The sequence below is a fragment of the Faecalicatena fissicatena genome (genome assembly GCF_016900595.1).
Taxonomy (GTDB): domain Bacteria; phylum Bacillota; class Clostridia; order Lachnospirales; family Lachnospiraceae; genus Claveliimonas; species Claveliimonas intestinigallinarum.
In genome coordinates this window covers 1-56484 of record NZ_JACLYY010000004.1, presented here as the reverse complement: position 1 = coordinate 56484, position 56484 = coordinate 1, and the positions used below count along the sequence as shown (strand labels likewise).

The 56484-nt window shown below is 54.4% G+C and carries 54 protein-coding genes and 1 tRNA gene (1 of these 55 only partly in view); 13 read left to right on the top strand and 42 right to left on the bottom strand.

Going from position 1 to position 56484, the window contains the following annotated elements; all coding sequences use genetic code 11:
• The 3 genes from H7U36_RS05295 to H7U36_RS05285 all read right to left on the bottom strand — a co-directional run.
• On the bottom strand, positions 1-861 hold the 5' portion of the coding sequence (locus H7U36_RS05295) for a C40 family peptidase (RefSeq protein ID WP_052083767.1). 264 nt of this gene lie to the left of the window's left edge; only the first 861 of its 1125 coding nucleotides appear in the window; the start codon lies at positions 859-861; the stop codon falls past the left edge of the window.
• A 208-nt stretch (positions 862-1069) separates the two neighbouring features.
• Positions 1070-2200, bottom strand: a complete 1131-nt coding sequence (locus tag H7U36_RS05290) for a C40 family peptidase (RefSeq protein WP_191493484.1) — start codon at positions 2198-2200, stop codon at positions 1070-1072.
• A 185-nt stretch (positions 2201-2385) separates the two neighbouring features.
• On the bottom strand, positions 2386-3378 hold the full coding sequence (locus tag H7U36_RS05285) for a CPBP family intramembrane glutamic endopeptidase (protein ID WP_191428497.1): 993 nt from the start codon (positions 3376-3378) through the stop codon (positions 2386-2388).
• Positions 3379-3558: 180 nt separating this feature from the next.
• Here H7U36_RS05285 and H7U36_RS05280 point away from each other — a divergent pair, with 180 nt between their 5' ends.
• Positions 3559-4050, top strand: coding sequence for a prolyl-tRNA synthetase associated domain-containing protein (locus H7U36_RS05280; protein WP_033124457.1), 492 nt, complete (start codon positions 3559-3561; stop codon positions 4048-4050).
• Positions 4051-4146: 96 nt separating this feature from the next.
• Here H7U36_RS05280 and H7U36_RS05275 read toward each other — a convergent pair whose 3' ends face one another.
• Both H7U36_RS05275 and argS read right to left on the bottom strand, forming a co-directional pair.
• Entirely contained in the window at positions 4147-5334 is a 1188-nt protein-coding gene (locus H7U36_RS05275; protein WP_191428498.1) for an alanyl-tRNA editing protein, read from the bottom strand.
• 35 nt (positions 5335-5369) lie between these two features.
• Positions 5370-7136 (bottom strand): arginine--tRNA ligase, encoded by a 1767-nt coding sequence (gene argS / locus H7U36_RS05270; protein WP_191428499.1) that lies wholly within the window; start codon positions 7134-7136, stop codon positions 5370-5372.
• A gap of 213 nt (positions 7137-7349) precedes the next feature.
• Here argS and H7U36_RS05265 point away from each other — a divergent pair, with 213 nt between their 5' ends.
• The 4 genes from H7U36_RS05265 (at position 7350) to H7U36_RS05250 (ending at position 10251) form a co-directional block, all read left to right on the top strand.
• A complete protein-coding gene (locus H7U36_RS05265; protein ID WP_033124459.1) occupies positions 7350-8246 on the top strand; it encodes a deoxyribonuclease IV in 897 nt (298 codons plus the stop codon).
• 108 nt (positions 8247-8354) lie between these two features.
• Positions 8355-8723 carry a GntR family transcriptional regulator gene (locus H7U36_RS05260; protein ID WP_033124460.1) on the top strand — a complete coding sequence of 123 codons (369 nt, stop codon included), beginning with the start codon at positions 8355-8357 and terminating at the stop codon, positions 8721-8723.
• 2 nt (positions 8724-8725) lie between these two features.
• Positions 8726-9427, top strand: coding sequence for an ABC transporter ATP-binding protein (locus tag H7U36_RS05255; RefSeq protein WP_191493485.1), 702 nt, complete (start codon positions 8726-8728; stop codon positions 9425-9427).
• Positions 9421-10251 (top strand): hypothetical protein, encoded by an 831-nt coding sequence (locus H7U36_RS05250; protein ID WP_033124462.1) that lies wholly within the window; start codon positions 9421-9423, stop codon positions 10249-10251. Before H7U36_RS05255 ends, H7U36_RS05250 begins: the two co-directional genes overlap by 7 nt.
• A 25-nt stretch (positions 10252-10276) precedes the next feature.
• Here H7U36_RS05250 and H7U36_RS05245 read toward each other — a convergent pair whose 3' ends face one another.
• From H7U36_RS05245 to H7U36_RS05235, 3 genes are read right to left on the bottom strand one after another with little or no spacing between them, the layout of a single operon-like run.
• Positions 10277-10609: a branched-chain amino acid transport AzlD family protein gene (locus tag H7U36_RS05245; protein ID WP_033125842.1), complete on the bottom strand. Its 333-nt coding sequence runs from the start codon at positions 10607-10609 to the stop codon at positions 10277-10279.
• Positions 10600-11307 (bottom strand): AzlC family ABC transporter permease, encoded by a 708-nt coding sequence (locus H7U36_RS05240; protein ID WP_033125843.1) that lies wholly within the window; start codon positions 11305-11307, stop codon positions 10600-10602. The genes H7U36_RS05245 and H7U36_RS05240 overlap by 10 nt, the downstream gene beginning before the upstream one ends.
• 38 nt (positions 11308-11345) lie before the next feature.
• Positions 11346-11999, bottom strand: a complete 654-nt coding sequence (locus tag H7U36_RS05235) for a hypothetical protein (RefSeq protein WP_052084024.1) — start codon at positions 11997-11999, stop codon at positions 11346-11348.
• A 157-nt stretch (positions 12000-12156) separates the two neighbouring features.
• Between H7U36_RS05235 and H7U36_RS05230 the strand changes: the two genes are divergently transcribed.
• Positions 12157-12228, top strand: a tRNA-Arg gene (locus tag H7U36_RS05230).
• 65 nt (positions 12229-12293) lie between these two features.
• Here the strand turns inward: H7U36_RS05230 and H7U36_RS05225 are convergent.
• The 4 genes from H7U36_RS05225 to H7U36_RS05210 all read right to left on the bottom strand — a co-directional run bounded on the left by H7U36_RS05225 (position 12294) and on the right by H7U36_RS05210 (position 15340).
• Positions 12294-13220 carry a DUF5688 family protein gene (locus H7U36_RS05225; protein ID WP_191493486.1) on the bottom strand — a complete coding sequence of 309 codons (927 nt, stop codon included), beginning with the start codon at positions 13218-13220 and terminating at the stop codon, positions 12294-12296.
• 183 nt (positions 13221-13403) lie between these two features.
• Positions 13404-13961, bottom strand: coding sequence for an elongation factor P (gene efp, locus H7U36_RS05220; protein WP_033125844.1), 558 nt, complete (start codon positions 13959-13961; stop codon positions 13404-13406).
• 84 nt (positions 13962-14045) lie between these two features.
• On the bottom strand, positions 14046-14555 hold the full coding sequence (locus H7U36_RS05215; RefSeq protein WP_033125845.1) for a YqeG family HAD IIIA-type phosphatase: 510 nt from the start codon (positions 14553-14555) through the stop codon (positions 14046-14048).
• Complete coding sequence (locus H7U36_RS05210; RefSeq protein ID WP_033125846.1) at positions 14555-15340, bottom strand: shikimate kinase; 786 nt, start codon at positions 15338-15340, stop codon at positions 14555-14557. Before H7U36_RS05210 ends, H7U36_RS05215 begins: the two co-directional genes overlap by 1 nt.
• A 250-nt stretch (positions 15341-15590) precedes the next feature.
• On the opposite strand from H7U36_RS05210, the gene H7U36_RS05205 reads away from it, so the two are divergent.
• From H7U36_RS05205 to H7U36_RS05195, 3 genes are all read left to right on the top strand, one after another.
• Positions 15591-17591, top strand: coding sequence for an oxidoreductase (locus H7U36_RS05205; RefSeq protein ID WP_033125847.1), 2001 nt, complete (start codon positions 15591-15593; stop codon positions 17589-17591).
• A 327-nt stretch (positions 17592-17918) separates the two neighbouring features.
• Positions 17919-19145: a dicarboxylate/amino acid:cation symporter gene (locus tag H7U36_RS05200; protein WP_033125848.1), complete on the top strand. Its 1227-nt coding sequence runs from the start codon at positions 17919-17921 to the stop codon at positions 19143-19145.
• Positions 19146-19233: 88 nt separating this feature from the next.
• Complete coding sequence (locus H7U36_RS05195) at positions 19234-19428, top strand: hypothetical protein (RefSeq protein WP_033125849.1); 195 nt, start codon at positions 19234-19236, stop codon at positions 19426-19428.
• Positions 19429-19566: 138 nt separating this feature from the next.
• Here the strand turns inward: H7U36_RS05195 and thrS are convergent, their stop codons facing one another.
• The 13 genes from thrS to H7U36_RS05130 all read right to left on the bottom strand — a co-directional run bounded on the left by thrS (position 19567) and on the right by H7U36_RS05130 (position 35765).
• A complete protein-coding gene (thrS, locus tag H7U36_RS05190; protein WP_033125850.1) occupies positions 19567-21318 on the bottom strand; it encodes a threonine--tRNA ligase in 1752 nt (583 codons plus the stop codon).
• A 462-nt stretch (positions 21319-21780) separates the two neighbouring features.
• A complete protein-coding gene (locus H7U36_RS05185; protein WP_081958026.1) occupies positions 21781-22413 on the bottom strand; it encodes a peptidoglycan recognition protein family protein in 633 nt (210 codons plus the stop codon).
• A 145-nt stretch (positions 22414-22558) separates the two neighbouring features.
• Positions 22559-23593, bottom strand: coding sequence for an aldose epimerase family protein (locus H7U36_RS05180; RefSeq protein ID WP_033125852.1), 1035 nt, complete (start codon positions 23591-23593; stop codon positions 22559-22561).
• A gap of 65 nt (positions 23594-23658) precedes the next feature.
• Positions 23659-25113: an IMP dehydrogenase gene (gene guaB, locus H7U36_RS05175; RefSeq protein ID WP_033125853.1), complete on the bottom strand. Its 1455-nt coding sequence runs from the start codon at positions 25111-25113 to the stop codon at positions 23659-23661.
• A 105-nt stretch (positions 25114-25218) separates the two neighbouring features.
• The gene (locus tag H7U36_RS05170) at positions 25219-25713 is read right to left on the bottom strand and encodes a DUF6106 family protein (RefSeq protein WP_033125854.1); all 495 of its coding nucleotides are present in this window, start codon (positions 25711-25713) and stop codon (positions 25219-25221) included.
• A gap of 125 nt (positions 25714-25838) precedes the next feature.
• Entirely contained in the window at positions 25839-27458 is a 1620-nt protein-coding gene (gene groL / locus H7U36_RS05165) for a chaperonin GroEL (RefSeq protein WP_033125855.1), read from the bottom strand.
• A gap of 78 nt (positions 27459-27536) precedes the next feature.
• A complete protein-coding gene (locus H7U36_RS05160; RefSeq protein WP_033125856.1) occupies positions 27537-27821 on the bottom strand; it encodes a co-chaperone GroES in 285 nt (94 codons plus the stop codon).
• Between the two features lie 124 nt (positions 27822-27945).
• Positions 27946-28245 (bottom strand): hypothetical protein, encoded by a 300-nt coding sequence (locus H7U36_RS05155; protein ID WP_033125857.1) that lies wholly within the window; start codon positions 28243-28245, stop codon positions 27946-27948.
• A gap of 80 nt (positions 28246-28325) precedes the next feature.
• Positions 28326-29108 (bottom strand): GTP-sensing pleiotropic transcriptional regulator CodY, encoded by a 783-nt coding sequence (codY, locus tag H7U36_RS05150; protein WP_087172742.1) that lies wholly within the window; start codon positions 29106-29108, stop codon positions 28326-28328.
• Positions 29109-29203: 95 nt separating this feature from the next.
• Entirely contained in the window at positions 29204-31279 is a 2076-nt protein-coding gene (gene topA, locus H7U36_RS05145; RefSeq protein WP_033125859.1) for a type I DNA topoisomerase, read from the bottom strand.
• Positions 31280-31352: 73 nt separating this feature from the next.
• Positions 31353-32468: a DNA-processing protein DprA gene (gene dprA / locus H7U36_RS05140; protein ID WP_033125860.1), complete on the bottom strand. Its 1116-nt coding sequence runs from the start codon at positions 32466-32468 to the stop codon at positions 31353-31355.
• A gap of 81 nt (positions 32469-32549) precedes the next feature.
• Positions 32550-34091 (bottom strand): YifB family Mg chelatase-like AAA ATPase, encoded by a 1542-nt coding sequence (locus H7U36_RS05135; RefSeq protein ID WP_033125861.1) that lies wholly within the window; start codon positions 34089-34091, stop codon positions 32550-32552.
• Positions 34092-34451: 360 nt separating this feature from the next.
• Positions 34452-35765 carry a PrsW family glutamic-type intramembrane protease gene (locus tag H7U36_RS05130; protein WP_033125862.1) on the bottom strand — a complete coding sequence of 438 codons (1314 nt, stop codon included), beginning with the start codon at positions 35763-35765 and terminating at the stop codon, positions 34452-34454.
• 181 nt (positions 35766-35946) lie between these two features.
• Here H7U36_RS05130 and sigK point away from each other — a divergent pair, with 181 nt between their 5' ends.
• Positions 35947-36564 carry an RNA polymerase sporulation sigma factor SigK gene (gene sigK, locus H7U36_RS05125; protein ID WP_033125863.1) on the top strand — a complete coding sequence of 206 codons (618 nt, stop codon included), beginning with the start codon at positions 35947-35949 and terminating at the stop codon, positions 36562-36564.
• A gap of 27 nt (positions 36565-36591) precedes the next feature.
• Here sigK and H7U36_RS05120 read toward each other — a convergent pair whose 3' ends face one another.
• From H7U36_RS05120 to mtaB, 8 genes are all read right to left on the bottom strand, one after another.
• Entirely contained in the window at positions 36592-37818 is a 1227-nt protein-coding gene (locus H7U36_RS05120) for a peptidase U32 family protein (RefSeq protein ID WP_033125864.1), read from the bottom strand.
• A complete protein-coding gene (locus tag H7U36_RS05115; RefSeq protein ID WP_033125865.1) occupies positions 37815-38468 on the bottom strand; it encodes an O-methyltransferase in 654 nt (217 codons plus the stop codon). Before H7U36_RS05115 ends, H7U36_RS05120 begins: the two co-directional genes overlap by 4 nt.
• A 98-nt stretch (positions 38469-38566) precedes the next feature.
• Positions 38567-40240, bottom strand: coding sequence for a ribonuclease J (locus H7U36_RS05110; RefSeq protein WP_033125866.1), 1674 nt, complete (start codon positions 40238-40240; stop codon positions 38567-38569).
• Between the two features lie 29 nt (positions 40241-40269).
• Positions 40270-40731: a Fur family transcriptional regulator gene (locus H7U36_RS05105; RefSeq protein WP_033125867.1), complete on the bottom strand. Its 462-nt coding sequence runs from the start codon at positions 40729-40731 to the stop codon at positions 40270-40272.
• 6 nt (positions 40732-40737) lie between these two features.
• Positions 40738-40995: a DUF1292 domain-containing protein gene (locus H7U36_RS05100; RefSeq protein WP_033125868.1), complete on the bottom strand. Its 258-nt coding sequence runs from the start codon at positions 40993-40995 to the stop codon at positions 40738-40740.
• A 53-nt stretch (positions 40996-41048) separates the two neighbouring features.
• Entirely contained in the window at positions 41049-41498 is a 450-nt protein-coding gene (gene ruvX / locus H7U36_RS05095) for a Holliday junction resolvase RuvX (RefSeq protein ID WP_138304095.1), read from the bottom strand.
• Between the two features lie 6 nt (positions 41499-41504).
• A complete protein-coding gene (locus H7U36_RS05090) occupies positions 41505-41768 on the bottom strand; it encodes an IreB family regulatory phosphoprotein (RefSeq protein ID WP_033125870.1) in 264 nt (87 codons plus the stop codon).
• 57 nt (positions 41769-41825) lie between these two features.
• A complete protein-coding gene (gene mtaB / locus H7U36_RS05085) occupies positions 41826-43154 on the bottom strand; it encodes a tRNA (N(6)-L-threonylcarbamoyladenosine(37)-C(2))-methylthiotransferase MtaB (protein WP_138304097.1) in 1329 nt (442 codons plus the stop codon).
• A 165-nt stretch (positions 43155-43319) separates the two neighbouring features.
• On the opposite strand from mtaB, the gene H7U36_RS05080 reads away from it, so the two are divergent.
• Complete coding sequence (locus tag H7U36_RS05080; protein ID WP_033125872.1) at positions 43320-43550, top strand: HPr family phosphocarrier protein; 231 nt, start codon at positions 43320-43322, stop codon at positions 43548-43550.
• Positions 43551-43693: 143 nt separating this feature from the next.
• Here the strand turns inward: H7U36_RS05080 and thiI are convergent, their stop codons facing one another.
• From thiI to H7U36_RS05050, 6 genes are all read right to left on the bottom strand, one after another.
• Positions 43694-44878 carry a tRNA uracil 4-sulfurtransferase ThiI gene (gene thiI, locus H7U36_RS05075; RefSeq protein ID WP_033125873.1) on the bottom strand — a complete coding sequence of 395 codons (1185 nt, stop codon included), beginning with the start codon at positions 44876-44878 and terminating at the stop codon, positions 43694-43696.
• A 79-nt stretch (positions 44879-44957) separates the two neighbouring features.
• Entirely contained in the window at positions 44958-46115 is a 1158-nt protein-coding gene (locus H7U36_RS05070; protein WP_033125874.1) for a cysteine desulfurase family protein, read from the bottom strand.
• A gap of 41 nt (positions 46116-46156) precedes the next feature.
• Positions 46157-46894: a 16S rRNA (uracil(1498)-N(3))-methyltransferase gene (locus H7U36_RS05065; RefSeq protein ID WP_033125875.1), complete on the bottom strand. Its 738-nt coding sequence runs from the start codon at positions 46892-46894 to the stop codon at positions 46157-46159.
• Entirely contained in the window at positions 46895-47848 is a 954-nt protein-coding gene (prmA, locus tag H7U36_RS05060) for a 50S ribosomal protein L11 methyltransferase (RefSeq protein ID WP_033125876.1), read from the bottom strand.
• 58 nt (positions 47849-47906) lie between these two features.
• Positions 47907-48467: a manganese efflux pump MntP gene (locus H7U36_RS05055; RefSeq protein ID WP_033125877.1), complete on the bottom strand. Its 561-nt coding sequence runs from the start codon at positions 48465-48467 to the stop codon at positions 47907-47909.
• Positions 48468-48726: 259 nt separating this feature from the next.
• A complete protein-coding gene (locus tag H7U36_RS05050; RefSeq protein ID WP_052084026.1) occupies positions 48727-49584 on the bottom strand; it encodes a DNA alkylation repair protein in 858 nt (285 codons plus the stop codon).
• A 175-nt stretch (positions 49585-49759) separates the two neighbouring features.
• Between H7U36_RS05050 and H7U36_RS05045 the strand changes: the two genes are divergently transcribed.
• Both H7U36_RS05045 and H7U36_RS05040 read left to right on the top strand, forming a co-directional pair.
• Positions 49760-51475 (top strand): ABC transporter ATP-binding protein, encoded by a 1716-nt coding sequence (locus tag H7U36_RS05045; RefSeq protein WP_334299347.1) that lies wholly within the window; start codon positions 49760-49762, stop codon positions 51473-51475.
• 3 nt (positions 51476-51478) lie between these two features.
• Entirely contained in the window at positions 51479-53326 is a 1848-nt protein-coding gene (locus H7U36_RS05040) for an ABC transporter ATP-binding protein (protein ID WP_033125879.1), read from the top strand.
• 77 nt (positions 53327-53403) lie between these two features.
• Here H7U36_RS05040 and H7U36_RS05035 read toward each other — a convergent pair whose 3' ends face one another.
• The 3 genes from H7U36_RS05035 to H7U36_RS05025 all read right to left on the bottom strand — a co-directional run bounded on the left by H7U36_RS05035 (position 53404) and on the right by H7U36_RS05025 (position 56083).
• On the bottom strand, positions 53404-54222 hold the full coding sequence (locus tag H7U36_RS05035; RefSeq protein ID WP_205155775.1) for a DNA-3-methyladenine glycosylase family protein: 819 nt from the start codon (positions 54220-54222) through the stop codon (positions 53404-53406).
• A 148-nt stretch (positions 54223-54370) separates the two neighbouring features.
• A complete protein-coding gene (locus H7U36_RS05030; protein ID WP_033125881.1) occupies positions 54371-55456 on the bottom strand; it encodes a DnaJ C-terminal domain-containing protein in 1086 nt (361 codons plus the stop codon).
• A 189-nt stretch (positions 55457-55645) separates the two neighbouring features.
• Complete coding sequence (locus tag H7U36_RS05025) at positions 55646-56083, bottom strand: Hsp20/alpha crystallin family protein (protein ID WP_033125882.1); 438 nt, start codon at positions 56081-56083, stop codon at positions 55646-55648.
• Between the last annotated feature and the right edge of the window lie 401 nt (positions 56084-56484).

Here is a 56484-nt window from a genome sequence, read left to right as displayed (position 1 = left end):
GTTTGTCAGGCTGTTGCCCCCGTATACATAGGGGTTGCCCAGGAACTGTCTCGCATAGGCGACCACCGCCCATCCGTCTGTCCCCTGGGGAGGAATGACCGTACTGCCCCCACCACTGGAGCCACTGCCGCCGCTGGAACCGCTGCCACCAGATCCACCGCCGTTGGATGGCTGGCTGGGGGTAGTATCCTGGGCCGCGGCTGCTGCCGCTGCCGCCGCCTGGGCCTCCTGCTGCCTGCGGGCCTCTTCCTCCGCCTGCTGAGCAGCCACCGCCTCCTGAATGTCCGCGTCAAGCTGGGCAATCTCGGACTGCTTCCCCTCAATCATCGTTCCCAGGGAAGCCTTGTCGTTCTCCAGCTGGCTCTGCATCTGGTTCATGCTCTCCGCCTCCTCCTGGAGACTTTCGGAGAGCTTCTCTATCTTCTCCGTTGTAGCTACATACTCTTCCTGCTTCTGTCTGTCATATGTGTGCACATTTTTTATGTACTCGGCCTTGTTCACCAGATCTGAAAAGCTCTCTGCCGAGAGGAGCAGCTCCAGCTCGTTGCCGCTTCCGGACTCGTACATGTACTGAATACGCTTTTTCATATCCTCGTACTGCTTGTCCTGCTGCACGATCGCCTCCTCCAGGTCTATATTCGCCTGGTCGATCTCCTCCTGCTTTTTCTGCAGATCCGACTCCAGTGTGCTGATCTTGTCCAGAATACCTGTCAGCTCGGACTGGAGCGAAACCACCTCGTCCTCTGCCGCCGCCTTGTCATTTTGCAGATCCTCCACAGAGGGGGTTGCAAAGACAGGGCTGACCGCCATGGAACTGATCAGCGCCGCTGTGATAAAAGCCTGTGCGATTTTTCTCTTCATATTCTCCCACCTGTCTGTTGTAAATTATTTATACTCTTATGATTTCAGTTTTCACTTATTCAAAATACATGTTACTACATATTTTCGTTTATTTCAACATTTTCCAGGAATTCACAAAAGAAAAGCAGCGCTCCTTCCCTCAAAGGGCAATGGAGCGCTTCTCGTTCTTTGACTATTCTTTTTTCAGGTAAATCCTAACGATAAATTCCTACCAGCATCTTCTGTACCAGGGTGATCCGTACACGCTGGCGATCTTGACCACGTCTCCCGGCTTGGGCGCGTGGATCATCTGACCGTTCCCGATATAGATCCCCACATGTGTTCCGTAGCACACGATGTCTCCCGGCTGTGGATTGCTGACTGCCACGCCGCAGCCTCCCTGTGCCTGGGAAGTCCTGGGAAGGGAAATGCCCGCCACCGCATGGCAGTACTGCACAAGTCCGGAGCAGTCAAATTCCACACCAGGTGTGGAGCCGCCGTATACATAGGGTACATTCAGCTGGCTGTACGCTGCGTTTACAATAGCCTGTGCAGTGGATGTGTTTCCACTGGATACGCTGCCGGATGAGCCAGATGAGCCGGATGAGCCTGAGGAGGAACTGCCGGTGGAACCGGATGTTCCGCTGCCGGTCGAAGTTCCTGTGGAGCTGCCCCCGTTCGTTCCGCCGCTCTGCACAGTCGTATTGCCCGTTGTCCCTGTATTCTGGCTCTCTGCCTCACGCTGAGCCGCCTCCGCCGCGGCGGCCTCTGCCGCCGCCTGGATCTGCTGGTCATAGTTGGCGACCTCCGCCTTCTTCTGCTCCAGAGTCTCATTCAGCTCCGCTTCCTGGGCCTCGTACTCAGCCTGCATGGTCTCCTGCTTATCCTGCTCTTCCTCCAGCGTATCCTTCAGATCCTGGATCTCTTTCTCCGTATCCTCCAGAGCCTGAAGCTGCTGCCTGTCATAGGTATGTACATTAGCGATATACTCCGCCTTGTTTACAAAATCCGAAAAATCTGTGGCAGACAGGAGGGTTTCCAGGGCGGTAGCCTGTCCGTTCTCGTACATATACTGAATGCGCACCTTCATAGAAGCATACTGCTCCTCCGCCTTCTGCTGGGCTGTATCCAGATCCTCCTGGGCCTGGATGATCTTTTCGCCGGTGGAGATCATCTCCTCCTCAAGCTCACCTGCTTTATTGAGAAGTTCTGTCAGCTGCTCCTGCAGAGAATCCGCCTCGCTCTGGGCCGCCGCTTTACTGCTCTCAAGTTCGTTTGTGTCCGGAGCAGCCAAAACCGGTGTCGCGGCTACGGAGCTGGCCAGAACCGCGGCGAGAACTGCTCTTCCATATCTCTTCATCTTTATTATCGTCACCCTTTCCGGTCATTTCTTATAGAAATCTTTCTTTTTCAACAGCATTTATTATAAATGACCAGTTAAAGTTTTGCAATATTTTTTAATACTTTTGTAATATTTTCATATTTCCATCACATTTCTCATCCGGCGCAGCAGGGAAAATCCCTTCCGCATCAGATCCTCTCCCGCTAAAGAGCCGCTGTATTTCTCTCCTCCGGTCCTCCCGGGAGCACCGGCTTCTCGTCAATCCTCTGGATCAGGACAAACATGGTGGCTGCAAAGGCAGCGCAAAGGACAGTGACGACGCTGATGCGCAGATTGTCCTCCATCAGCCATCCGAAGAGGCCGAACTGCGTGGCCGCCACAGAGATCAGGTTCATCACCACATGGGCCGCAGCCGGGGCCTTCACAGAGCCGTATTTTTCATAGACATAGCTGAGCATCATGCCCGTGGCAAAGGCGTACAGCATCTGGACCATGTTTCCGTGAAGGATAGCAAACACGAGGCTTGAGAAAAAGGCCGCGTGCATAAACCCGGACTGCTCTCTCATCCGCTTGAACATCATGCCCCGGAAGACAAGCTCCTCGGATATGGGCACCAATACGCCGAGACAGAGGAGCTGCATCCCGAAGGGAGCGCTGTAGAGAGACTCGGAGGTCTGCTGGTAGCTGGCGCTGTAGCTGGAGATGCCGGAGATCAGGATCAGGTTGTTCAGCCCCACACAGAGAGCCGCCGCAATCCCGATCACGGCCCCGTACTTCCACAGGGGCGCCTTCCGGTTGGGGATCACGCCCGCCAGCCGCTCATTTTTCCTGTCCTTGTGGAACATATATAAGATGACAGGGATGACGATGAGTGCGGTAACGCCCTCAAGCTGGGTCGTGTACCGCAGCATTTTCTCCGAGATAGACAAGGAGAAATTTAACATGTCCTGCTGACTCTGCATGGCTCCTATTGTCTCTTCATAGTGCCGGGAAATATAGAAAAACGTATACCCCATCACAGCCACCATACTGACGCCGATGCTGATCAGATATTTGATGATCAGGGGCGTCCATGCGTACCATGCTCCCCTCCTGACCGGGGGTGACACATGGCCTGTCGGCATCCCCTGCGGCATTTTGTGGGGTTCACTGTCTGTTCCGGGCTCCTGGTTCGGATTTTCCCAAGGATTATTCATATATCGTAAGCCTCGCTTTCTCGATCATTGTATGCGCTGCCCGCAGGCAGGCTCTCAAAATTCTTTTTTATTCTACTTCCGAAACAGAAAAGTTGCAATTAAAAAACTATAAACTCTTTCATTTCTCCTGATTTCGCCCTATAATAATAGAAACACCCCACGAAAGGAGCTTAATATATCATGGAAGATCAGAAACAGCGCGTTTACGATGCCCTGAACAAGCTGGGCATTAAATATGAAGTAGTGGAGCATGAGCCCGTCCATACCATGGAGGACATGGACCGCCTCGGCCTGCCCCAGAAGGGAACTCTCTGCAAGAACCTGTTCCTGCGGGACGCCAAGGGGAAACGGCACTTCCTCGTCACCTGCGATGAGAAGAAAAAGGTGGACCTGAAGGCGCTGGGCCGCACTCTCGGAGCCGGCAACTTAAGCTTTGCCTCCGAGGAGCGCCTGGAGAAATATCTGGGGCTGAAGCAGGGCAGCGTATCCCCCTTCGGACTGATGAATGACACAGACCATGCGGTAGAATTTTTTATCGACAAGGATTTAAGCCGCTGCAAGAGCCTTGGCATCCATCCCCTGGAGAACACAGCCACTGTGTTCCTGTCCTTCAAGGATCTGGACAAGTTCCTCTGGGATCTGGATGTGGATGTAATCAAGATCAAGCTGTAGGCATATCGCCCGCCGGCCGGGACTCTAAGGCTGTATATGGTATATAAAAGAGACAGGAGATCTTTAACGAAAAAGGAACTCCTGTCTCTTTTTGGTTTACAACTGTGTTTCGCTTACGTCCGCCCTTCCGAACTCCTCCAGCGCCCTGCGAATGTCCGCCTCGCCGCCTGTCAGGGTTCCCTGGATCATGCCCGGCTTTCCGCCGCCCCGGCCCTCAAACCGGCTGTTCAGGCTCTTCCCAAGAGGCCGCACATCCGTCTGTCTGCTGCCGATCACATACCGCCAGCCGCCGTCCTTCGCCGCCGTAAAGACGCCGCAGACGCAGGCTCCCCTCTCCAGGAGCAGGTTCATCAGCTCTCTCGGAGCATCCCCCGCAAGGTCGTCCGCAAAGACAGCCGTCACCGGCTCGTCCACACGGATTTCCTTCGCACGGTACGCAAGGATCTGATGCTGGAGTCTTCCGTTCTCATACCTCTGCTTCTCCAGCTCCTCCTTCTGCCGCTTTACCGCCCCGGCGATCTGGTTCTCCTTCTCGCACAGAAGAGCGCCTATCTCCTTAGCGGCTGCCAGCTTGGCCTCGTAGTCCCTGAGCGCCCGAAAGCCGCAGAGCATGGTGATGCGCTCACCGCCTTTGTAATTCATCCGGTTCACCAGCTTGATCATCCCGATCTCCCCTGTCCGCTTCACATGAGGCGCGCAGCAGGCGCACACGTCGTAGCCGGGCACACTCACGATCCGGACCTGTCCCTCGATCTCAATCTTACTCCGGTACTCCATATGCTCCAGCTCCTCCTTCGAGGGGTACTGGACAAGGACCTCCAGATCCAGCGCCGCCGCCCGGTTGGCCTCCCACTCGATCTTTCGGAGCTCCTCCGCCGAAATAGGGCCGTCAAAATCCATGGTACAGTAGTCGCTGCCCAGATGAAAGCCCACGTTGTTATATCCGAAACGGCTGTGGACGAGGCCGGAGACAATGTGCTCTCCGGTATGCTGCTGCATCTTCTCAAAGCGCTCCTCCCAGTCAATCCGGCCCCGGACAGCCTCTCCCGGCTCCAGGGCCTCCTCCGTCCTGTGGTACACAACACCGTCCCTCTCCTGGGCATCCACCACCTTTATCTCTCCCAGGTATCCGGTGTCCGCGTACTGCCCTCCCCCTTCCGGGAAAAAGCAGGTCTGGTCCAGCACGATCCAGAATCCGCCGCCTTTCTCACATGCCTGGCAGGATAAAACCCGGGCCTCAAATTCCCTCATGTGGCTGTCCTCGTAAAACAGTTTCCTGGTCATCTCTTCAACACCTACATTCTCTGTATTCACATCTTCTACATTCTCTCCGGAGCCTCAAAGCCCAGCACATCGATACAGCTCTCCAGGATCTTCTTTGTCAGCACGAGAAGGGCGATGTAGCTCTTACGCACTTCCTTATCCTCCTCTGCCAGGATCTTTGTCTCGTGGTAGAACCGGTTGAAAGCGTTGGCCAGCTCATAGATGTAAGCGCAGATCTTGTGGGGCGCCAGCTCCTCAAAGGCGGTCTCCATCACGCCGTTGTACTTGGCTGCCTCCAGCATAAGTGCCTTCTCCTCATCCCCGTGGGCTCCGGCGATGGCCAGGCCCTCCAGCGACTCTCCCGCCTCTGTGTATTTATTAAGGATGGACTTGATCCGCACGATGGTGTAGAGAATATAAGGGCCTGTATTTCCCTCAAAGGAAGTGAACCTGTCCACGTCGAAGACATAGTCCTTGGCCGCCTGGTTGGAGAGGTCTCCGTATTTGATGGCGGAAAGTCCCACGATCTTCGCTGTCTCTCTGGCTTCCTCCTCTCCCACGGTCCGGTTGTCCGTGATCTTGCGGTACATCTCCTCGTCAATCTCCGCGATCAGGCTCTCCAGGCGCATGACGCCGCCCTCCCTTGTCTTGAAGGGCTTCCCGTCCTTGCCGTTCATGGTGCCAAAGCCCAGGAACCGCAGCCTTGTCTCCTCCGGCACAATGCCTGTCTTCTTGGCAGCACGGAACACCTGGGTAAAGTGGAGCTCCTGCCTTTTGTCCACCACGTAGATCACCTGATCCGGGTGATAATCCTGCTCTCTCTGTACCAGAGTGGCAAGGTCCGTGGTGCCGTAGAGAGAGGCTCCGTCTGACTTCTGGATCATACAGGGCGGGATCTCCTTTGTGTCGTCCTCCCGCTTCACATCGATGACCAGGGCTCCCTGGTCTATCCGGGCAAAGCCCTCTTTTTTCAGCCTATCGATCATATCCGGGATGTAGGGCTGGGCGTCGGACTCTCCCTTCCAGAGGTCAAACTCCACGTTCAGATTGCTGTAGTTCTTCTTCAGGTCCGCCACAGACACTGCCATGATGTGCTTCCACACAGCCGTGTATCCCCTGTGTCCGTTCTGGAGAAGATAGGTCGCGTGCAATGCTTCCTCCCGGTAATCCTCGTGCTCCTTCGCGTAGGCACTGGCTGTTGGGTAGATCTCCTCCAGCTCTCCGATGGTAAAGGGCGCCTCCTCGGGATACTCTCCCTCAAAGGAATCGTCAAAGTAAGGGAGCTCCGGCTGGCGCTTCTTCAGCTCTGTGATGATAAGGCCCATCTGGTAGCCCCAGTCTCCCATGTGGATGTCTCCCAGCACCTTATGTCCCATGAGACGGCAGATCCGCTTAACGCTCTCCCCGATGATGGCGGACCGCAGATGCCCTACGTGGAGAGGCTTGGCCACATTGGGCCCGCCGTAGTCGATGAGGATGGTCTGGGGAGCGCTGCTCTCCTCCACTCCCAGTTTTTTGTCCTCTCCCATCTCATTCAGATAGCCTGCTATATATTTATCGTCCAGCTTTATATTAATGAAGCCGGGCCTTACCATCTCCGCCGAGAGGATACAGCCCCCCTCCTTTATCTGATCCACCACATCCTGGGCGATCATAAAAGGCGCCTTTTTGTACGCCTTGGCTCCCGCCATGGCGCCGTTGCACTGGTACTCGCACAGATCCGGCCTGTTGGACAGGGTGACCTTTGCGTAGGAGCGGTCGTAGCCCGCCTTCTCAAACGCCTCTTCCATCTCTTCCGTGATCAGATCTATCAGTTGTTTCATTCTTTTTCCTCCATTCCTGCGGTCAGGATACCCTCTGCATCCCGATATCATCTTATAAGTCTACCATAATCAGGCTTTTCTCTCAATATCCTCTTTTCCACATTCTGTACTTTTTTCTTTCTTGCATTTTCCGGGCAGGTGTGCTACCCTCTTTGCCAGACCCGGTTGAAAACCGGGCCGACAGCAGACTTTTCAGAAACGAGGGATTACAATATGAAGATAGGTTCTCATGTGGGGATGAGCGGAAAGGACATGCTTCTTGGCTCCGCGAAGGAGGCCGTCTCCTACGGGGCGGACACATTCATGTTCTACACCGGCGCTCCCCAGAACACGAGAAGGAAAGAGATCAGCGAGCTGAACATTGAGCCCGCCTGGGATTACATGGAGGAGCACGGGATCGATGAGATCATCGTTCACGCCCCCTACATCATCAATCTGGCCAACACGGTCAAGCCGGAGACCTACGAGCTGGCAGAGCGGTTCCTGGCCCTGGAGCTGGAGCGCACCGCCGCCTGCAAAAGCCGGATCCTCATCCTACACCCAGGTGCCCATGTGGGGGCCGGGGTGGACGCCGGCATCGCCCAGATCGTCCGGGGGCTGAACCACATCCTGACGCCGGACACACCCGTGTGCATTGCCCTGGAGACCATGGCCGGGAAGGGCTCTGAGATCGGCCGAAGCTTCGAGGAGCTGGCCCGCATCTACGACGGAGTCACCTGCAGCGACAAGCTGCGGGTCTGCTTTGACACCTGCCACACCAGCGACAGCGGCTACGACATCATCCACGATTTCGACGGCGTCATGGAGGAGTTTGACCGCCTCATCGGCAGGGACCAGATCGCTGTCTTCCACATCAACGACAGCAAGAACCCGGCAGGCGCCGCCAAGGACAGACACGCCAACATCGGCTTTGGTCAGATTGGCTTTGACGCGCTGAACTACATTGTACACCACCCGGATTTCGAGGATGTGCCAAAGATACTGGAGACGCCCTACGTCCCCTCCCCCACCCAGCCGAAGAAATCCTTTGCGCCCTACAAATACGAAATCGAGATGCTCCGGCAGGGATCCTTTGATCCGGACCTGCTAGAGAAAATTGCCGGCAATTAGTCCGGCTTTTTTCTTGACATTTCCTCTTGTATGTATTATTGTATTACATAGATAATACATTTATATTTTTACATTTTATAAATGCGACAAGAAAAGCGAGGTGATCACATGCCATGGGACTTAGATAATGACCGCCCCATCTACCTGCAGCTTATGGAGCGGATCCAGCAGGACATCATAGCCGGCGTATACAAGCCCGGCGACAAGCTCCCTTCTGTGCGGGATCTGGCGGTGGAGGCCGCTGTAAATCCCAACACCATGCAGAAGGCTCTCTCTGAGCTGGAGCGCAGCGGCCTTGTATATGCCCAGCGGACCAGCGGACGTTTTATCACGGAGGACGAACAGATGCTCAAGGACATGAAAAAGGAACAGGCTTCCAGACATATAGCTGAGTTTTTTGAAAAAATGAGAAGTCTCGGTTTCCGGGACGAAGAGACGCTCTCCCTGATCGAGGAAGCAGTAAAGGAGGAACACTGACTATGAAGCCGATATTAGAATGTAAGGGGCTTTCCAAAAAATACAACAACATGAACTACGCCCTCACCAATCTGAATCTGGCGCTGGCCCCCGGCCAGATCGTGGGGCTCCTGGGGCCGAATGGCAGCGGCAAGAGCACGCTGATCAAGCTCATCAACGACCTGCTCATCCCCACGGAGGGCGAGGTTCTTGTGGACGGCATGACGCCCGGGGTGGAGACAAAGAAGATCGTCTCCTATCTGCCGGAGCGCACCTATCTGGATCCGGCCATGAAGATCAGGGACATCATCTCCTATTTTGCGGATTTCTACGAGAACTTCGTGACAGACAGAGTCTACCACATGATGACGGATCTGGAGATCGATGTGAACGCCAGGATGCGGACTCTTTCCAAGGGCACAAAGGAGAAGGTACAGCTGGCCCTCGTCATGAGCCGGGACGCCCGCCTCTACATCCTGGATGAGCCCATCGGGGGCGTGGATCCCGCCGCCAGGGATTACATCCTGCGGACCATACTTACGAACTACAGCGAAGACGCAACCATCCTTCTGTCCACCCACCTCATCACAGACATTGAGAACATCCTGGACAGAGTGCTCTTTCTCCGCCAGGGCCAGATCGTCCTGAACCAGACAGTGGATGAGATCCGGATGAACCAGGGAAAATCCGTCGACGCTTTATTCAGGGAGGTATTCAGATGCTAGGAAAACTGATCAAATACGATTTAAAATCCATCACAAGGTTTCTGCTCATCATCCACATTTTCCTGATAGCCGCCGCCGTGTTCGGGCGCGTCTTCCTGACGGGAAGGATTGATTTTGAGGCAGACGAGATCAACGAATTTCTCCTGACCCTGACCTTTGTGATCTACATCATCATATTTGCCGGCGTGTCCTTTGGAACCTCCATTATCATCGCCGTGAGATTTTACAAAAATCTGTTCTCGGATGAGGGATACCTGACCAACACCCTGCCGGTGACCAAGGGAATGCACCTTCTGTCCAAGACAATAGCAGGGAGCCTCTGGTGTCTCATCGACACGCTGCTCATCTGCCTGTGCGCCTACATCCTGATGGCCGTCCCCGTCATAACAGAGCCCTTAAGCGCCCACTGGGACGAATTCATCCATCTGCTGGGCTTCCAGGGACAGGGAGACCTCAACCTCTTCCTGCTCTATATGCTGCTGCTCAGCGTGGTGAGCGCTGTCGGCAATGTAGTCATCATAGAGGCGTCGATCATCTTCGGGCAGCTCTTTAACGGCCACAAGGTGCTGGGAGCTGTGGTCGCCTACTTCGTGATCACAACCATCACCTCCATCGCTGCCACCGTGGCCATGGGCGTGCAGGGCATCCTAAGCGACAGCATTGCCATGAACTCCGGCACAGCAAGCATGGCCCCCGAATCCATCGACCTGGCAGGCTACCTCACGGACATCATGAACCTGAGCCTTATCCTGTCCCTCTGCCTGACAGTCATCCTCTACCTCCTGTCCTACTTTATCATGAGGAGGAAGATCAATCTGTCATAAAGCAAAAAAAACGGCAGGCGGCCTTTCAAAAGACCGCCTGCACAAGAAACATATAGAGCACTGTGCCGGCTCCGATGCTGAGAAGGTTATTCCTCTTCCACACATGGAGCCCGGCCGTGACCAGCACCGCCGCTGCTTCCGGTATCCCATGAGGAGCCGAGAGCACCGGCGTTGTTTTTAGGCAGTAGACAACCAGCATGCCGATGACAGCCGGCGTCAGCACCCTTCCCAGGTACTGGACCACATCCGGTATCTCCTTCCCTTTTGGAAAGATGAGGAAGGGAACCACCCTGGTGGCAAAGGTGGTCAGAGCCACCGCAAGGATAATGAGCAGCGACATTCCTACACTTAACGGCATACTCTCGCCCCCTCTCTCTCAAGGCGGGTCCGCCCCACAAAGAGGACAAGGACAATGAGCAGCATGGAGGGCAGGACAAAGCTGTCCGCCCCGAAGATCTGCAGACAGATAAACGCCGCCGCCACGCCGATCACCTCCGGCGCCCTGTTCTTCGCGTCCATCCACTGCTCCACAAAGATCACCACAAAGAGGGCTGTCATGGCAAAGTCAATGCCCTCCGAGTTGAAGGGGATCAGCGTCCCCGCAAGGGAACCGATGACTGAGCCGATAACCCAGTAGGACTGATCCATGATGGAGATGGCAAAGAGAAATTTCTCCTCGTCCACATCCGGCGGCACCTTTGTGGTACACAAAAGCGAGTAGGTCTCATCTGTCAGTCCGAATATCATATACCATCTCTTTTTTCCCATGGAGTGAAATCTGTCCAGCAGGGATATCCCATAGAAAATATGTCTTATATTCACCATCAGCGTCATAAAAACGACCTGGACAAAAGAAATACCCGGCACGAAAAAATTCACCGCCAGATATTGTCCCGAGCCCGCGTACACCAGAAGGCTCATCAGCATAGCCCACAAAAAATTATACCCTTTTTCCGCGTACATCACGCCGAAGGCGATCCCGATAAACAGATACCCTGTCAGAACCGGTATCGTGTACGGGAACGCCTTCCGAAATGCATGTCTGTATCCTCTCATACTTCCTGCGTCCTTTTTATCCTTCTCGTATATTCAATCTACTGCTGCCCCGTCGAGGCCGCCTCCAGATCGGCCAGAGCCTCCGCCAGGATAGCGTCCGACGCCACAGCCTGGTCGTAGGCCGCCTGGACCTGGTCCATCAGCCGGGCCGCATCCTCCTGGGATGCCAAAAGCTGCGCCGCATCCTTCGTGTCCTCATCCGGCAGCTCCTCCTCCACACAGGGCTTCCCTGTCTCCTTGTCCTCCCCGATATAGAGAGTCTCAAGGCCGGGAACCATAGTGTAGATATCCTTTATCTTCATATCATAGCGGACGAACGCCAAATATGTGTCCCTGTATTTTCCCCGCTTCGTGTAGATCCTCAGATTTTCGTATCCTTCCGCGAAGGGGCTCTGCGCAGTCCTCTCCTCATAGTACCTTCGGACTGCCTCTGTAATTTGGGAGTCTGTCTCCTCCGTCAGCGGATTGCTCTCCGCCTCCTGCCATCCTTTGTTCTCTGTCTGCACGTCTTCACTCTGGACGGATACGGCCTGGGCCTTCCTGTCCCTGGCACTGTCCTGTGCAGCTTTGTCCCCTCCGTAAACAGCTCCGGCAGCTGCTGCGGCCACGGCCAGCAGCGCACAGACAGCGATCACTGTCATGCGACTTCTGCTTCCCGCGTCCTGGCTGCCCTTTTTTCTGTTTTCTTTCATGATAACCTCCATTACATCTGTGATCATCAGGCGCCGGCAGACAAGGGGCACTACAAATGATACTCGCAAACATTTAAAAAGTCAAGGCAGGTCCATCAGGCAGTTTTTTTCAAATTTCCCCTTGTTTTTTCCAGTTGGTTGTGCTATTATACTATTTGTCTCTGTAGCTCAGTGGATAGAGCACTGCCCTCCGGAGGCAGGTGCGCCAGTTCGACTCTGGTCAGAGACGTAAAGAGGAACAGCTTCAACGGCTGTTCCTCTTTTTTTGTGGGATACGCCCCGAGGACGTCTCCTTCAGCTCTCCGGCCTGTCCATCGCCCAGAGGGGCAGGCTCAGCCTGTCTTCCTTCCGCTTGTAGTGGTAGGGAATGTCTGACAAAACCTCCTCCTCCCTCACCTGGGTCTCATTGATCTCCTTTACGATCATGGCCGTCTCCCGCCAGGAGGGGGCGCTGCTGTCAGGCACGATGATCACCTCGTGGATACTGCTTGGAAGCACGTAGAAGTCCTCCTTCAGATAGCTTCCGATAGGCTTCAGGACATCCTTATATAGGACTGCCGCTGCCCCGAAGTTCCGAATGCGGTTTGTGAGGATGTACATGCTGTATCCCCGCCGCTCATCCGGATCCTCCTCCGGGGCGGCCGGCCCCTCCTCCTCCGTCAGGAGGGCGTACAGCGTTGTAAACTCCTCCGGGAGGAGCCTTTCTGTGTTGGCGCGGGCCTCCTCGTAGATCTCCTCTTTGGTGACCTTCCACCACTCCAGATGCTCGTTCCTCACAAGCATGGTGGCGATCCTGTCATCCTCCTTCATGTCCACCAGCACGTGGAAGACGATGGCCAGATCCAGATAGGGGACGTAGGGCACCTGCCGGAGCAGCTCCCGGTTCTTCTCCCTGTTGATGAGCTGATAAATCAGCCTGGGCCGCACATTGACGTACTTTGTCACAAACTCCCCCTCCCAGGAATGCCGCGTCCGCACATGGGCGTATAGGCTCAGGATCTGGTCCGCCACCTGTTCAAAGGGACAGCCCTGCCTGTACCGCTCATAGTACTCCTCCAGATAGATGGTGGGGGACACATTGACGCCTGGCTCGCAGAACACGATCCCCTTCCTCTTCATCCCGTTGTTTTTTGTCACCTGTCTGACGTAGAGAGATCTTCCCCCGTCAAGACTGCCTCTTAACTTCTCTTCCATCCGCTCTATAAACTGTTCATACGACATAGTTCTCCTTTCCCTGCATGTCAACTTGTGAAGTGCTGCCTGAAACAGGCTGATCTGAAAAAAGATATTCAGAGCTCCCATGACCCGGGCTCCCGGAACGAATATTATGGTGACTTATATTATAAAAAAGCCCTGCAAAAAATGCAAGGCTTTTCAGACATTCTTTTTAATTTTCAGAGCAGATTATACTCTGGACAGATACTCGCCTGTACGTGTGTCGATCTTCAGCACATCGTCCTGGTTCACAAAGAGGGGAACCATGATCTGCGCGCCCGTCTCCACGATAGCCGGCTTTGTAGCGCCTGTGGCTGTATCGCCCTTCACGCCCGGCTCTGTCTCTGTCACGCGGAGCTCAACTGTGATAGGCGGCTCGATAGCAAACACATTTCCCTCGTGGGAGATCACCTTTACTGTGTCGTTCTCTTTTACGAACTTGAGGGAGTCGCCCACAACGTCCGCGTTGACAGCCAGCTGGTCAAAGGTCTCCATGTCCATGAAGTTGTAGAGATCTCCGTCTGAGTACAGATACTGCATATCCTTTCTGTCGATATGAGCTGTCTCAAATTTCTCTGTGGGGCGGAATGTCTTCTCAACAACGCCGCCGTTGATAATGTTCTTTAACTTTGTACGAACAAAAGCCGCGCCTTTACCCGGCTTTACGTGCTGGAAATCAAGAATCTGATAAATGTTTCCCTCAATCTCCACAGTTAATCCGTTTTTAAAATCTCCTGCTGAAACCATTATAATCCTCCTTAAACTGTACCTTCAGATAGCACATGTCGTTCTTTTTCACTTGTTCCATTTTATAATACTCTGGTACTTTTTTCAACCTTTTTTTCCATTCAGGCTCTTTCTGTAAAAATGGAGCACGATTTTTTCCAGATAGCGCTTCAGGACGATCTGGATCTCCTCCCTGGGGTGGATGGGCTTTACGAGGATGCTCGGGATCCCCGCCCGCTTTGCTCCCCACACATCGGTAAAGAGCTGATCCCCTATGAACACCGTGCTCTCCCTGTCCGTGCCCATAATCTCCATAGCCCTGAGATAATTTTTCACAGAGGGCTTATGGGCATTGTAGACATAGTCCACCTGGATGGGCTCATTGAAGGTCTTCACCCGCTTCTCCTGGTTGTTGGAGATCAGGCAGCACCGAAAGCCAATATCCTTGAGTCTTGCAAAGAGACGCACCGCCCGCTCGTCGGCAGGCGCCCCGTGGGGGACAAGGGTGTTATCGATGTCAAAGATCAGGCCCCGCACACCCTCCTCGTACAGCTTCTCAAAATCTATCACGTATGTGGAAGCCACATACCTGTCGGGAAAAAATCGATCAAACATTATTTATCTTCCATCTCCGTCAGCTTCTGGATCATTTCCTCGCACACCTGGAGCACAGTCTTTCCGTCTGTGTTCACCACAATGTCCGCGGCCGCCTCATATTTCTCCCGGCGCTGCTCCATCAGCTCTGAAATCCCCTGCACATTCTTCCGCCCGTTGAGCACTGGGCGGTTGTTGCTGTCCTTCACTCTCTCATAGATGGTCTCCGGACTTGCGGTCAGAAGAACGACCCGGCCGTTCTTCTTCATCTCAGCCACATTTCTCTCCCGCATGGCTACGCCGCCTCCGCAGGAGATAACCGTGTTCTTCCTGGACTGCATCTCGATCAGCAGGTTCGTCTCCAGCTCGCGGAAATACTCCTCACCGTATGTGGCGAAGATATCCTGGATACTCATCTCTTCCCGCTCCTCGATCACCTGGTCCATCTCCACGATATTCATGGCGAACATGGTGCTCAGATAATCGGAGATGGTTGTCTTTCCGGCCCCCATAAATCCGATGAGGATAATATTGTAGTCAAACAGCTTTCTCGCCTGGATACGCTTGCTGTTGCGGTTGATCCGGCGGAAGACATCGTAGATCTCTTCTCTGTATTTATTGTCACCAAGCTTCTCCTTCAGACGCGCCGCCTGCTTTGCCTCCTGCTGGGGCTGGAGAATGGGCATGCCGTACTCTTCCTTGTAGGCCATGATCTTCTCCACTATGGCGTTTCTCTCTACCAGCGCATCAATAATCTTGTCGTCGCACAGCGCAAGCTGTTCACGGTACATCTCCAAATCGTTCATCGCTTTTCTCTCCTGTTATATTATCCCAAAATACATTTTCATATTATAGCAAAACACATGCAGATTTTCAATGAGTATAGGCGAAAAAGCGGGCTTTCCTTCCTTACGTTTAATCTTTTGGCAGAAACCATAGATATATTCTATCATCCGCCACAAAAACATGAATTTGTTTTATCTTTAACAATATTTTATAATGGTATCATAGTAAGTTCAGATTATCTGAAAAACCAAAATAACGGAGGTATATCAAATGAAGAACAACTTCAAACACATCTTCAGCCCCCTCACGATCAACGGCATGACACTACCGAACCGCGTTGTCATGATGCCCATGGGAAGCGACTTTGCCGGACACACTGGAGAGCTGAGCGATGAGCACATCAAATACTACGAGCTGCGCGCCAGAGGCGGCACAGGACTCATCATCGTGGAAAATGTATGTGTGAAATATCCGGAGGGCTCCAACGGGACAACCCAGCTGCGCATTGACAAGGACTGCTACATTCCCCGTCTTTTCAATCTGACAGAGGCCTGTCACAAATACGGCGCCTGCATGGGTGTACAGCTGAACCACGCCGGCGCTTCCGCCATGTCCTCAAGGATCGGCATGCAGCCCGTCTCCGCCTCCACTCTTCCCTCCAAGGAAGGCGGAGAGAGACCCCGCCCGCTGACAAGGGAGGAGCTCGAGAGTATCGCAAAGGATTACGGCGCTGCCGCACGCCGCGCGGTAAACGCAGGCTTTGACATGGTGGAGATCCACGCCGGACACTCCTACCTGATCAGCCAGTTTCTCTCACCGACTATGAACGACCGTACAGACGAGTTCGGAGGCTGCGCCGAGAACCGCGCCCGCTTCTGCCGCATGGTCATCGATGAAGTGCGCGCGGCCGTCGGACCGCGAGTGCCGATTTCCCTCCGTCTGAGCGTGGACGAGCTTGTAGAAGGCGGAAACACAGTGGAAGACTGCCTGGAATACCTGGAGTTCTTAAATGACGGTGTGGACATGTTCGACACCTCCTCCGCCCTGAACCCCTCCATCCAGTACCAGATCGACGCCAACTATCTGGAGGACGGATGGCGCTCCTACATGGCAAAGGCTGTCCGTGACAAATTCCACAAACCGACCATCGCTATCGGAAACATCCGCAATCCCCAGGTGGCTGAGGACATCCTGGATCGGGGCGACGCGGATCTGATCGGTATGGGCCGCGGACTGATCGCAGACCCCGACTGGTGCAACAAGGCAAGATACGGACATGTGGAAGACATCCGCAAGTGTATCTCCTGCAACATCGGCTGCGTGGGCAACCGTATCGGAGGCAACAAGCCTCTGCGCTGCACCGTGAACCCGGACCTCATAAACGGAGAAGCCTACAAGAAACAGAAGGTAAACAAGCCCTGCAATGTAGTTGTAGTGGGCGCCGGCACCGCCGGACTTGAGGCTGCCTGCACAGCCGCTGAGGTGGGCTGCAATGTTACACTTCTGGAAAAGCAGGACCACATCGGCGGACTTTCCGTGGAGATTTCCAGAATTCCGGCCAAGAAGCGTCTGGCGGACTTCCCCACCTACCTGAAGCACCGGGCAGAGGGACTTTCGAACCTGACCATCAAGACAGGCGTGGACGTAACTGTGGACATGATCAAATCCTATGAGCCGGATCTGGTTGTAAACTCCACCGGTTCCGTACCGCTCCTTCCGCCTATCGAGGGACTCCATGAGAACCTGGGCAAGGAGGGCACAGGAGTGTACGGCATCAAGGATCTGATGGGCGACATCCCGGCCTTTGACAAGGACATGACTGGCAAGAAGGTCATCGTCATCGGCGGCGGCGCTGTGGGACTTGACGTGGTAGAGTTCTTCGCTCCCCGCGGAGCCGAGACGACCATCATCGAGATGATGCCTGTGATCGGAAAGGGTCTGGACGCTTCCACTACCTCCAGCATGAACGAGTGCATGGGAAAGCACAATGTAACGCAGCTCGTAAACACAGCCCTGCAGAAGGTAAATCCCCACTCCTTCACCGTAAAACGCGACGGCAAGGAGGAGGAGCTCCCCTTCGACTACGGCTTTGTCTGCCTCGGCATGAAGGCCTACGCTCCTCTCTGGAATGAGATCGCAGAGGGCTTTGACGGCGAGGACACAGAGATCCTCAACATCGGCGACTCCGTTCGCGCCCGCCGTATCATAGACGGAACAGACGCAGGGCGCCACATGGTGCTTGCCACATTAGACAGACTGGGATACCTGTAGAGCGCACCCCGAAAAATGCTCCGGGTACAGTCAAAAACATCCTTATCCTATGAATAATGAATAAATGAACACATTCGTGTTCGCAGAGAAATGATCCCGCGGGATCCGGACCTCTTTCAGTCTCCGGAACTTCGCGGGATCATTTCTTTTTCCTCGGCTGAAGGCGATGCATAAATAAACGTTTTTAAATAATATTTATAAATAATATGAATTTTTAAAACAGTTTAACCTGTGGTACAATCGAATAGTTTTAGGTAGGACGGCCGATTTACCAGAACATTGTAACTCCTCGTATGTAATGATTTACAGAAAGGAATGTGAGAGAAAATGAAAAAACTCTTAAAGACACCTCTGTGGGCACAAATTCTCGCTGGTATCATAATCGGTATCATAATCGGTATTGTGTCCCCGAAAGCAGCAGATTTTATTTCTCCGCTGGGCGACATCTTTCTCAACCTGCTGAAAATGCTGATCGTACCGCTTGTGCTCTTCAGTATTACAAACGGCATTTGCTCCATGAAGGATGCCAAACAGCTCCGCTCTGTCGGCGGAAGGATTGTCATTTACTACACGCTTTCAACTGTGGCGGCATCCATCTTCGGCGTGATCGGCGGAATGATCACCCAGCCGGGCAAAAACGTATCTGATTTCGTTTTATCAGGAGAGGCCGCGGAGGCTTCTGACTTTGATATGGTGGAGAACATCATCTCCTGGTTCCCGGACAACATCGTCAAGGCCATGGTGGACGCCAACATGATCCAGATCATCGTGTTCTGTCTGTTCTTAGGTGTGGCCCTGCTGGCGTTGGGCGACCAGGCATCCACCTTTGTAAAGATCATCAAGGAAGGCAACGATATCATGCTGAAGATCACATCCTACGTGATTGGCTTTTCCCCCATCGGTATCCTGTCCCTGATGGCCTCCATGGTTTCAACCTTATCCGGAGCAATGGTAAAGGAAGTAATCGTATTTATCCTCACGATAGATATCACCATCCTTGTGTTCATGGTTGTATTCTATCCCACGGTGCTGAAGCTTCTGGCCAGGGTAAATGTGGGCAAATTCTTCAAAAAGATATCCACATCCATGCTGGTTGCCTTTACCACAACCTCATCAGCGGCCACACTTCCGGTATCCATCAAGATTGCGGAGGAAAGGCTGGGATGTTCAGAGAAGGTTTACGGCTTTACCCTTCCTCTGGGAAATACATGCAACATGGATGGAGCCGCCATCCAGTACAGTGTCATCGCAATCTTTGCCTGCAACCTGTTTGGGCTTGACATCACGCCGGAAAGGATCTTCCAGTTTATTTTCTTAAGCCTGATCCTCTCCATCGGCGCAGCCGGCGTAAAGGGCTCCGGCATTGTCATGTCCACTATCATCATCCAGACCATCATCGGAGATGCAGGCCTGACGCTCATCCCGATCCTGGCCGCAGTATGGCCGATCCTCGATCCATTCGCCACCATGGCCAACAACGTGGGAGACCTGACCGGCACCACGCTTGTGTCGAAGAGCCTGAAGATGCTGGACGAGGATGTATATAACAGCTAGGGCAGACAGCTACAATCTCCCTCTGGACATTTCCACCCTTTTCTTTTAAAATAGAAACTACATTTCAGGCAAAAGAGAGGATAAACCAATGGCAGAAAAGACACTGGAACAGGTCACAAGGGAGATAGAGCAGGTTCTGAAGTTTAACGACGCAGGCCAGACCATAAAGCAGATCAGCCAGGCGCTGGAGCTGGAGGAGGACTACATCAGCAGCATCCTCGTCTGCCGCCAGAGCCACTCTGACGATGCGGCCTCCATCGCCCACATGGTCATGATGGAGTAGCAAAAGACAGGAATAACAGAAAACAGCCCAAAAAAAGGCGGCAGCGCCGGGTCATGCACATGGCATGTTCACCCGGGCGCTGCCGCCTTTTTCTATCTTATATTTCAGTCCCATGCTTTACTGCGGTCCTGAAGCGTCCTACTGATCCTCCAGCACAAGCTTTGCGAACTCGTCCACACTCATGCTGCCGATATCTCCCTCGTCTCTTCTGCGGACGGAAACGCACTCTCCCTCCACTTCCTTCTCGCCGACGATGAGCATATAGGGAACCTTCTCCATCTGGGCGCTGCGGATCTTGTAGCCCAGCTTCTCGCTCCTTAAGTCTGTCTCCACGCGGACGCCTGCTGCCTTCAGCTCGTCAGATACCTTCTTCGCGTAGTCGGCAAACTTCTCGGACACAGGAAGGATCTTCACCTGCACAGGTGAGAGCCATACCGGGAATTTTCCGGCGTAATGCTCGATGAGGATACCGATGAAGCGCTCGATGGAGCCAAATGCCACCCTGTGGATCATGATGGGACGGTGCTTCTCTCCGTCTGCCCCCGTGTACTCCAGGTCAAATCTCTGGGGCATCTGGAAGTCAAGCTGGATGGTTCCGCACTGCCAGGTCCTTCCGATGGAGTCCTCCAGATGGAAGTCGATCTTCGGGCCGTAGAAGGCGCCGTCTCCCTCGTTCACTACATAGTCCAGTCCAAGAGACTCCAGAGCGCCTCTGAGGGCGTTTGTAGCCATCTCCCACTCCTCGTCCGTACCCATACTGTCCTCGGGCCTTGTGGAGAGCTCTACGTGGTATTTAAAGCCGAATTTGGAGTACACCTCGTCGATCAGCTTTGCCACGCCCTTGATCTCGTCCTGCACCTGATCCTCTGTCATGAAGATGTGGGCATCGTCCTGTGTGAAGCAGCGCACCCGCATCAGACCGTGGAGCTGTCCGGATTTCTCATGGCGGTGTACCAGTCCCAGCTCGCCCACCCGCATAGGCAGGTCCTTGTAGGAGCGGGGCTCCACCTTGTAGACCAGCATGCCGCCGGGGCAGTTCATGGGCTTCACCGCATAGTCCTCGCCGTCAATGACTGTGGTGTACATATTGTCCTTATAGTGATCCCAGTGTCCGGAATTCTCCCAGAGATGGCGGCTCAGGATGATAGGTGTGGAGATCTCCACATAGCCTTCTCTTGTGTGCAGCTTTCTCCAGTAGTCGATGAGCAGGTTCTTGAGCACCATTCCCTTGGGAAGGAAGAACGGAAATCCCGGGCCTTCCTCCATGATAGCAAAGAGTCCCAGCTCCTTTCCAAGCTTTCTGTGGTCCCTCTTCTTGGCCTCCTCGATCTTGGCCAGATACTCGTCCAGCTCCGCCGCCTTGGGGAAGGAGGTGCCGTAAATCCTTGTCAGCATCTGGTTGTGCTCATCGCCGTGCCAGTAGGCGCCTGCCACGCTCTGAAGCTTCAGGGCCTTGATCACGCTTGTGTTGGACACGTGTGGGCCTGCGCACAGATCCACGAACTCGCCCTGCCTGTAGAGGCTGATCTCCTCTCCCTCAGGGAGATCCTGGATGAGCTCCACCTTGTAGGGCTCTCCTCTGTCCTCCATGAGCTTTAAGGCCTCCTCCCTGCTGACCGCGCTCCTCTCCAGAGGAAGGGCCTCCTTCACGATCTTCTTCATCTCTTTTTCCACTTCAGCCAGGTGCTCCGTGGTAAACGGAAAGCTGAATTCAAAGTCATAGTAAAAGCCGTCCTTGATAGCCGGTCCGATGGCGCACTTTGTGTCCGGCCAGAGGCGCTTCACTGCCTGCGCAAGGATGTGGGATGTGGTGTGGCGGAACGCCTCCTGTCCCACTTCGTCCGCGAATGTCAGATCCTGAACAGACCCGTCTTTCATGCTTACTTTCATAGTCTTTTTCTCCTTTCTCTGCTTTCATCCAGACAGCCGCCGGAGGACTTTTCTCCAAATTAAAAAGCGCCCCTGCCGGGACTGCCTCTTCGTCCTCCGCAAGGGTGCATCTTTTCTCTGCACGGTTCCACCTTTATTTTTCACTCAAAAGGATTTCCTGAAAACAAAATCCTGTCCCTTAACGCGGGCTGCGTCACCACTTACTGAGCCATTGGGCTGTTCCGCAGTGCGGCTCGGGAATGGTTTTCATCGTCCATCTGCTATAAGGGACTTCCAGCATCACGCCCCTCTCTCTGGATAGCTCCGGAGGACTACTCGTTTCCGTCTGTGCCTTTCCTGTCTGAGATTGTGTTTTTGTTCCTCGCCGGCCTTTCTGTCCGTGCTTTGGACCTGCCAGCTATTTTTATTATATCCATCTGACGGAAAAAGTCAATCCTTTTATCCCGGAAACAGACAGCTCCTCTAGGTCCGGTCAATGGCCGCTCCCACATCCACCCGGAACTGATCCCAGGCGTCCTCATGCTCCACAAAGTATTTGGGACAGATCTTTCCCGTCACATCGTAGTGACGGATCACATCGTTTTCATCCAGCCCGAACTTCAGACAGAGCCAGGCGGTGAGCTGCACCATGGAGCGGTAGGTGGCGTCGTTAAACTTCCCCGTCTCGTCCGGATGGCAGCACTCGATAGACACAGTGTCGATGTTCCTGGAGTTGGAGGCGTAGGCCACCTCCCAGGTGGGCACACACTGGACGATCTCCCCGTCCAGGCCCACGATAAAGTTGCTGCTGGCCTGGGTCTCGTGGCTGTCCTTGAGCCCCTCAAAGTAGTTCCGGTTGTCCATGGCCGTAGAGCCGGGATTAGCCGTGTAGTGGATCACGATACCGGTGATGCGCTGTGTGGCGTCCCCCGGCCTGGAGTAGGGGTTGACGGTCAGAAGCTCCACGTCTATATCCGGCCTGGTGGCGTCCACCTGGGCGTTGTCGTACTCTATGTAGCCGCCGCCCAGCCACTGGGGACGGGCCACCCGGATGACCGCCAACACGGCAAGCAGGGCTGCCAGAATGATCAGCCCTGCCTTCCAATATGTTTTCATCTGTCTCTGATGCTGTACCTTTGTCTTTCTCTTCTTTATTCTTCCTGTTCGCCTGCTCATCATAGGATCTCCATCTTCCTTACCTGTTCATTCTATCATATTCAGAGTAAGAAAATATGAAGACTTACTTATGATTTTATAAATTTTATCTGCCGAATGTAAATTTATAGCTGGTGACTGTGTCGTAGGTCTCTCCCGCCCGCACCACAGGGCCGGCAAAATTCTCCTTGTGCACAGCATCCGGAAAATACTGGGTCTCAAAGCAGACGCCGCTCCTCTTTCCGTAGGCGTATCCGCCCTTCCCGATGTCTCCCTCCAGGAAATTGCCGCAGTAAAGCTGCATGCCCGGAAGATCTGTGTACACCTCCATGGAGATGCCGCTCTTCTCACAGCTCAGGCTGGCCACCTTCCGGAAGCCGGAGCCATTCAGGGCCCAGTTGTGGTCGTAGCCGCCGCCGAACTTCAGCGCCTGGTAGTCTTCTTCGATATCCCTGCCAATCTCTTTGCTCTCCCGGAAATCCATGGGAGTTCCCTCCACTGGTGTGATCTCTCCTGTGGGGATGGACTGGGCGTCCGCCTCTGTGTAGGCGTCCGCATCGATCCACACCTCCTGGTCCAGGATAGTGCCCGAGCTCTGCCCTGCAAGGTTGAAGTAGCTGTGGTTGGTCATGTTGAGAAGGGTATCCTCCTTTGGCACAGCGTGATAGTGGATCTTCACCTCATTGTCCCCTGTCAGAGTGTAGGTGACTGTGATATCCACTTCTCCCGGGTATCCCTGATCTCCGTCCGGGCTGTGAAGACTCAGCACGATGTGATCCTTCCCGTACTCTTCCACTCTCCACATCCGCTTGCTGTAGAAGTCCATGCCGCTGTGGAGATTGTTTCCATTGTCATTTTTGTCCAGCTGATACGTCCTTCCATTCAGCTCAAAGGAGGCGCCTCCGATGCGGTTGGCCACTCTTCCCACGATAGCTCCGAAAAATTTGTCTCCGGCCTCATATCCAGCCGCATCATCATAGCCAAGAACTACATCGACCAGCTTTCCTTCCCGGTCCGGCACAAGCACCTTCACCAGAGTGGCGCCGTAATCTGATACTGCGATCTGCATGCCGTTTTTATTATCCAGTGTGTACAGAGTGGTCTCCCACCCTGCGGATGTCTTTCCAAATGTCTCTGTCATATGCTTTACCCCCTGTCTGTCAGAAGCCCGCCCAAAAAGGGCAGGCTTCGTCCTGAAATCTCTTTCTATTCGTCCACGCTGTAGTTGGGAGCTTCCTTCGTGATATGGATATCATGGGGATGGCTCTCCTTTAAGGATGCTGCTGAAATCTTGATGAAGCGGGCATTTGTCTTCAGCTCCTCAATGGTAGATGTTCCGCAGTATCCCATACCGGACCGGAGTCCGCCCATGAGCTGGAATACCGTATCTTCCACGGTTCCCTTGTATGCCACACGGCCCTCTACGCCCTCGGGAACAAGCTTCTTGGCGTTCTCCTGGAAGTAGCGGTCCTTGCTTCCGTTCTCCATGGCTGCAATGGATCCCATGCCCCTGTATACCTTGTACTTTCTTCCCTGGAACAGCTCGAAAGTTCCCGGGCTCTCGTCACATCCCGCAAAGATGCTTCCCATCATACATACATTGGCGCCTGCGGCAATGGCTTTTGTCATGTCGCCGGAGTACTTGATCCCTCCATCGGCAATGATCGGGATACCGTACTTGTCCGCCACCTCATAGCAGTCCATGACCGCCGTGATCTGGGGCACGCCGATACCGGCCACGATACGTGTCGTGCAGATGGACCCCGGACCGATGCCGACTTTGACCGCGTCAGCGCCGGCCTTGATGAGGGCCTCAGCAGCCGCGCCTGTTGCCACATTACCTGCAATGACCTGCAGATCCGGGAATTTGCTCTTGACCATGTCAATGGTGTGCAGCACATTGGCAGAGTGTCCGTGGGCAGAGTCAAGCACCACAACGTCCACCTTGGCATTCACCAGCTCCTGGGCTCTCTCCAGGCAGTTGGCTGTGATCCCAAGGGCAGCGCCGCACAGGAGACGTCCCTGCTCATCCTTGGCAGACAGCGGATATTTGATCTGCTTCTCTATATCTTTGATGGTGATCAGGCCTTTCAGGTTAAAATCATCATCAACGATGGGTAATTTCTCTTTTCTCGCCTTGGCCAGGATTTTCTTGGCCTCCTCCAGGGTGATGCCCTCCTTTGCGGTGATCAGTCCCTCAGATGTCATGGACTCCTTGATCTTCTTTGTAAAGTCCTCCTCAAACTTCAGGTCACGGTTGGTAATGATACCCACCAGCTTTCTGCCCTCGGTGATGGGGACACCGGAAATCCGGAATTTGCCCATCAGCTCATTGGCGTCTGCCAGTGTGTTTTCCGGGGAAAGATAGAATGGATCCGTGATAACGCCGTTCTCTGAACGCTTTACCTTGTCTACCTCTTCCGCCTGCTGTTCAATAGACATATTTTTATGGATGATACCAATGCCGCCCTGGCGCGCCATGGCGATAGCCATGCGGTGCTCTGTGACCGTGTCCATTCCGGCACTCATCATGGGAATATTCAGTCTGATCTTCTTTGTAAGATATGTGGACAAGTCTACCTGATTTGGGATTACCTCTGAGTATCCTGGCACTAAAAGCACATCGTCAAATGTGATTCCCTCTCCGATAATTTTACCCATCGTTTATTCCTCTCTTTCTTTTGTCATGTTTAACTGCTATCATACCCAAAGACTGCTGTCTTTGTCAATAACTTTTCCTTTATTGCACCAATTTTGTCGTGCCTGCTATTTCCGGATAACTTTTCTTGGCGCCATGAGGAAAAAGCCCTCCACCAGGTCGCTGTTTGGCTCAATAAGTATCTTTGCCGTCTCCCCTGCCCTTGTAAATACGAGGACATAGCGGTTCGGGGCAGATGTGATGCCGCTGCTGTAATCATAGATCTTTCCTGTTTTGTAGGACTGCAGCTGGAAGGCTCCCTCCGGGGCAAGCAGCTCCATATCCTTCACATTTACAGAGAGCATGTGCTTCCTGCGCTCCTTGTGCATCACCTTGTCAATGTCCAGGTCTCCGTTAATGTAAATGTATTCGTACTCCACATCCATCCTCCTGAACAGAAATACGTCAGCCACAACAAACAGTATAGGCACAAGAATTAAAAGGGGCACTAAAAAAGCGATAAAAAAGCTGATTACTGTCAGCACGATCAGCAGGATTTTCATCGCTATATCCTTCCCGTCTGTCTTCTTCTTGACCAATTGCTCTGTATAGAAGTCACCCATCTTTCTTCCTCCAATGTCAGTTTCTCAGGCAGGATTTGCCTGTGGACATTATAGCACATCCAAATATAAAAAGAAAACTCCCCGGGGGGAGTTTTCTAAATTTTCATCTTTATAAAGAAGCGTGATTACATCATGCCCATTCCGCCGCCTGCCGGTGCTGCCGGAGTCTCTTCTTTGATGTTCGCAACAACGGACTCTGTTGTCAGCAGAGTGGAGGCAACGCTTGTGGCGTTCTGAAGAGCGCTTCTTGTAACCTTTGCAGGATCAAGGATACCGGACTTCACCATATCCACATACTCTTCCTTGTAAGCGTCAAAGCCCTGTCCCGGCTCGGACTCTCTTACCTTGTTGATGATGACAGCGCCCTCCAGTCCGGCGTTGGCAACGATGTGGAACAGAGGAGCCTCCAGAGCTTTCAGCACTACGTTTGCACCTGTCTTCTCGTCACCTTCCAGCGTGTCAGCAAGTTTTGCCACTTCCTTGGAAGCGTGGATGTATGCGGAACCGCCGCCTGCGATGATGCCTTCCTCAACAGCTGCTCTTGTAGCTGCCAGGGCATCCTCCATCCGGAGTTTGGCCTCTTTCATCTCAGTCTCTGTGGCAGCGCCTACACGGATAACAGCAACGCCGCCTGCCAGCTTGGCAAGTCTCTCCTGTAATTTCTCTCTGTCAAAGTCAGATGTCGTCTCCTCGATCTGTGCCTTGATCTGAGCGATACGCGCCTGGATAGCGTCCTTCTCTCCAAGTCCGTCTACAATGACTGTGTTCTCCTTCTGAACCTTTACAGATTTCGCGCGTCCGAGCTGATCCATTGTAGTCTCCTTCAGATCCAGGCCCAGCTCGTCGGAGATCACCTGTCCGCCTGTCAGGATAGCGATATCCTCCAGCATGGCTTTTCTTCTGTCGCCGTAGCCCGGAGCCTTGACAGCCACTACGTTGAAGGTTCCTCTCAGCTTGTTGACGATCAGAGTTGTCAGAGCCTCGCCCTCTACATCCTCAGCGATGATGAGAAGTCTTGCGCCGGCCTGCACAACCTGCTCCAGCAGAGGCAGGATCTCCTGAATGTTGGAAATCTTCTTGTCTGTGATGAGGATGTAAGGATCCTCCAGGTTGGCCTCCATCTTATCCATATCTGTGCACATGTAAGCGGATACATAACCGCGGTCGAACTGCATACCTTCTACAAGATCCAGCTCGGTCTTCATGGTCTTGGACTCCTCGATGGTGATGACACCGTCGTTGGAAACCTTCTCCATGGCCTCTGCTACCATCTCGCCCACTTCGTCATCGCTGGCTGAGATTGCCGCAACTCTGGCGATCTGGTCTCTTCCTGTCACCTTGCTGCTCATACCCTGGATGGCCTCAACAGCTTTATCTGTAGCTTTCTTCATACCTTTTCTCAGCACGATGGGGTTAGCGCCTGCTGCCAGGTTCTTCATTCCCTCGTGAACCATTGCCTGTGCAAGAACTGTAGCTGTTGTAGTACCGTCACCAGCTACATCGTTTGTCTTGGAAGCAACCTCGCGGATGAGCTGTGCGCCCATGTTCTCAAACGGATCCTCAAGCTCGATCTCCTTTGCGATAGTCACACCGTCGTTTGTGATGAGGGGTGCTCCGAATGATTTGTCAAGGACAACATTTCTTCCCTTCGGTCCAAGTGTCACCCTTACTGTATCTGCCAGCTGATTTACACCTGACTCCAGTGCTGCTCTGGCATCTGCTCCGTATTTGATTTCCTTTGCCATGATAATCAATCCTCCTGTTTTCTGATTTAAGTTTTATTCTCAGATTTGATGTTAAAATTCTGATGCACTAAGCTGATCCTACTCGATCACTGCAAGGATATCACTCTGTCTTACGATGATGTAGGACTCCTCGTCCAGCTCCACTTCTGTTCCCGCATATTTGGAATAGATAACCTGCTGGCCTTCCTTCACATGCATCTCCACTTCTTTGCCGTCCACTACTCCGCCCGGGCCAACTGCGATCACTTCAGCCTGCTGGGGTTTCTCTTTGGACTGTCCCGGCAGGACGATACCGGACTTTGTAGTCTCTTCAGCAACTAACTGTTTCAATACAACTCTGTCTCCCAATGGTACTAATTTCATGAATGGTTCCTCCTTTAAGCTATCTATATAAATTTTATATTTGTCAGCACTCTTAAATGGAGAGTGCTAATAAACTCTAGTAATAAAATAGCACTCTCCATTTGTTTTGTCAACACACTTTATTTCAGTTTATATTATTTTTATAAAATCCATTTTCCACAGAGAAAACGAGCCGGCTCCCCTCTCTGTCGAAATACCGCTCCTTCACCGAGCCCTGACAGCTCACCTCCTCCGGCCTTATGCTGCAGTCGTACTCTGCATCCAGGGAGAGGTCCGTCAGCTCCCCCTCCTCCACTGTCATATACATATACTCTCTGTCCGGGTCATATGCAGTGATCCTGCAGACATATTCTCTTTCATCCATCAGCTCCCCCTCCAGGTAGACGTGGAGCATCCTGAGCACTGCAGTGCTTCCCTCGTACATAGTCGTCCTCCTTCCCAAAAGAAGGGCATCAGTTTCCCGATACCCTTTCTCTTCATCATTCGTCTTATTTTTATAAAAGATTATTTGTTTCTCTCAGCCTTGATCTTTTCCAGCTCTGTGAAGACATAGTCGTTGACTACCTTGATATATGTCCCCTTCATGCCGGATGACCTGGACTCGATGACGCCGGCGCTCTCAAACTTGCGCAGCGCGTTTACGATGACGGACCTTGTGATGCCCACGCGGTCAGCGATCTTGCTGGCGACCAGGATGCCCTCTGTGCCCTCCAGCTCGTCAAAAATATGGATGATGGCCTCCAGCTCAGAAAAGGAGAGTGTACTGATAGCTGACTGGACGATATGTTCTTTGCGTGTCTCCTCTGCGTTTTCTTCATTGACGGACCGGAGCATCTCAAGCCCCACGATCATCGTTCCATATTCACTTAAAATAATGTCGTCAATCTCGTAGTCCTCGCCCTGCTTGTAGATAAACAGAGTTCCAAGCCTCTCTCCCGCGATCTCGATGGGCGTGACAATAGCCTGGTAGCCCTTCGCTGTCTCCTGGGAAAAGCCCAGGGTCTCCAGATTGACATTTTCCTTTGTGGAGAGGATGTTCAGCAGACGCTCATTGAGCATCTCGTCTATATGGCATCCGACCTCTCCCTTGATGAGTTCCGTGATCACACCTACACCACTGCACCTGCTGACACCTAAGACCTTTCCCTTCTTGCTGATGACCAGCACGTTGGAATTCAGGATTTCCGTCAACACCTCACAGATATCATTAAAGACAACCTTGCTGGAGTTGTTGTTGTGCAGTAATTTATTGATTTTTCTTGTTTTATCTAATAATTGTACACTCATACGCAACCTCCATCCTTTGTTGAATATATTATCATACAATTCTGGAAATATCAACAATCTTCTGTTAATTTTTGCGCATTTTTTATAAATAATTTCTATGAATTTTCTCTATTGTTTTCATTATACCCACATTCTGCGTTCATGCAGACAAGCTTGCTGCCTTTTTCCACCATGTAGCCGCCGCATTTCGGGCACTTCTTCTCAGAGGGCTTCTGCCAGGACATGAAATCGCACTCCGGATTGTCCTCGCATCCGTAGTACCTTCTTCCCTTCTTCGTCTTGCGAATCACAATGTCCTTGCCGCACTTGGGACACTTGACGCCGATCTTCTCCAGATAGGGCTTTGTGTTGCGGCACTCCGGGAAGCCGGGACAGGCCAGGAACTTGCCGTGGGGGCCGTACTTGATGACCATGTTGCGGCCGCACTCCTCGCAGATCACGTCTGTGACCTCGTCCTCGATCTTCACGGTCTCCAGCTCCTTCTCCGCTGTCTTCACCGCCTGGTCAAGGTCAGGGTAGAAGTTTTCGATCACTGACTTCCACTCCACTTTTCCCTCTGCCACCTTATCCAGGAGCCCCTCCATGTTGGCGGTAAAGTTCACATCCACAATGGCCGGGAAGGACTGCTTCATAATGTTGTTCACCACTTCCCCCAGCTCTGTCAGATACAGGTTCTTGTTCTCCTTTGCCACGTACCTTCTGGCAATGATGGTGGAGATGGTGGGGGCGTAGGTACTTGGCCGCCCGATGCCCAGCTCCTCCAGCGTCTTTACAAGGGCCGCCTCTGTGTAGTGTGCCGGAGGCTGTGTGAAATGCTGTTTTGTGTCAAACTCCTTCTTCGTGAGGACAGAATTTTCATCCAGTCCCTTCAGCAGTACGTTGGACTCCTCCTTCTCCTCGTCGGACTCAGTGTACACCGTGCGGAAGCCCTCAAATACAATCTTGGAGGCAGCCACGGTAAACCGGTAATCTCCGGCATCGATCTTCACGGAGGTAGTCTCGTATTTGGCGGGCTGCATGCGGCTTGCCACGAACCGTTTCCAGATAAGCTGATACAGGCGGAACTGATCTCTTGTGAGGGAATCCTTCATGGCCGCGGGGGTTCTGGTCACATCTGTGGGACGGATAGCCTCGTGGGCGTCCTGGATCTTCCTGTTGTCAGCCTGCTTTGCCGTTCCGGTGGCCACAAACTGCTCCCCGTAGCTCTTTCCGATAAAGTCCCGGACACTGCTCTCCGCCTCCTCGGACACGCGGGTGGAGTCTGTACGCAGGTAAGTGATCAGACCCACTGTTCCGTTGCCCTTAATGTCAATTCCCTCGTAGAGCTGCTGAGCGATCCGCATGGTCTTCTGGGTGGCAAAGTTCAGAACCTTGGACGCCTCCTGCTGCATGGTACTGGTGGTGAAGGGCACGGGAGCCTTCTTGAAGCGCTCCCCCTTCTTCACTTCCTCCACACTATAGTCGGCCCCCTCCAGATCCTTCAGGATCTTATCAAGCTCCTCCCTGGAGTGGATGGTCATTTTTTCTTTTTCCGTGCCGTAGAATTTGGCCCGGAGGGGCTTTTTCTCCCCCTTTACGTTCAGGATGGCATCCAGCGTCCAGTACTCCTCCGGTATGAACGCATTGATCTCATCCTCCCTGTCCGCGATGATGCGCAGTGCCACGGACTGCACGCGGCCGGCGCTAAGGCCTCTCTTGACCTTGGCCCACAGAAGAGGGCTGATCTCGTACCCCACGATCCTGTCCAGGGCGCGGCGGGCCTGCTGGGCGTCCACCAGATCCATGTCGATCTCCCTGGCGTTCTTGATGGACGCCTTTACCGCGTTCTTTGTGATCTCGTTAAAGCTGATGCGGTAGGTCTTCTTGTCCTCCAGCTTCAGAGCCTTGCACAGATGCCAGGAAATAGCCTCCCCCTCCCGGTCCGGGTCGGTTGCCAGATAGACCTTGTCAGCCTTCTTGACTTCCTTCCTGAGGGCCGCGAGGATCTCTCCCTTTCCGCGTATGGTGATATATTTGGGCTCAAAGTCATGCTCCACGTCAATTCCGAGCTGGCTTTTGGGCAGGTCCCTCACATGTCCGTTGGAAGCCATGACTGTGTAGTTGCTTCCAAGGAATTTTTTGATCGTCTTCACCTTTGCCGGAGACTCCACGATTACAAGATAATGAGCCATTTTAACTTTCTTCCTCCAATACTTCCTGGTGCCATTCCCCCCGCCCGATTTTCCATCTGCTTTCCCCGTCCGGTCATTCGGCGCGGATGTAATAGCCTTTTGAAATTTCCTTTACGTATCCCTTGATCTGGAGAGCTACCAGCGTCTCCATGAGGACCGCCGGCGCAAGAGCTGTCTCCTCCAGCAGCGAGCTGATATCCCTGGGATACAGACCAAGGCAACTATACACTATATTTTCGGCACTTTCAAGCACTTTTTTATTTTTGTCTGATTTTTCACATTCTCCTTTTCCCCTCATACGGCCCGGCAGAAGAGCCGCCAAGGCGGGCTCACTGACCAGCTCCTCCAGCAGTTCCTCCGGCCCGATAAGGAGTCCTGCCCCCTGCCTGATCAGCTGGTTGCAGCCCCGGCTCAGGGGACTGTCCACGGGCCCTGGAAGGGCGTACACGTCCCTCCCCTGCTCCAGCGCCATGTCCGCTGTGATGAGGGAGCCGCTGCGCTCCCTTGCCTCCAGCACAAGAACCGCGTCTGCCAGACCGCTGATGATCCTGTTCCTGGCGGGGAAGTTCTCTCTCCTTGGGGCTGCTCCCGGAAGCTGCTCCGACAGGATGCCGCCCTTTTTCAGAATATCGCCGTAGAGTCCCCTGTTCTGAGCAGGGTAGCACACATCCACTCCGGATCCCAGTACAGCATATGTGTCTCCTCCCCCATTTATGGCTCCTCTTCCCGCCGCCCCGTCGACGCCCCTGGCCATACCGCTGATGACCTGGACGCCCCGGCCCGCCAGATACTCCGCAAACGCAAGGGCCTGTCTCTCCCCGTAGGCGCTGCACTGCCTGGCGCCCACAATGGCCACCGAGAGTCTGTCATCGGCAGGCAGGCGGCCCTTCACAAACAGGGCGTAGGGGTGCCCGGCGCACTCTCTCAGCCGCCTGGGGTAGGCCGGATCATGGCAGGGCACAAGCCGGATTTCTTTTTCCAGAAGCCTGCCGTATTCTGTCGACAGGTCTTTCTTTTTCTGGAAGCTCAGGATCACCTGCCTGTCCTTTTCTGTCAGAAATTCCATCTCCTGCAGCCTTTTCTCTTCTATATAATATACCGCCTCCCCGCTGCCCGCGCGGCTTCTCAGCTTCTCCTTTTTCCCTCCCGCCAGCGGGCGGACACAGGCAAGCCAGTACTCGTACTTCATCCCCATCCCCTCCTCTTTTCACACTCTCTGTCACTCTCTGTCCTACTATGTCTTATTTCTCTGGCCTGATCCCGGGCGCTGTCAGCGCAGATTTCCCCAATATTTCGCGTCCGGCAGACGGTAGCCGATGGCCTCCGCCAGATGACTGGTCTGAATCTTCTCTTTTCCGTCAAGGTCCGCGATGGTCCTGGCCACCTTCAGCACCTTGTGGCAGGTCCTGGCAGTCAGCCCCATCTGCTCAAAGGCGCTCTCCATGATCCTCTCCTCCTTTGTTCCCAGGGAGCAGTATTTGGGTATCAGCCTGGCCGGGAGGGAGGCGTTCGTCTTTCCCTTCTCCCCTCTGTACCGCCCGAGCTGTCTCTCTCTTGCCATACAGACCCGCTCCCGTATCTTCTCCGATGTCTCCTCCTGCCCGCTGCTCTGCAGGCTTCTGTAATCCACAGCAGGGGTGTCCATGCAGATGTCGATGCGGCCAAGGAAGGGCTGGCTGACCTTTCCCAGATACTGGCTGATACCGGCAGGGGTGCAGGTGCACCTGTCCAGGTCCGGATAGTAGCCGCAGGGGCAGGGGTTCATGGCTGCCGCCAGCATGAAATCTGCCGGGAACTCGTAGACGCCCTGCTTCCTTGTCAGGCGGATTTTCTTCTCCTCCAGGGGCTGGCGCAGCACCTCCAGGACAGACCGTGGAAACTCCGTCAGCTCGTCCAGGAAAAGGACACCCTTGTGGGCCAGGGAAATCTCCCCCGGGGCCGGGATTAGCCCTCCTCCGATTAGGGCCGCCTTTGTGGCCGTGTGGTGCACTTCCCGGAAGGGCCGCCGCCGAATGAGGGGCGTCTCCTTCTCCAGCATTCCCTGGACACTGTAGATCTTTGTGATCTCCAAAGCCTCCTCCATCGCAAGCGGCGGCAGGATGGTGGGAATTCTCCTGGCGATCATGGACTTTCCGCTTCCTGGTGGGCCGATCATAAGGAAATTGTGGCCTCCCGCCACGGCAATCTCCGCCGCACGCTTCACGGCTCCCTGCCCTTTCACCTCCTGGAAATCGCCCTCGAAGGCTGGCTCCACGCTGTCGGCCTTTTGAGAGTTCACAGACCTGGGCTGGGGCAGCTCTTTTCCTGACAGCAGATCCAGAAGATGGGCAAGGCTGCCTGCTGCCAGAACAGGGATCCCCTCCAAGAGGGCCGCCTCCGCCTCGTTGCCTGCCGGCACAATACACAGCCTGTATCCCTGCTTCCTTGCCTCCCACACAATGGGCAGCACACCTGGCACGTCCCGGATGCTGCCGTCCAGTCCCAGCTCACCCACCGCCAGCACCTGCTCCAGCGCCTCCTGCCCGATGAGTCCCTGGGATGCCAGGATGGACAGGGCAATGGGCAGGTCAAAGGAGGCCCCTCTCTTTCGCACGCTGCCTGGCGACAGGTTGATCACCGTCTTTTTGACCGGAACCTCCAGACCGCTGTTGCGGATAGCCGTGCGCACCCGCTCCCCCGCCTCCTTCACCTCTGAGGACAGATAGCCCACCATGTGGAACATGGGCAGGCCGTTGCTCAGATCCGCCTCCACGCGGATGAATTTCACCTCCATGCCGTGAAGGGCCGCGGAATATACCATGCCAAGACTCATAGGCATTCCTCCTTTACCGCTCAGAACGCACTGACACTGCGCTCCTATCGCGCTTTTGCTCTTTTGTCTGCTTCCTTCTGAAATCCTCCGGGCGAACTGCCCTGGAATACATAAATGAAATCTCCTGAATATAGATCGATTGTTTTTAGAATGTTTTCATGATACACCCGTTACGTTAACTTGTCAACCGGTATTTCCTCAGATATAGATATTTTTCTCGAATGTCGATATTTTCTCTGATATTGTTATGTTTTTCTTGGCACTGACATTTCTCCGAACACAAAACAACAGGGCCACTATAACAGCAGGCCCTGTTGCTCCTTTTATCCGTTGTCCTATTTACCGTTTGCTTCCCCTCTGTCACATATTTACATTTCTCTTCTGCCGTCTGGCTCTCTCTGACACCGCGGACACCTGCCGCAGGCCGGAGCTGAGCAGCACAAGGACAATAATCACCGCCACAGCGCAGAGCACCCACTGCACAAGGTGGACAGAGCGTCCCAGCGTGATGGGCATGTCCCAGACAGCGTGGAGCACGATCACAAGGAGCAGGAATTTCAGGAATTTCGGATCCAGATACATTTTCCTGTCAAAGGGCCTCTCCCCCTTGGCAATGACAAGGCCCGCCGTGGAGATAGCCGCCCACAGCGTATGTCCGCCTACAGCTAGAGCTCCCCGCAGGACCAGCACGTCAATCATGCCCTGGACGCCTCCGTACATCAGGGAGGAAAAGGCGTAGCCGGCGGTCTCAAACACCGCAAAGCCGGCGCCCACGCAGGCCCCCAGGAGCAGTCCGTTCAGAATGTAGGAGGTATTCCGCTTCTTCACGTAGTGTCCTGCCACAACGATCTTGCCGATTTCCTCCACGATCCCCACCAGGATGGCACCGGTGTAGTTCAGCTCCCCTACATAGATGTAGCCGTACAGTATAAGCGTAAAGATCAAAGACATAACCCCGCCTATAAAGAAAATGCTCACCACGTCAAAAATGCTGATGTTCCTCGGGATATTGGTCTCCCAGAAGAAGATCACCAGGGAGAAGGGGACGATGAGGGCCCCTATAAACATAGCGCCGGGGATGGCATTGGTGTTGGTAAATTCCAATATCATCACAAGAAGCCCGATGAACACCACCAGGAACATGAGGAAGATCCTGGCGAAGAGCCATGGATGGGGCCAGTCCGCCGTCATATTCTCCGGCGCCGGAGTAGTCTTTTTTGTCCCGCTGATGAAGAGCTCCTCCCGCTCCTCTACTGTGTGGTGCCTGAACACCTCGCTCACCAGCTCCCGCAGGCGGATGTCCGTCTTTCCCTCCTGGCCTGTCATGTCGTTGATGGCGTCCACGAATTTTCCCATCCCGCTCTTGGACATGGATATAAACTCATCCTTCGTAAATCCGCCGGCCTGGCCTGCGTTCTGCTGGCTCGCGCTCTGCTGGCCTGTATTTTGCTGGCCTTTATTTTGCTGGCCTGTGTTCTGCTGCGCTGTGCTCTGCCGGGGCCCGCCCTGGCTCAGGCTTCTGCCGCACTCAGGGCAGAACCTGTCGCCGCTCTCCACCTTTGCCCCGCACCAGAGGCAGAAGAGCTGTCTCTCTTCAAATCTGTACCCGCACTGGTTGCAAAATTTTGCTGTGTCACTCATTTCCTTTCCGCATTTCGGACATATCCTGCTCATTCTCATCCCTCCGCTATCTTTTGGCTGTCACAGGTTTCATCTTTGTCTCTTTCATTCTCTCTACCATTATAGTCTCCCCCGGCGCTGCAGTCCAACAATAATTTCTTCTTCCTTTTGGAAAAGCACAAAACTCCTCATTTTGACATAGACTGTAATTAACCACGCCAGAGAGGTGCTTCATTTGAAATCCTTTCCACAACCACTGACAGCGGCCGAGGAGCAGTATTATCTGCAGAAATATACGGAAGGTGACCAGGAAGCGAAGCACATTCTGATCGAGCGGAACATGCGCCTTGTGGCGCATATTGTCCGAAAATATCAGTCCATGGACGAGGAGACAGAGGACCTTCTCTCCATCGGAACCATCGGTCTGATCAAGGGAGTTGTGACCTTTAACCCTGACAAGGCTGTACGGCTTGGAACCTACGCCGCAAGGTGTATTGAAAACGAAATCCTCATGTACCTGCGCACCCGGAAGAAGTCTGCCCGGGACGTGTCCCTCTACGAGCCCATCGGCACAGACCGGGAGGGCAACGAGATCCAGCTCTTTGACATCATCGAGTCGGACACAGCTGACGCGCATGAAAAGGTCGCCCTTGGCGACGATATCCGGCTCCTCTATTCCAGGATAGAAACCGTTCTCTCTCCCCGGGAACGGCTTGTTCTGAAAATGCGGTACGGTCTCTATAACGGAGATGAATTCACACAGCGGGAGATTGCCAAGAAGCTTGGGATCTCCCGTTCTTATGTCTCCAGGATCGAGAAGAGCGCAATAGAAAAGCTGCGGGACTATTTTTAAACCCGCAGCTTCCTCTGTCTATTTTCTTTACTCTTCTTTTCTTCTCAGAATGTCGCAAAGATCCGCCTCCGCCCCCAGGTCCACATAGATGGTCTGCTTTGCGTGGGGCGCGCTCTCCTGCTCCTGTCCGTCCTCATTCACGATGCGGTGGACAGTCACCTCCACATTTCTCCCGTCCGGCTTCATAATCTCGATCTGCTCACCCACGGAAAACTTATTTCTCTGCTCGATCTGGTAGAGCCCGTCCTTCTCCCCGCCGATGATGCCCAGATAAGTGTAGTCCTTTGCGTAGGTATTGTTGTCGTAGATCTGGGCGCTCTCATCCGGCTTTCCAAAGTAAAATCCGGTGGTGAACTGCCGGTAGGTGCAGTTTGAAATCTGGTCCAGATACCAGGGCATATTTTTCTCGTAGAGAGCCGGATCCTCCAGATAATCGTCTATGGCCTTCCGGTAGGTCCGGGCCACTGTGGCCACGTAGAGGGCTGTCTTCATCCTTCCCTCGATCTTGAAGCTGTCGATGCCCGCGTCGATGAGCTCCGGTATATGCTCGATCATGCACAGATCCTTGGAGTTAAAGATAAATGTGCCTCTCTCATTTTCATAGACAGGCATATACTCCCCGGGCCTTGTCTCCTCCACGATGGAGTATTTCCAGCGGCAGGGGTGGGTGCAGGCTCCCCTGTTGGCGTCCCTTCCGGTAAAATAGCTGCTCAGAAGGCATCTGCCTGAGTAGGAAATGCACATGGCCCCGTGGATAAAGCTCTCAATCTCCATCTCCTCCGGTATGTTCCGGCGGATTTCCTTTATCTCCTTCAGGGAGAGTTCCCGGGCTGTGACAACTCTTTTGGCTCCCTGCTTCCACCAGAAATTAAAGGTCCCGTAATTGGTGTTGTTGGCCTGGGTGCTGATGTGCCGCTCGATTTCCGGGCACACCTCTTTCGCGATCTCAAAGACCGCCGGATCGGCGATGATGAGGGCGTCCGGCTGCATTTCCCGCAGCTCCTCAAAATATTTCCGCACGCCGGGGAGATCACCGTTGTGGGCCAGGATATTGGCCGTCACATGGACCCGCACGCCGTGGTCGTGGGCAAAGCGGATCCCCTCCGCCATGTCCTCCCGGGAGAAATTTTTCGCCTTGGCCCGGAGGCCGAAGGCCTCGCCGCCTATATACACTGCGTCCGCGCCGAAGATCACAGCTGTCTTCAGCACTTCCAGGCTGCTGGCCGGGATGAGCAGTTCAGGATATCTGTTCATAGTGTCTTTCCTTTCTTTACGCTGACTGCCAGCCCGTCCCCCAGGGGGAGGATACTGGTCAGGAGCCGTTCATCGTGCTTCAGCTGGTAGAGGTACTCCCTCATTCTCTTGTGGATGGTCCGGTTGCGCCTCTCCACCGCAAAGCGGGACTCCATGATGTCCCCGTCCTGGAGCACATTGTCCGTCACAAGGACGCCGCCCTCCTCCAGAAGCCGCAGCGCCTCCGGCAGATAGTGGATGTACTGTGCCTTGGCCGCGTCCATGAAGATGAGGTCAAAGGGCCCCTCCAGCCCCCGCATTACCTCCAGGGCATCCCCCTCCAGGAGGGTGATGTCCTTTTCTTTTCCGGCCCGGCGGAAATTCTCTCTGGCAATGGGGATCCTCTTCTCATAGTTCTCTATGGTAGTGATCCGGCACCCCTCCGGGGCGTAGGCGCTCATCAGAAGAGCGGAGAAGCCCACCGCCGTGCCAAGCTCCAGTATGCTGCCAGGCCTTTCGATCTGCAGCAGCACCTTCAGAAAGCTCTGGGTCTCCTTGCGGATGATTGGCACCCGGTCCGCCAGCGCCTTATCCTCGATCTCCTCCAAAAGCGGGCTTTCCGGCGTCTCCAGGGAATGGATAAATGTCGTAATTCTCTCATCAATAAACATATTTACACACCAGTTTATACACAATTACACACCAGTTACGTTAATTTGGGACGTAATACTTTTAAAAAGTATTACGTCCCTCTTTACACTTTTTTAAATTATCTGTCTACATCCATAATTATCGGTAAAATCATGGGTCTTCTCTTTGTTCTCTTCCAGATGAACTCGTTCATCGTGTCGCGGACAACCAGCTTGATCTTGCTCCAGTCTGCGCCTCTCTGGCGATGGAGACAGTTATCTACCGCGTCCACGAGGACTTTTCTGGCGTCCTCCATCAGCCCTTCTGACTCGCGCACATAGACAAAGCCGCGGGATACGATATCCGGGCCGGCCAGGAGACGGTTGGTTCTCTTCTCCAGGGTCATGACCACGATGAGGATACCGTCCTCCGCCAGGTGCTGGCGGTCGCGAAGAACGATATTTCCCACATCGCCAACGCCAAGTCCGTCTACCAGCACTTCGCCGGTGTGGACCTTGTCCACCACCTTGGCCTCCTTGCTATCAAGCTCCAGCACGTCGCCGGACTGCAGCATAAAGACGTTCTCCTTGGGGATTCCAAGGGACAGTGCCAGGCCCGCGTTAGCCTTCCTGTGGCGGAACTCGCCGTGGATGGGGATGGCGTACTTTGGTTTCACAAGGGAGTAGATCAGCTTCAGCTCCTCCTGACAGGCATGTCCGGATACGTGGGCATCCTGGAAGATCACGTTGGCCCCCTTCTCGGAGAGCTCGTTGATGACCTTGGAGACGGATTTCTCATTTCCCGGAATGGGATTGGAGCTAAAAATAACCGTGTCTCCCGGCATAATGGTCACTTTCTTGTGGATGTCCGCCGCCATTCTGGACAGGGCCGCCATGGACTCTCCCTGGCTACCTGTGGTGATGAGCACCGTCTTCTCCGGCGGATAGTTCTTCAGCTGGTCGATCTCGATAAGGGTCTTGTCCGGCACGTTCAGGTAACCCAGCTCCTGGGCCGTGGAGATGATGTTCACCATGCTCCGGCCCTCCACAACCACCTTCCTGTCATACTTGTAGGCAGAATTGATGATCTGCTGCACACGGTCCACATTGGACGCGAAGGTGGCAATGATGATCCTTGTATTCTTGTACTCGGCGAAGAGGTGGTCAAATGTGCGTCCCACAGTCCGCTCGGACTGGGTAAATCCGGGACGCTCCGCGTTGGTACTGTCCGACATGAGGGCCAGCACGCCCTTTTTCCCGATCTCACCAAATCTCTGAAGGTCGATGGCGTCGCCAAAGACCGGTGTGTAGTCCACCTTAAAGTCTCCTGTGTGCACCACAATGCCCGCCGGCGAGTAGATGGCAAGGGCTGAGGCGTCCTGGATACTGTGGTTTGTCTTGATAAACTCGATTCGGAACTGTCCCAGATTGATGGACTGACCGAACCGGACCACCTTTCTCCTTGTGCTCCTCAAAAGATTATGCTCTGTCAGCTTCTTCTCAATGATACCCATTGTCAGCTTTGTAGCGTAAATAGGAAGATTCATTTCCCTGAGCACGTAGGAGAGGGCTCCGATGTGGTCCTCATGTCCGTGGGTGATGACAAAGCCCTTGACCTTCTGGATATTGTCCTTCAGATAGGTAATATCCGGGATGACCAGGTCAATTCCCAGCATATCGTCCTCCGGGAAGGCCAGACCGCAATCCACCACAATAATACTGTCTCCGTACTCAAAGGCAGTAATGTTCATTCCGATCTTTTCCAGGCCTCCGAGCGGAATGATGCGCAGTTTTCCATTGTTTTCTTTTTTCAAGCTTACACCTCCATAGGTTTATTTTTCCGTTATTTTTCTTTTTCACGGCATTTTCTGCACACGCCGTAAAATTTCAGTTCATGGTCAGTCACCTGAAAGCCCGTCTTCTTTTCAATGTAGGCCTCCAGATCCTCGAGAAGATCGTCTCTGAACGCAGAGACACTTCCGCACTCCGTACAGATCAGGTGATGGTGATGATGACGGTGTCCCTCCTGCTCATCCAGGAAATCACCGATCTCATACCGCACGCATCCGTCGTCCAGCATGATCCGATCCACAAGCTGCATGTCCAGGAGAAGCTGGACTGTCCGGTAAATGGTGGCAAGACCGATCTCCGGGTAGTCCTCCTTGACCAGCTCAAAGATATCCTCCGCGGTCATATGCTCGTCCCCGTGCTCCGCAAGCACCTGCAGAACAAGAAGCCTCTGATTGGTCACCTTCAGACCCTTTTCCTTCAGCATCTCTTTGAATTTTTCCTGGCTTATAGACATAGTATATTACCTTTCTATCTCGATATCCTCAAGCAGCTCTTCGAACACCTTCGACACAGCGGAAAGCTCTGTGTCATCTTCTACGATCTCGTAAATGCTTTCTGTATCTTCTGCCTCTGATCTGTCCTTGAGGATGAGACACTCCGCGTCTCCCTCCTCCGAGTCCGTGACCAGAATGTAGGACGTTCCATTGATAGTCGTCTGCTCCAGGACAAAAAACTCCGCCGTCTCCGCCCCGTCAGACTGAAATTTGATCTTTTCCATTACAATACACCTCAAAAAATCCAGTAGTTTAACGACAGTACTTAAGACAGTACTTAAAGACGGTCCTCTCTAATGGCCGCCTCATGGTATTTCGAGTCCAGATATCCCTGCAATATAAAAACAGCCGCAATCTTATCAATGTATTTCTTGCGGTCTTCCCTTCTCACGTTGCTCTCAATTAAAGTCCGCTCTGCTTCTACCGTGGTCAGACGCTCGTCCCACATAATGACCTCAAGGCCGGTACGCCGGCGCAGCATCTCACCGAATTCCAAAGATTTTTCCGCCCGATCTCCCACGTCGCTGTTCATGTGGCGCGGCAGTCCGAGTACAATGCTCTCGACCTCATACTCCCGTATCAGCTCCTCGATGCGGGCACACGTCTTTCTAAGCTTGTTCTCATCCTTGCGCCAGATGGTCTCAATCCCCTGTGCTGTAAGACCAAGGGGGTCGCTCACCGCCACTCCCACTGTCTTAGAGCCGTAGTCCAGTCCCATCACTCTCATACAAAATTATTCCCATCCGTGATACTTGATATACGCTTTCAGCATCTCTTCTACCAGTTCGTCTCTCTCCACCTTCATGATCAGGCTCCTGGCGCCGTTGTGGCTTGTAATATAAGTAGGATCCCCTGACATGATGTAGCCGACGATCTGGTTGACCGGATTGTAGCCTTTCTCGCTCAGTGCCTTGTACACAATTTCAAGTATATCTTTTGCCTGAATTTGTGGGCCGCTTTCTACCTGGAAAAACTGGGTGTTGGTTAATTCTTTCATATACTCACGTCCTCCAAAAATACTTCATATTTATTCTACTCTATTCCATTCTGAAATTCAATGAATTATTTGTAAACGGTTCTCAATTTCTACATTTATCAACTGATTTGCCAGATTCTCTGTCGTTTTTTGTCCGACTTTCACATACTCCTTCGTGTGCCCCACCTGGTAAATGCCGTCCTCTCTCTCCACGGCCTCCTCCATCAGGACCTCCACGCACGTCCCGATGAGCCGATCCTCATAGGCCTGCTGTTTGCGTCTTCCCAGGGCAATGAGCTGAGCGCTCCTTGCGTTCTTCACCTGCTCCGGCACCTGTCCCTCCATGGAGGCCGCCTTTGTCCCCTCCCGGCGGGAGTACTTGAAAATGTGGGTTTCGTAGAAATCCACCTTGTCCACAAAGGCCATGGATTGTTCAAACTCCTCCTCGCTCTCCTGGGGGAAGCCCACGATCACGTCCGTGGTCAGAGCCGGGTGGTCAAAATACTGCCGAAGGAGCTGGCACTTCTCATAGTACTCCTGAGTCGTGTACCTCCGGTTCATACGCCGCAGCGTCTCGTCGCAGCCGCTCTGCAAAGAGAGGTGGAAATGGGGGCAGATCTTGGGAAGGGAGGCAAGCGTCCGCGCAAATTCCTCCGTGATGATCCGGGGCTCCAGGGAGCCCAGGCGGATCCGGCAGATACCCTCCACCTCGTGGACAGCGCAGATGAGGGAGAGAAGGTCCTCCCCCCGATCCAGATCCAGCCCGTAGGAGCTTAAGTGGATGCCCGTCAGCACCACCTCCTTGTAGCCCTTGTCAGCCAGCGTGCGCACCTGGTCCACCACGTCCTCCATGCGCCTGCTGCGGACCCGTCCCCTGGCGTAGGGGATGATACAGTAGGAGCAGAACTGGTTGCAGCCGTCCTGCACCTTGATGTAGGCCCGGGTGTGCTCCCCGGTCCGGGTCAGGCGCAGCTCCTCGTACTCCGGCGTACGGCTGATGTCGATGATGTCTTTTCTGCCCGGGCCTGTCTTCTCAGCCTCCGCCCCGTCTGTACCGGCCGCCTGTCTCTCCCGGAAAAACTCCTCCAGGATCCGGGCCAGCTCATGCTTTTTGTTGTTCCCGATGACAATGTCCACGCAGTCGTCCACTTCCCCCGCCTTGGCCTGGACATAGCAGCCCGCCGCCACCACCACAGCGTCCGGATTCAGCTTCTTAGCCCGGTGGAGCATCTGGCGGGACTTCCGGTCCGCCATGTTGGTGACCGTGCACGTGTTGATGACGTAGACGTCCGCCCTTTCATTAAAGGGCACGATTTCATAGCCGCTCTGCTCCAGTATTTCCTGCATAGCCTCCGTCTCGTAGGCGTTTACCTTGCATCCCAGATTGTGAAGTGCTGCCTTTTTCATTTCCAACCTCTCTTTTCTTCTGCTCTCTTGTTGCTCTCGTGTAAATTGTTGTATGCTTTAACGAAATTTATCCCAATTCTTTGGCAAATTGTTCCTTGACTTTTACACTTTCAGCTCTTAAGATGATTATAGAAACTGATATAAGAAATCAAGGAGGTTATTCCAATGAAAACAGTACAAATTTCTTTAAACTCAATCGACAAAGTAAAATCTTTCGTAAACGACATCACAAAGTTTGACTATGACTTTGATCTTGTATCCGGAAGATATGTGATCGATGCAAAATCCATCATGGGTATCTTCAGCCTGGATCTGTCCAAGCCTATCGACCTGAACATCCACGCTGACGCAGGCATCGATGAGGTGCTTGAGACTCTGAAGCCATACCTTGTATAATCGGACAGGTTTAAAGCGAACATATGAATACGCCGAAATGCGCTGACATTCCGGCGTATTTTTTATTTAACAGGAAACTTTCCGTTCCCTGTTAAACAAAAACGCTCCGGGGGATCCCCTCCGGGCTCCCCGGCAGGGCAATGCTAGCCCTGCACGTCTATGATCTCCACCGTGTCGATGGCTGTCTGTACCAGCTCGTCGATCTTCTCCGCCAGATTTTCCTCTGACCTGTGAATGATGTTGATGTTCGGCTTTGTCACCGGATGCTTTGCCACAAAGATGGTGCAGCAGTCCTCAAAGGGCTGTATGGATGTCTCGTAGGAGCCGATCTTCTCGGACACCTCCACGATCTCCTTCTTGTCAAATCCGATCAGGGGACGGTACACCGGCAGAGTGCACACCTCGTTGGTAGCCGCCAGGCTCTGCATGGTCTGGCTTGCCACCTGACCGATGCTCTCCCCTGTGATGAGACCCAGGCAGCCGTCCTCCTTCGCAAAATGCTCCGCGATCTTCATCATGTACCTTCTCATGATGATGGTCAGCTCATCGTGGGGGCACTGGTCGTAGATGTAGAGCTGGATGTCTGTAAAATTCACCACGTGGAGACGGATGGGACCTGCGTAGGCTGCGATGATCCTGGCCAGATCCACCACCTTCTCCTTGGCCCGCTCGCTTGTGTAGGGCGGCGCGTGGAAGTAGGTTGCCTCCAGGGCAACGCCCCTCTTGGCGATCATGTAGCCAGCCACCGGGCTGTCGATTCCGCCGGACAGAAGGAGCATGGCTTTCCCGTTTGTCCCCACAGGCATGCCTCCCGGCCCGGGAATGATCCTGGAGTAGACGTAGATATCCTCCCTGACCTCGATGTTCAGCATCACATCCGGATGGTGTACATCCACACGGATCCCGGGAAACGCGTCCAGAATAGCCTCCCCGATGTCGCAGTTGATCTCCATGGAATTCTTCGGATAATTCTTCCGGCTTCTCCTGGCCTCCACCTTGAAGGTAATGTTTTTGTCCGGGTACAGCTCATCCATGTAGGCCACCACGTCTTTTTTCAGCTGCTCAAAGCCCTGGTCCTCAAGCCGCACCACAGGGCAGATGCCCACAATGCCGAAGACTCTCTGGAGAGCCTCTGTCACCTCGTCATAGTCGTAGGGGCCGTCACAGTCCACATAGATACGGCCTCGCGTCTTATGCACCTTAAAGCTGCCGTCCGCCTCCCGCAGGGCGTAGCGGATCTGACGCACCAGGGCGTCCTCGAACATATAGCGGTTCTTTCCCTTGATCCCGATCTCACCGTACTTGATCAAAAATGTGTGAAATGTCATGGTTCTTTCCTCTTTTCTTCCTGGTGTGCAGACGAACTGTCCCGGCTGCGGCCCAGGCGCTCCCTATGCGCCTCTGGCATTACCGTCTCGTATATCTGCGCAATACTGGTACTAAATTATATAGGGTTTCCAGCGTATAGTCAATCTCTTCTTCTGTTGTAAATTCTGACATGCTGAAGCGCAGCGTGGCGTCCAGATACTCCTTCTGTGCCCCGATCCCCTTCAGCACCCCGCTGATGGCCGGGTGGTTGGAGGCGCAGGCTGAGCCGGAGGACACGTAGATGCCCTTCTCCTCCAGAGCGTGGAGCAGGACCTCGCTCCTCACCCCGGCAAATCCCACGCTGATGATGTGGGGCGCGCTGGTCTCGTCGTAGAGGCCGTGGATGGTGATGTCATCCAGCTTCTGCACACCGTCTATGAACCGGGCCTTCAGCGCCCGCATCCGGTCCACCTTCTCCTCCAGCCCGTCGTAGATAGTCTTTGCCGCCAGGCCAAGGCCTGCGATCCCGGGCACGTTCTCCGTCCCGGAGCGGATGTTCTTCTGCTGCTCACCGCCGAAGACGATGGGCTTTATCTTCACCTGCTCGCCGAAGTAGAGGGCTCCCGTCCCCTTGGGCCCGTGTATCTTGTGGCCGCTTAGGGTGAGCATGTCGATCTTCTCCTTCTTCGGGTAAATCCTGTATTTTCCAAAGCCCTGGACCGCGTCCACATGGAACAGGATATCCTTATTATAGGCCTTCACCATATCCGCCGCCTGCCGGATGGGCTGCACGGATCCCACCTCGTTGTTCACGTACATAATGGACACAAGGATCGTCTCCGGACAGAGGGCCTCCTGCAAAGCCTCCAGCTTCACTCTCCCGTACCGGTCCACCGGCAGGAAGGTGACGCGGAAATCCTCTTCCTCCTCCAGGTAGCGCATGGTGTTCAGGATCGCCGGGTGCTCGATGGAGGAGGTGATCAGGTGATTCCCCCTGCGCCTGTTGGCCCTGGCCGCTCCGATAAGGGCCAGGTTGTCGCTCTCCGTGCCGCCGGACGTGAAGACGATCTCCTTGTCCTTCACCTTCAACAGCTTTGCCAGTATTTCCTTTGTCTCTTTTATATAATGCTCTGCCTGCACTCCCTTGGCGTGCATGGAGGAGGGGTTGCCGTAGTCCTGGCACATGACCTTGCGCACAAGGTCCCCCACGCAGTCGTAGGCCCGGGTGGTGGCAGAATTGTCAAGATAAACTTCCATCAAAGATCACTCCTGTACTTTTTACTATTAATTTATGCGCCTCAGGGCTCCAGGTGATAGCCCAGGATGGCCAGCACCATGAGGGGCGCTGTCTCGGTGCGCAAAATCCGCCTGCCCAGGGTGATGACCCTGGCGCCGGCGGCCAGCGCCTTCTCCTCTTCCTCTCTCTCAAATCCGCCCTCGGGCCCGATAAAGATGCCCACAGACTGGCCCGGCCGTATCTCCTCAATGACCTTTCGCGTGTAGTCCATGCCCTCTGCCAGCTCGTAGGGAAAGAGGATCACATCCAGACTGCCCGCCGCCTGCAGGGCCTCGTCAAAGCTGCACACGCTCTTCACCTCCGGGATGATGCCCCGGCCCGCCTGCTTGGCCGCGCTTTTGGCGATCTCGTTCCACCGCTTTACCTTTTTCTCCGCCTTGGGTCCGTCCAGCTTCACCACGGAGCGCTTCGCCGCCACAGGGACCACGCCCCGGGCTCCCAGCTCCACTGCCTTCTGCACCACCAGCTCCATCTTGTCGCTCTTGGGAAGTCCCTGGAAGAGCCAGATGGGGGAGGGAAGCTCTGTGTCCAGCTCCCTCTCCTCCTCTATCTCAAGCCGGGCCCGGCCCTCCTCGTAGCCTGTGACCTGGCAGATATATTTGCGGTTGTTGCCGTCGCTGACCTCCAGCCTCTCGCCCTTTTTCATGCGGAGCACATTTTTCATGTGGTTCACATCAGAACCTTCTATATAAATGTATGGCTTTTCCACCTGATCCGGCGTCACAAAAAAATGCTGCATCTATCGTTTCCTCGCTGTGACGGAGACCCACTCTCCCTGGTGATGTACCTCCAGAAGCTCCATGCCGGCTTCCTTCACTGCCTCCACCACGGTCTCCTCCTTGTCCTCTATGATCCCGCTTGTGATGTAAATACCGCCGCTTTTCAGCTGGGCCTGGATCACCGGCGTCAGGGGTACCAGCACATCCGCCAGGATGTTGGCGGCCACAATGTCGTACTTTTCATAGCCAGCCCTGTCCTGAACCTCTCTGTCGTCAATGATGTTTCCGATCATGACCTCGTACTGATCCTTCTCAATGCCGTTGACAGCCATATTTTCGTGGGTGGCGTCAATGGCGCAGGGATCCAGGTCCGTGCCCACGGAGTAGCCCGCGCCGAACTTCAGGGCCAGCATACCAAGGATGCCGCTGCCGCAGCCAACATCCAGGATCCTCATGCCCGGCTCCACGTATTTCTTCAGCTGGCGGATACACAGCTGGGTTGTCTCGTGCATACCTGTGCCAAAGGCCGTCCCCGGATCAATGTGGATGATCAGCTTGTCCTCATCCTCCGGCTTTACATCCTCCCAGGAGGGGATGATGAGCACGTTGTCCACGGTAAACTGGTGGAAATACTGCTTCCAGTTGTTCACCCAGTCCACGTCCTCTGTCTGGGACTCCTCGATGGAGGCCTCCCCGATATCCACAAAGGCAGAGATGTCCTCAAGCTCTGCGCGCACCTTCCCCAGCATCTCCTCCTTGTCGTCTTCCTCCTCCATATAGAAGGTAATGTAGGCCACGCCGTCGTCCTCCTCAGTCTGGGGAAGGATATCCACAAACATCTGCTCCTTGTCCGCCTGGGTGAGAGGAATTTTATCCTCGATCTCCACCCCCTGGATACCCAGCTCCATGAGGGAACTGCTGACGATCTCCTCCGCCGCGGTTGTTGTCTTCAAACGAAATTTATTCCATTTCATACCGTCTCACCTCTGTCCCGCCTCTTCCCGGCGGAACATTCCTTTCCACATCAGTTTATCATATGAGCCCCAAATGCTCAACGAGGATTTTCACCCCGAGACAGACGAGGATCACGCCCCCTGCGATCTGGGCTCCCTTCTGCCAGCGGGAGCCAAACACGTTGCCGATCCTTACGCCCGCCGCGGAGATGACAAAGGTGGTCACGCCGATGAAGGATACCGCAGGCACGATCTCCACCTTCAGAAAGGCGAAGGTGATACCCACCGCCAGGGCGTCGATACTGGTAGCCACCGCCAGGGGCAGCATGGTCCGCACATCCAGGGAGTCGTCCGCCTCGCAGTCCTCCCCTCCAAAGGCCTCCTTTATCATGCCGGCGCCGATAAGTCCCAACAGGATGAAGGCGATCCAGTGGTCTATGGAGGTGATGATCTCCTTGAACTGGCTCCCCAGGAGATACCCGATGACCGGCATCCCCGCCTGGAATACCCCAAAATAAAGTCCCACGATCCCCGCCTTGGCCCAGGTGCATTTCTTCATGGCGAGGCCCTTACAGACTGACACGGCAAAGGCGTCCATGGACAGCCCCACCGCCATCAGAAAAAGTTCGATCAGTCCCATTTTTCTTCTCCTTTTGTCTTCTTTTGTGTCCCTCCCGGGGCCGAAAGCCCCTCTCCCCTGTCAGCGGCCGGGCGGATGCAGCGCGGGCAGCGCGTAAAAAAAGACCCATCCGCGGCAGATACTCTCTGCGCGGATAAGTCTCATTATTTCAAGTAATGCCAGATGCCAGGACAGCATCAGTATGTTGACAGTACTGCGCCCCAGGCGCCAACTACTCCCTTATCGCTTCTGTTCATTATAAGGAGAAGAACGAGGCTTGTCAATCATTTTTTATCAACTTTCCTCTTCGCATAGCCCGAACCCTCTCCTTCATCTCCCGGTCTGCCCTCCTGGACTCGCAGATTTTCTGCAGCGTCTTATTATAAGTGAAGTCATCCAGACGGCAGGCCTCAAGAAAAGCCTCCGTCTCCTTGGGGAACTCCAGGTAAAACATGGAAAGGGCCCAGGCCACGGCCATCTTCACATAGTAGGAGTCCTGGTCCACCTGCTCCAGCTCTGCCAGGGCCTCCCCAAGGTACTCCCTGTCCACATAGTAGTCCAGCAGCATGACCGCCCCGAAGCGGGCCGTGTACTCCTCCCCGCTCCGGAGGCAGCCCGTGACAAAGGGCCAGAGCTGCGCCCGGTGCCTGCCGGCGATCTTCAGGGTGCTGCAGAAGCTGTCGCAGACAGACCAGTTGTCAATCCTTGGCAGGAACCAGCAGATCAGCCGCCGGGCCTCCCCCAGGAGTTCCTCCTGTCCGCGCTCCTCCCGGCCATGCTCCTCCTGGCCTCGCAGCCTGCGCGCTCCGCCTGCCCGCCGTTCCATGTTATCCAGCCCGTAGCCGATGACCATCCCCTGGAGCATCACCTCCTCGAAGCTGTCCTGCCCGGCCCGGGAAAGCCACTCCTCCCACCGGTCCGCGGCAATGCGTCGGGCGATTTTTCGCAGCAGGGGAAGACGGATCCCCAGGAACCGCTCCACAGGCAGCTCCGGGATCAGGGAGCTGGCGAACCGCAGATAGGAGGGCTCCCCCAGGCTCTCCAGATACTTCCTCATTTTCTCCCGGCTCTCCAGACAGCCGGGCGGCAGGCTGACAGATGCTTTTTCGGCAGATGCTTTTGTTTTGCTTTTCGGCATACAGGTTCTCCTTTCCAGAGCTGAAATCCCTTTTAAACTCTATTTTCACATCTGTTTCAGGAAAAATCAAGCATATCCGCCTCTGTCTTTCTCCCGGGACTGTGCTATAATGAGAGCAGTCTGATTTTTACAGAAACAGAAATTTTACACGAAACGGGGGATTATCTTGCAGGACCTGAAACGCGTTTTCACACACCTTGGGCCATTTAAGAAGGAATTTATCCTCAGCATCCTGTTCATCATTGCTGAGACAGGCTTTGAGCTGACCATACCGCTGATCATGGCGGACATCATCGACGTGGGCGTCCAGACAAGGGACATTCACTACATCTGCATGAAGGGCGTGCAGATGGGCTTTTGCGCCCTCTTCTCCCTCATCACAGGGCTCCTCTACGCCAGATACGCCGCCAGGGCCGCCCTGGGCTTTGGCTCCGGCGTGCGGGAGGCTGAGTTTTCCAGGATCCAGTCCTACTCCTTTGCCAACCTGGACCACTTCAGCACCTCCTCCCTGATCACCCGCATGACCACGGACATCACCGTCATGCAGAACGCCATCACAGGGGGCATACGGCCCATGGTCCGGGGACCGGTGATGCTCATCATGGGGCTCTTCCTGGCTTTCTGGATGAACGCCGCCCTGGCCCTCGTGTTTGTAATCTGCACCCCTGTCCTGGCCTGCATCCTGTTTTTCATCGTGCGCAAGGTGGCGCCCCTGTACGGGAAGCTGCAGGTCTGCATGGACAGGGTCAACGCGGCCATCCAGGAAAACCTCACCGCCATCCGGGCTGTCAAGGCCTTTGTGCGGGAGGAGTACGAGGAGGAGGTCTTTGAAAAGGCCAACCGGGATCTGGCGGACACAAGCCGCACCACCTTCCACTTCGCGGTGCTGAACCTGCCCGCCTTCCAGCTCACCATGTACACCTCCATCGTGCTCATCCTCTGGTTCGGCGGCGGCTTTATCCAGGCCGGCAGCATGCAGGTGGGAGAGCTGACCGGCTTCTTAAGCTATGTGCTCCAGATCGTCAACTCCCTCATGATGATATCCAACGTGTTCCTCATGCTGACCCGGTCCCTGGCCAGCGCCCGGCGCATCAACCAGGTCTTCGACGAGACAAGCACCCTGTCCGACCCGGAAAATCCCTGCCAGGTGATCCCGGACGGACAGATCGACTTTGACCACGTGTCCTTCAAGTATAAAAAAGAGGCAAAGGAGTACACCCTCTCCGACATCGACCTCCACATAGAGGCCGGGGAGACGGTGGGCATCATCGGCGGCACAGGCTCCTCCAAGAGCACCCTTGTGCAGCTCATCCCCAGGCTCTACGACGCCACCTCGGGTTCTGTCCGCGTGGGAGGACGGGACGTGCGCTCCTACAGCCTGGAGGCTCTCCGGGACGGGGTAGGCATTGTGCTCCAGAAAAACGTCCTCTTCTCCGGCACCATCCGGGAAAATCTCCTGTGGGGCAACCCCAGAGCCACGGAAGCTGAGCTGCAGGCGGCCTGCCGCGCCGCCTGCGCCGACGAGTTCATCCGCACCCTCCCGGAGGGGCTGGACACCCGGCTGGACCAGGGAGGGGTCAACCTGTCGGGAGGGCAGAGGCAGCGCCTGTGCATTGCCCGGGCTCTCTTAAAACGGCCGAAGATCCTCATCTTTGACGACTCCACCAGCGCCGTGGACACGGCCACAGAGAGCCGGATACGGGAGGCTCTGGAGGCCATCCCCTCCATGACAAAGCTGGTCATCGCCCAGCGCATCCTGTCCGTCATGCACGCGGACAAGATCGTGATACTGGACGACGGACGGATACACGCGGTGGGGACCCACCAGTCTCTCCTTGCAGAGAGCCCCATTTACCGGGAAATCTACGAGTCACAGAAAGGAGGCAGATAGGCCATGGCAACAGCGAACAGAAAGCGCCCCAAAAACCTGCGGCGCACATTTGGGAAGCTCCTCTCCTACATGGGCATGCATAAATTCCTGCTGGCGGCGGTGGCCCTTCTTGTCACCGTCAGCGCGGGAGCCAACCTGCTTGGCACCTACATGGTAAAGCCCATCATCAACCAGTATATCGTGCCGGGGGACCTGAAGGGGCTCATCTTCGGCGTGGCGGTCACCGCCGCCATCTACCTGACCGGGGCGGCCGCAGCCTTCGGCTACAGCCAGACCATGGTAAAAGCCGCCCAGAAGATCATCTATGACATCCGCCGGGACCTCTTCCACACCATGGAAAAGCTGCCTCTCGGGTACTTTGACTCCCACCCGGACGGGGACACCATGAGCCGCTTCACCAACGACGTGGACACCATCTCCGACGCCCTCAACAACAGCTTTGCTATGATCATCCAGAGCTTTATCCAGGTTGTGGGGACGCTGACCATCCTCTTCATCCTGAACTGGCAGCTCAGTTTCCTGGTTGTCCTCGGGTACGCCTCCATGTTCCTCTACATCCGCTACAGCGGGAAAAAGAGCACCTACTATTTCAATCACCAGCAGCAGTACCTGGGCGAGCTGAACGGCTACATCGAGGAGATGATCCGGGGCCAGAAGGTGGTCAAGGTCTTCAACCACGAGGCGGACAGTCTGAGGGCCTTCCACGAGAAAAACGCTCTCCTGCGGGAGGCGGGGACAAAGGCCACCGCCTACTCCAGCACCATGATCCCCATGGTGGTCAGCATTTCCTACATCAACTACGCGGTGGTGGCTGTCCTGGGCGGCCTGATGGCCATCTGGGGCCGCATCGACATTGGCACCCTGGCAAGCTATCTCATCTTTGTGCGCCAGTCCACCCTGCCGGTAAACCAGTTCACCCAGCAGTCTAACTTCATGCTGGCCGCCCTGGCCGGCGCGGAGCGGATCTTCGACATGATGGACGAGACGCCGGAGGAGGACGCAGGCCACGTAGTCCTTGCAAACGTCACGGCGGACAGTCAGGGAAACCTGGAAAAAAGCGCGCAGCGGACAGGGAAATGGGCCTGGGAGGATACCCGCACCCACGCCCTCACGCCCCTTCGCGGGGACGTCCGCTTTCACGATGTGTCCTTCGGGTACAGGGAGGACAAAAAGATACTGGACAAGGTCAGCCTCTACGCCAAGCCGGGCCAGAAGATTGCCTTCGTGGGCTCCACCGGCGCCGGGAAGACCACCATCATCAACCTGATCAGCCGCTTTTACGACATCAGCGGAGGCGCCATCACCTACGACGGCATCGATATAAGAGACATAAAAAAAGAGGCCCTGCGAAGCTCCATGGCCGTGGTGCTCCAGGACACTCATCTCTTTACCGGCACCATTGCCGACAATATCCGCTTCGGGAAGCTGGACGCCACAGATCAGGAGGTGGAAAATGCCGCCCGTCTGGCCGGCGCCGACTCCTTCATCCGCAGGCTCCCCGACGGCTACGATACCATGATCACCGGAGACGGGCAGCGCCTCTCACAGGGGCAGCGCCAGCTCCTTGCCATCGCCAGGGCCGCTGTGGCCGACCCGCCGGTGCTGATTCTGGACGAGGCCACCAGCAGCATCGACACGAGGACAGAGAGCCTCATCGAGAAGGGGATGGACCGGCTCATGGAGGGCCGCACAGTGTTTGTCATCGCCCACCGCCTCAGCACGGTCCGCAACGCCAACGCCATCATGGTGCTGGATCACGGCCGCATCATCGAGCGGGGCGACCACCAGGAGCTGCTGGACCAGAAGGGCATGTACTACCAGCTCTACCACGGCATGTTCGAGCTCTCCTGACAGTCCCGGCCTGAAGCGCCATCCCGGCGCCGTCTCAGCGCAACCCGGTGCCATCTCAGCGCCGTCTCAATACTGCCTCAGGGACGCCCATGCAGGACATAGTAAAAAATATACTGCTGCAGCACCCCCTGGAAGCCTGCATATCGCTCAAAGGGGAAACCCTCCGGGTACTGCTCATCCAGCACCTTTTTGATGTGGGTGTCCACCGGGAAGGCCTCCAGGTGGTGGAGGGCAAAGAGGCAGATACAGTCCGCCACCTTGCCGCCCACGCCGCTAAGCCTCATAAGCTCCGCCCTGGCAGCGGGATAGTCCATCCCCTCCAGGGCCTTCAGATCCACCTCACCCCCAAGGACCATTTCCACGGTCTTTCGGATATACCGGCTCCGGTAGCCCAGGTTACAGGCCCGCAGGTCTGCCTCCGTGGCCCGGGCCAGCTCCCCCGGGCCGGGGAACGAATCGTAGACCTTCCCCTCACCGGAAACACATTTCTTACCATATGTTTCTGATAAGAGCTGCACGATCCTTCTGATCCGCCGGATATTGTTCTGCTGGGAAATGATAAAGGTGACGATCATCTCCCACAGATCCTGCTTAAGGATGCGGATCCCCCGTCCAAAGTCCGCCGCCCGGACAAGGTAGGCGTCCGCCGGGTCTATCCGCTTCTTATACGCCCCGTAATCCCCCTCCAGGTCAAAGTAGGGGGCCCAGAAATCCCGCAGCTCCTCTTCCCCGCAGTGAAACCGGAAAACGTGCTCCTCCTCTGTCTCTTCTATCTTCAGGTACCTGTCCCCGGCCACAAGCTCCCAGATCCCTTCTTTCACTTCCTCCATGCGGAAGCACTGGCCGGAAGCCAGGATCTGCCCCGGGGAAAAATGCTCTTTTGTAACGGTTACCATAGTCTTCCTCTCTTATCGCTCTTTTGTCTTTTTATGATTTTACAGGTAAAGTGAGGCTTTTGCAATCCAAAATCAACATGTGCAGGCACGCCTGGACATAAAAAAGGCGCCTGAAAACTCAGACGCCTTCTATCTATTTCAAAATGGCTTATGCCGCACTTTTTCTTCCATGGGTGCCTGTGCTGTGGCCGCCGCTTCCCCGGCTTCCAGAGCCGCCTGCTGCCCGCTCATATTCTCTCAGCTTTTGCCTGGCCTCCTGGCTTAAGTTCCTTGGAACCTGGATCTGGACCGTCACATAGTGGTCGCCGTGCACAGCCGGATCCTTCATGGAGACAATTCCCTTGCCCCGCAGCCGGATCTTTGTGCCGGACTGGGTGCCCTCATGGATCTTGCACATGACATTTCCGTAGAGCGTGTTTACAAGGGCCTCGCCGCCGAATACCGCCGTCGTGAAGGGGATCTGCACGGTAGTGTACACATCCATTCCCTTCCGCTCAAAGCCTGGCTTTGTCCCCACCTGTACCTTCAGGAGAAGGTCTCCCGGTTCACCGCCGCCGGTTCCCGGCATGCCCTTGCCCTTCAGGCGAATGCTCTTGCCGCTGTCAATGCCGGCCGGAATATGGACCTGCAAAGTCTGGGGATTCCCCGACCCGGACGGATCCTGGAAGGTAATGATCTTGTCACAGCCAAAGGCCGCCTCGTCAAAGGACACCTCGGTCTGCGCCCGCAGGTCTGAGCCCTTCTGGCGGAAGGAGCCGCCTCCGAAGCCGCCACGTCCAAAGCCGCCGGTTCCTCCGTAGTAGGACTGGTGGAAGCCGCCTCCGTCTCCTGTGTGGAAGCTGCCGGAAAATCCTCCTTTGTTTTTCCCGTGGAAAATATCTCCGAACAGGTCATCAAATATATCGTCCATATTTCCGTTTTCGAAATGGAATTCTCTGTAGCCGCCGTTGCCGGTGCTGTAGGCTCCTCCGGTGTAGCCGCCTGCGCCTGCTCCGCCACCGGTCCCGTCAAAGGCCGCATGCCCGAACTGGTCATACATCTTCTTCTTTTCCGGGTCGCTGAGCACCGTGTAGGCCTCTGTTACCTCTTTAAACTTCTGTTCAGCCTGTGGATTTCCCGCATTTGTATCCGGGTGATATTTCTTTGCAAGCTTCCGGTACGCTTTCTTTATCGCATTTTGATCTGCGTTTCTGTCAACACCAAGCACTTCATAGTAGTCTCTCTTTGCTTCCATCTCTATCACCTCCCGATCGTCCACATCTGTAAACTGTCAAAATCTATATAAATTTCTAATTCATATATTTAATAGAATATACCTGTCATATCTGAAATCTATATGAACGGCCCTTCAGCCGGAATATTTTCTATACTCCAAATATCATATAAAACCTCCCCGGGACAGGCTGCCCGGGGAGAAATCTCATTATCCTTCGATGGTCACGTAGCGGTTCTCCTCCACCTGCTTCTGATCCTTCTTCGGGATATCCAGGGTGAGGATACCATTTTCAAACTTCGCGTGGATATCTTCCTGCGTCAGGTTCTTGCCCACATAGAAGCTTCTGCTCACATTTCCTGTGAAGCGCTCCTGCCTGATGTACTTGCCATCCTTCTTCTCATCCTTGTTCACATTCTTGGCCGCGCTGATGGTCAGGTAGCCTTCCTTCAGCTCTGCCTTGATCTCGTCTTTCTTAAATCCCGGCAGGTCAATCTCTACTTCGTAAGCGTCGTCCTTCTCTTTCACATCTGTCCGCATCACCTGATCTGCTGAGCGTCTTCCGTAATACTTTCTGTCAACATCCGGGAAGGAAAAATCAAACCAGTCATTAAATAAATCTTCTCCAAAAATACTAGGCATCATCATAAGTCATCTCTCCTTTGATCATTCATTTATATTGGCACTCCGTGCGACCGGAGTGTTGGTTTTGAACTACTGGAAGGGGATCTTTTTATTTCCTTTCCTTTGTTCTAGATGTAATATAACACTTATTGTTAGCACTGTCAAGAGGTGAGTGCTAATTTTTTTAAAAAATTTTTGACCCGGTTAAATGAAAAACTTATTTCTACCTTTTTAGTCGAGTAAAGTATTTTATGTAATTATGGGTAGACGTTAGTCTTACATTTTCCCTGATCTGGGGGTAGCTTTTTCTCTTTCATTATTGTACGGTTAAATGAGAAAGTAAATGCATGTATATTCCACTCGTGTAGCACCACTTGCACGAGTATTCTGAGCCAGTCTCACGGAAGATGAGAACCACCTTCACG

What these genes read in the sequence shown, in the direction of transcription:
- H7U36_RS05290 (WP_191493484.1), bottom strand. Translation starts at nt 2,200, where the DNA reads ATGAAGAGATATGGAAGAGCAGTTCTCGCCGCGGTTCTGGCCAGCTCC.
- H7U36_RS05285 (WP_191428497.1), bottom strand. Translation starts at nt 3,378, where the DNA reads ATGAATAATCCTTGGGAAAATCCGAACCAGGAGCCCGGAACAGACAGT.
- H7U36_RS05280 (WP_033124457.1), top strand. Translation starts at nt 3,559, where the DNA reads ATGGAAGATCAGAAACAGCGCGTTTACGATGCCCTGAACAAGCTGGGC.
- H7U36_RS05275 (WP_191428498.1), bottom strand. Translation starts at nt 5,334, where the DNA reads ATGACCAGGAAACTGTTTTACGAGGACAGCCACATGAGGGAATTTGAG.
- argS (WP_191428499.1), bottom strand. Translation starts at nt 7,136, where the DNA reads ATGAAACAACTGATAGATCTGATCACGGAAGAGATGGAAGAGGCGTTT.
- H7U36_RS05265 (WP_033124459.1), top strand. Translation starts at nt 7,350, where the DNA reads ATGAAGATAGGTTCTCATGTGGGGATGAGCGGAAAGGACATGCTTCTT.
- H7U36_RS05260 (WP_033124460.1), top strand. Translation starts at nt 8,355, where the DNA reads ATGCCATGGGACTTAGATAATGACCGCCCCATCTACCTGCAGCTTATG.
- H7U36_RS05255 (WP_191493485.1), top strand. Translation starts at nt 8,726, where the DNA reads ATGAAGCCGATATTAGAATGTAAGGGGCTTTCCAAAAAATACAACAAC.
- H7U36_RS05250 (WP_033124462.1), top strand. Translation starts at nt 9,421, where the DNA reads ATGCTAGGAAAACTGATCAAATACGATTTAAAATCCATCACAAGGTTT.
- H7U36_RS05245 (WP_033125842.1), bottom strand. Translation starts at nt 10,609, where the DNA reads ATGCCGTTAAGTGTAGGAATGTCGCTGCTCATTATCCTTGCGGTGGCT.
- H7U36_RS05240 (WP_033125843.1), bottom strand. Translation starts at nt 11,307, where the DNA reads ATGAGAGGATACAGACATGCATTTCGGAAGGCGTTCCCGTACACGATA.
- H7U36_RS05235 (WP_052084024.1), bottom strand. Translation starts at nt 11,999, where the DNA reads ATGAAAGAAAACAGAAAAAAGGGCAGCCAGGACGCGGGAAGCAGAAGT.
- H7U36_RS05225 (WP_191493486.1), bottom strand. Translation starts at nt 13,220, where the DNA reads ATGTCGTATGAACAGTTTATAGAGCGGATGGAAGAGAAGTTAAGAGGC.
- efp (WP_033125844.1), bottom strand. Translation starts at nt 13,961, where the DNA reads ATGGTTTCAGCAGGAGATTTTAAAAACGGATTAACTGTGGAGATTGAG.
- H7U36_RS05215 (WP_033125845.1), bottom strand. Translation starts at nt 14,555, where the DNA reads ATGTTTGATCGATTTTTTCCCGACAGGTATGTGGCTTCCACATACGTG.
- H7U36_RS05210 (WP_033125846.1), bottom strand. Translation starts at nt 15,340, where the DNA reads ATGAACGATTTGGAGATGTACCGTGAACAGCTTGCGCTGTGCGACGAC.
- H7U36_RS05205 (WP_033125847.1), top strand. Translation starts at nt 15,591, where the DNA reads ATGAAGAACAACTTCAAACACATCTTCAGCCCCCTCACGATCAACGGC.
- H7U36_RS05200 (WP_033125848.1), top strand. Translation starts at nt 17,919, where the DNA reads ATGAAAAAACTCTTAAAGACACCTCTGTGGGCACAAATTCTCGCTGGT.
- H7U36_RS05195 (WP_033125849.1), top strand. Translation starts at nt 19,234, where the DNA reads ATGGCAGAAAAGACACTGGAACAGGTCACAAGGGAGATAGAGCAGGTT.
- thrS (WP_033125850.1), bottom strand. Translation starts at nt 21,318, where the DNA reads ATGAAAGTAAGCATGAAAGACGGGTCTGTTCAGGATCTGACATTCGCG.
- H7U36_RS05185 (WP_081958026.1), bottom strand. Translation starts at nt 22,413, where the DNA reads ATGAAAACATATTGGAAGGCAGGGCTGATCATTCTGGCAGCCCTGCTT.
- H7U36_RS05180 (WP_033125852.1), bottom strand. Translation starts at nt 23,593, where the DNA reads ATGACAGAGACATTTGGAAAGACATCCGCAGGGTGGGAGACCACTCTG.
- guaB (WP_033125853.1), bottom strand. Translation starts at nt 25,113, where the DNA reads ATGGGTAAAATTATCGGAGAGGGAATCACATTTGACGATGTGCTTTTA.
- H7U36_RS05170 (WP_033125854.1), bottom strand. Translation starts at nt 25,713, where the DNA reads ATGGGTGACTTCTATACAGAGCAATTGGTCAAGAAGAAGACAGACGGG.
- groL (WP_033125855.1), bottom strand. Translation starts at nt 27,458, where the DNA reads ATGGCAAAGGAAATCAAATACGGAGCAGATGCCAGAGCAGCACTGGAG.
- H7U36_RS05160 (WP_033125856.1), bottom strand. Translation starts at nt 27,821, where the DNA reads ATGAAATTAGTACCATTGGGAGACAGAGTTGTATTGAAACAGTTAGTT.
- H7U36_RS05155 (WP_033125857.1), bottom strand. Translation starts at nt 28,245, where the DNA reads ATGTACGAGGGAAGCACTGCAGTGCTCAGGATGCTCCACGTCTACCTG.
- codY (WP_087172742.1), bottom strand. Translation starts at nt 29,108, where the DNA reads ATGAGTGTACAATTATTAGATAAAACAAGAAAAATCAATAAATTACTG.
- topA (WP_033125859.1), bottom strand. Translation starts at nt 31,279, where the DNA reads ATGGCTCATTATCTTGTAATCGTGGAGTCTCCGGCAAAGGTGAAGACG.
- dprA (WP_033125860.1), bottom strand. Translation starts at nt 32,468, where the DNA reads ATGAAGTACGAGTACTGGCTTGCCTGTGTCCGCCCGCTGGCGGGAGGG.
- H7U36_RS05135 (WP_033125861.1), bottom strand. Translation starts at nt 34,091, where the DNA reads ATGAGTCTTGGCATGGTATATTCCGCGGCCCTTCACGGCATGGAGGTG.
- H7U36_RS05130 (WP_033125862.1), bottom strand. Translation starts at nt 35,765, where the DNA reads ATGAGCAGGATATGTCCGAAATGCGGAAAGGAAATGAGTGACACAGCA.
- H7U36_RS05120 (WP_033125864.1), bottom strand. Translation starts at nt 37,818, where the DNA reads ATGAACAGATATCCTGAACTGCTCATCCCGGCCAGCAGCCTGGAAGTG.
- H7U36_RS05115 (WP_033125865.1), bottom strand. Translation starts at nt 38,468, where the DNA reads ATGTTTATTGATGAGAGAATTACGACATTTATCCATTCCCTGGAGACG.
- H7U36_RS05105 (WP_033125867.1), bottom strand. Translation starts at nt 40,731, where the DNA reads ATGTCTATAAGCCAGGAAAAATTCAAAGAGATGCTGAAGGAAAAGGGT.
- H7U36_RS05100 (WP_033125868.1), bottom strand. Translation starts at nt 40,995, where the DNA reads ATGGAAAAGATCAAATTTCAGTCTGACGGGGCGGAGACGGCGGAGTTT.
- ruvX (WP_138304095.1), bottom strand. Translation starts at nt 41,498, where the DNA reads ATGAGAGTGATGGGACTGGACTACGGCTCTAAGACAGTGGGAGTGGCG.
- H7U36_RS05090 (WP_033125870.1), bottom strand. Translation starts at nt 41,768, where the DNA reads ATGAAAGAATTAACCAACACCCAGTTTTTCCAGGTAGAAAGCGGCCCA.
- mtaB (WP_138304097.1), bottom strand. Translation starts at nt 43,154, where the DNA reads ATGAAAAAGGCAGCACTTCACAATCTGGGATGCAAGGTAAACGCCTAC.
- H7U36_RS05080 (WP_033125872.1), top strand. Translation starts at nt 43,320, where the DNA reads ATGAAAACAGTACAAATTTCTTTAAACTCAATCGACAAAGTAAAATCT.
- thiI (WP_033125873.1), bottom strand. Translation starts at nt 44,878, where the DNA reads ATGACATTTCACACATTTTTGATCAAGTACGGTGAGATCGGGATCAAG.
- H7U36_RS05070 (WP_033125874.1), bottom strand. Translation starts at nt 46,115, where the DNA reads ATGGAAGTTTATCTTGACAATTCTGCCACCACCCGGGCCTACGACTGC.
- H7U36_RS05065 (WP_033125875.1), bottom strand. Translation starts at nt 46,894, where the DNA reads ATGCAGCATTTTTTTGTGACGCCGGATCAGGTGGAAAAGCCATACATT.
- prmA (WP_033125876.1), bottom strand. Translation starts at nt 47,848, where the DNA reads ATGAAATGGAATAAATTTCGTTTGAAGACAACAACCGCGGCGGAGGAG.
- H7U36_RS05055 (WP_033125877.1), bottom strand. Translation starts at nt 48,467, where the DNA reads ATGGGACTGATCGAACTTTTTCTGATGGCGGTGGGGCTGTCCATGGAC.
- H7U36_RS05050 (WP_052084026.1), bottom strand. Translation starts at nt 49,584, where the DNA reads ATGCCGAAAAGCAAAACAAAAGCATCTGCCGAAAAAGCATCTGTCAGC.
- H7U36_RS05040 (WP_033125879.1), top strand. Translation starts at nt 51,479, where the DNA reads ATGGCAACAGCGAACAGAAAGCGCCCCAAAAACCTGCGGCGCACATTT.
- H7U36_RS05035 (WP_205155775.1), bottom strand. Translation starts at nt 54,222, where the DNA reads ATGGTAACCGTTACAAAAGAGCATTTTTCCCCGGGGCAGATCCTGGCT.
- H7U36_RS05030 (WP_033125881.1), bottom strand. Translation starts at nt 55,456, where the DNA reads ATGGAAGCAAAGAGAGACTACTATGAAGTGCTTGGTGTTGACAGAAAC.
- H7U36_RS05025 (WP_033125882.1), bottom strand. Translation starts at nt 56,083, where the DNA reads ATGATGATGCCTAGTATTTTTGGAGAAGATTTATTTAATGACTGGTTT.